This window comes from Streptomyces sp. NPDC033270 (assembly GCF_055576575.1).
In genome coordinates, this window is the sequence record NZ_JBVIRA010000006.1 from 130,968 (window position 1) to 188,041 (window position 57,074).

Genomic DNA, 57,074 nt, shown 5'->3' on the forward strand with positions numbered 1-57,074 from the left:
CGAGGGAAAGAAGAGGGACGCGAGGAAGCCGGAGCGCCTTTTCTTCGTCCCCCCCCCCCCCCCCCCCCCCCCCCCCCCCCCCCCCCGCAACCGTCGCTCCAAGGACTGATCACAGCGATGTTCCGCCGCGCATTCTGGTTCACCACCGGCGCCGCCGCCGGGGTGTGGGCCACGAACAAGGTCCACCAAAAGCTGCGCAAGCTGCAGCCCGAAAGCCTCGCCGCCCAGGCCGCGGAGAAGGCCGTCGAGACCGGAAACCGGTTGCGCCAATTTGCATTGGACGTACGGACCGGAATGGCGGACCGTGAAGAGCAGTTGCACGACGCCCTCGGCCTGCGCGAGCCGGCCGAGGTGCGCGAGCTGCCCGCACCGCGCCGCGCGGTGCTCGAACCACACCACAGAACCACCAAGGCAACCGGACCGAACGGTCTGACCGGACCGACTGGAAAAGAGGACCACTGATGGAGTCGGCTGAAATCCGCCGCCGCTGGCTGCGCTTCTTCGAGGAGCGCGGGCACACCGTCGTGCCGTCGGCGTCGCTCATCGCGGACGACCCGACGCTGCTGCTCGTCAACGCGGGCATGGTCCCCTTCAAGCCGTACTTCCTCGGCGAGGTCAAGCCGCCCGCCCCGCGTGCCACCAGCGTCCAGAAGTGCGTCCGTACGCCGGACATCGAAGAGGTCGGCAAGACCACCCGGCACGGCACGTTCTTCCAGATGTGCGGCAACTTCTCCTTCGGCGACTACTTCAAGGAAGGCGCCATCACCTACGCCTGGGAGCTGCTGACCAGCTCGCAGGCCGACGGCGGCTACGGCCTCGACCCCGAGCGCCTGTGGATCACCGTCTACCTCGACGACGACGAGGCCGAGCGCATCTGGCACGAGGTCGTCGGCGTGCCCAAGGAGCGCATCCAGCGGCTGGGCAAGAAGGAGAACTACTGGTCCATGGGCGTCCCGGGCCCCTGCGGCCCGTGCTCCGAGATCAACTACGACCGCGGCCCCGAGTTCGGCGTCGAGGGCGGCCCGGCCGTCAACGACGAGCGGTACGTGGAGATCTGGAACCTGGTCTTCATGCAGTACGAGCGCGGCGCGGGCACCGGCAAGGAGGACTTCGAGATCCTCGGCGAGCTGCCCAGCAAGAACATCGACACCGGCCTCGGCCTCGAGCGCCTGGCGATGATCCTGCAGGACGTCCCCAACATGTACGAGACGGACACCCTGCGCGTCGTCATCGACAAGGCCACCGAGCTCACCGGCGTCCGCTACGGCCACTCGCACGACTCCGACGTCTCGCTGCGCGTGGTCGCCGACCATCTGCGCACGTCCACGATGCTCATCGGCGACGGCGTCACGCCCGGCAACGAGGGCCGCGGCTACGTCCTGCGCCGCATCATGCGCCGCGCCATCCGCAACATGCGCCTGCTCGGCGCCAAGGACCTGGTCGTCGGCGAGCTGCTGGACGTCGTCATCACGACCATGGGCCGGCAGTACCCGGAGCTGATCGAGGACCGCCGCCGCATCGAGACGGTCGCCCTCGCCGAGGAGGCCGCCTTCGTCAAGACGCTCAGGGCCGGCACCAACATCCTCGACACCGCCGTCACGGACACCAAGGCCGCCGGCGGCACGGTCCTGGCCGGCGACAAGGCCTTCCTGCTCCACGACACCTGGGGCTTCCCGATCGACCTCACCCTCGAAATGGCCGCCGAACAGGGCCTCTCGGTGGACGAGGACGGCTTCCGCCGCCTGATGAAGGAGCAGCGGGAGCGCGCCAAGGCCGACGCCCAGGCCAAGAAGCACGGCCACGCCGACCTGTCCGCCTACCGCGAGGTCGCCGACAAGTCCGGCTCCACGGAGTTCACCGGCTACAGCGCGACCGAGGGCGAGTCCACCGTCGTCGGCCTGCTGGTCAACGGTGCCCCGGCCCCCGCCGCCCACGAAGGCGACGAGGTCGAGGTCGTCCTGGACCGCACCCCGTTCTACGCCGAGGGCGGCGGCCAGCTCGCCGACACCGGCCGGATCAGGCTGGACTCCGGCGCCGTCGTCGAGGTCCGCGACGTCCAGCAGCCGGTGCCCGGCGTCACGGTCCACAAGGGCGTCGTCCAGGTCGGCGAGGTGGTCCTCGGCTCGGCCGCCTACGCCGCCATCGACGTCACCCGCCGCCGCGCCATCGCCCGCGCCCACAGCGCCACCCACCTCACCCACCAGGCGCTGCGCGACGCCCTGGGCCCGACGGCCGCCCAGGCCGGCTCGGAGAACTCCCCGGGCCGTTTCCGCTTCGACTTCGGCTCGCCCACCGCGGTGCCCGGCTCGGTCCTCACGGACGTCGAGCAGAAGATCAACGACGTGCTGGCCCGTGAGCTCGACGTGCACGCCGAGGTCATGAGCATGGAGGACGCCAAGAAGCAGGGCGCCATCGCCGAGTTCGGCGAGAAGTACGGCGACCGGGTCCGCGTGGTCACCATCGGCGACTTCTCCAAGGAGCTGTGCGGCGGCACGCACGTCCACAACACCGCCCAGCTGGGCCTGGTGAAGCTGCTGGGCGAGTCCTCCATCGGCTCCGGCGTACGCCGTGTCGAGGCGCTGGTCGGCGTGGACGCCTACCGGTTCCTGGCCCGTGAGCACACCGTCGTCTCCCAGCTCACCGAGCTGGTCAAGGGGCGCCCGGAGGAGCTGCCGGAGAAGATCTCCGGTGTCCTGGCCAAGCTCAAGGACGCCGAGAAGGAGATCGAGAAGTTCCGCGCCGAGAAGGTGCTGCAGGCCGCCGCGGGGCTGGCCGAGGGTGCCAAGGACGTCCGCGGGGTGGCGCTGGCCGCCGCCCAGGTCCCGGACGGCACCTCCGCCGACGACCTGCGCAAGCTCGTGCTGGACGTCCGCGGCCGGATCCAGGGCGACCGCGCCGTCGTCGTGGCGCTGTTCACGGTCGCCAACGGCCGTCCGGTGACCGTCGTCGCCACCAACGAGGCCGCCCGTGAGCGCGGCATCAAGGCCGGTGACCTGGTCCGTACGGCCGCCAAGACGCTCGGCGGCGGTGGCGGCGGCAAGCCGGACGTCGCCCAGGGCGGCGGACAGAACGCCGCCGCGGTGCCCGAGGCCATCGAGGCCGTCGAGCGCCTCGTGGCCGAGGCGGCCTGACGCGCGTGAGTGAGATGCGACGCGGCCGACGCCTCGCGGTGGATGTCGGGGACGCCCGCATCGGGGTCGCCTCGTGCGACCCCGACGGGGTCCTCGCCACTCCCGTCGAGACCGTGCCGGGACGTGACGTCCCCGCGGCACACCGTCGGCTCAAGGCGATCGTCGAGGAGTACGAGCCGCTCGAAGTCGTGGTCGGCCTGCCCCGCTCCCTCAGTGGGGGAGAGGGGCCGGCCGCGGCCAAGGTCCGGGCCTTCGCCCAGGAGCTGGCGCGGAACATCGCACCCGTAGGGGTCCGGCTGGTCGACGAGCGGATGTCGACGGTCACCGCGACCCAGGGCCTGCGGGCCTCCGGAGTGCGCAGCAAGAAGGGCCGCTCGGTGGTCGACCAGGCGGCCGCGGTGGTCATCCTGCAGAGCGCGCTGGAGACCGAGCGGCTCTCCGGGGAGCCTCCGGGCGAGAGCGTCGAAGTGGTCATCTGATCGCGATACGGTAACGTGCCGCGCGATGTGGCGGTGGTTCGAACAGCCGCACGTGCAAGTAGAGGCGGATCGATACAGCAAGCGCGCTGCCGGACCGGAGCGCACCGCCTCTCGGCTCTAGGGGATCGATGACCGAGTATGGCCGGGGCTACGGCTCCGAACCGTGGCATCCCGAGGACCCGCTCTACGGAGACCAGGGTTCCTACGGAGGCCAGGCGCAGCAGCCTCAGTGGGGCGGGCAGCAGTCCGCCCCGCAGCACTACCCGGGACCCCAGCAGCAGCACCCACAACAGCCCTACGACGGGGGCTGGGACGGCTCCCAGACGGGGCAACTGCCGTACGACCCGTACGACCCCTACGGGCAGCATCCGCCGGCCGACCCGTACGCCGGCGCCGGCCAGAGCCCCTACGGCCACCAGGACGCCTACCAGCAGCATCCGCAGCAGGCGCCGGCACACCAGCAGCACTACTCCCCGCAGCAGTACGACCAGCCGGCCGCGGCCCCCTACGAGGACGCCGCCGCCGACGACTGGCGGGCCGAGCCGGAGCCGCCGCGCGAACCGGAGCCCGAACACCCGTTCTTCGCCGACGGCGCGGACGGCCCGTACGGGGACGACCGCGACGACCGGGACGCCTACGACGACGAGCCGCGCGAAGGACGCTCCGGCCGTGACCGCCGCGGCAAGAAGAACAAGAAGAACAAGAAGAACAAACGCCGCAGCGGCACCGCCTGCCTGATCGTCACCCTGGTCTTCGCCGGCGCGGTCGGCGCCGTCGGCTACTTCGGCTACGACTTCTTCATGAGCCACTTCGGCCCGGCCCCGGACTACGAGGGCGAGGGCTCGGGCGAGATCCAGGTCGACATCCCGGACGGGTCGCCGATCTCGGAGATGGGGCAGATCCTCGCGAAGAACGGCGTGGTCAAGAGCGCGGGCGCCTTCAGCGAGGCGGCCGGCGACAAGACTCTGCAGCCGGGAACGTACACCCTCCGCAAGCAGATGTCGGCCGCCTCGGCCGTCGAGCTGATGCTGGACCCCAAGAGCCGCAACGGCCTCACGATCCGCGAGGGGCTGCGGGCGGGCGAGGTCTACAAACTCATCGACCAGAAGCTGAAGCTCAAGGCGGGCACGACCAAGGGCGTCGCCAAGAGCGAGGTCAAGAACCTCGGCCTGCCGTCGTGGGCCGACGACTCGGCCAAGATAAAGGACCCGCTCGAGGGCTTCCTCTACCCGTCCACCTACAGCGTGGGGGAGAACGCGAAGCCGTCGGCGGTCCTGAAGCAGATGGTGGCACGAGCCAATCAGGTCTACGAGAAGCTGGACCTCGCGGGCAGCGCGCGCAAGCTCCAGCTGGACTCGCCGATGCAGCTGCTCACGGTCGCCAGCCTCACGCAGGCCGAGGGCAAGTACAAGCACGACTTCCTCAAGGTCGCGCGCGTCGTCTACAACCGCCTCAAGCCGGACAACACCGAGACCTACGGTCTGCTCGACTTCGACTCGACGGTGAACTACGCGAGGTCCCAGAGCACCCTGGACACCGGTTCCGTCGACAACCTGCGGAACTTCAACGACCCGTACAACACCTACAAGTTCAAGGGTCTGCCGCCGGGGCCGATCGGCAACCCGGGCGAGGTCGCGCTCAAGTCCGCCATCAGCCCCGCCAAGGGCAACTGGTACTACTTCGTCTCGATCAACCCCGAAAAGACGCTGTTCGCCGAGACGAACGAAGAGCACGAGCGAAACCGCCACATCTACGAAAAGGAACGCGAGAAAGCCAGGCAATGAGCCCCACACGTCGTGCTGCGGTACTCGGCTCCCCGATCACCCACTCCCTCTCCCCGGTGCTGCACCGTGCCGCCTACGCGGAACTGGGCCTGACGGACTGGACGTACGACCGCTTCGAGGTCGACGAGGCGGCACTGCCCGGATTCGTCGGGAGACTCGGCCCGGAGTGGGCGGGGCTCTCCCTGACCATGCCGCTCAAGCGCGCGGTGATCCCGCTGCTCGACGAGATCACCGCCACCGCGGCCTCCGTCGAGGCGGTGAACACCGTCGTGTGCACGCCCGACGGGCGCCGCCTGGGCGACAACACCGACATCCCGGGCATGCTCGCCGCGCTGCGCGAGCGCGGGGTGCGGCAGGTCGAGCGGGCCGCCGTCCTGGGCGCCGGCGCCACCGCCTCCTCGGCGCTCGCCGCGCTGTCCCGGATCTGCACCGGCGAGGTCACCGCGTACGTCCGCAGCGACGCCCGCGCCGAGGAGATGCGCGGCTGGGGCGAGCGGCTCGGCGTCACGGTCCGGACCGCCCCCTGGGCGGACGCGGCCGAGGCCTTCGCGGCCCCGCTGACCATCGCCACCACCCCGGCGGGCACCACCGACGCGCTCGCCGCAGCCGTCCCCGACCGGCCCGGCACGCTCTTCGACGTCCTCTACGAGCCCTGGCCGACGGCCCTGGCCACCGCCTGGGCCGACCGCGGTGGCGCGGTGGTCGGCGGGCTCGACCTGCTGGTCCACCAGGCCGTGCTCCAGGTGGAGCAGATGACCGGTCGCTCTCCGGCGCCGCTGGCCGCGATGCGCGAGGCGGGTGAGGCGGCCCTGGCCGCCCGCTGATCCGCCGGCCCGGCTCCCGACCCCTGCGGCGCCCGGTCCGTTCTCTGGACTGGGCGCCGCCCCTCGCACGCGACGTGGGAGGATCAGGGGGAGACCATACGCGGATGAGCAGTACATGAGGAGCACCGTTGAGCAGGTTGCGCTGGCTGACGGCGGGGGAGTCGCACGGCCCCGCACTCGTGGCGACGCTGGAGGGCCTTCCGGCCGGGGTCCCGATCACCACGGAGTTGGTGGCGGACGCGCTGGCGCGACGCCGGCTGGGCTACGGCCGCGGTGCCCGGATGAAGTTCGAGCAGGACCAGGTCACGTTCCTGGGCGGGGTGCGGCACGGTCTGTCGCTGGGCTCGCCGGTGGCCGTCATGGTCGGCAACACCGAGTGGCCCAAGTGGGAGCAGGTGATGGCGGCCGATCCGGTGGACGCGGACGAGCTGGCGGCGCTGGCGCGCAACGCCCCGCTGACCCGCCCCCGCCCCGGACACGCCGACCTCGCCGGCATGCAGAAGTACGGCTTCGACGAGGCCCGCCCGATCCTGGAGCGCGCCTCGGCCCGCGAGACCGCCGCCCGGGTGGCGCTCGGCGCGGTGGCCCGCTCGTTCCTGAAGGAGACGGCCGGGATCGAGATCGTCTCGCACGTGGTCGAGCTGGCCGCGGCCAAGGCCCCGTACGGGGTGTACCCGAAGCCCTCCGACGTGGCGAAGCTGGACGCGGACCCGGTGCGCTGCCTGGACGCGGACGCGTCGAAGGCGATGGTCGCGGAGATCGACCAGGCGCACAAGGACGGCGACACCCTGGGTGGTGTGGTCGAGGTGCTGGCCTACGGCGTGCCGGTGGGCCTCGGCTCGCACGTCCACTGGGACCGGCGACTGGACGCCCGGCTGGCCGCCGCCCTGATGGGCATCCAGGCGATCAAGGGCGTCGAGGTCGGCGACGGCTTCGACCTGGCGCGGGTGCCGGGTTCGCAGGCGCATGACGAGATCCTGGCCACCGAGGACGGGATCAAGCGCGGCTCGGGCCGCTCCGGTGGCACCGAGGGCGGTCTGACGACCGGCGAGCTGCTGCGGGTGCGCGCCGCGATGAAGCCGATCGCCACCGTCCCGCGCGCCCTGGCCACCGTGGACGTCTCCACCGGTGAGGCGGCCAAGGCGCACCACCAGCGCTCGGACGTCTGCGCCGTCCCGGCCGCGGGCATCGTCGCCGAGGCCATGGTCGCCCTCGTCCTGGCCGACGCCGTCGTGGAGAAGTTCGGCGGCGACAGCGTGGCCGAGACCCGCCGCAACGTGCGCAGCTTCCTCGACAACCTGGCGATCAAGTGACGTCCCCGGTCGTCGTGCTGGTCGGCCCGCCCGGTGCCGGTAAGTCCACGGTGGGCGCGCTGCTCGCCGAGCGACTGGGCGTCGGCTATCGGGACACCGACGCCGACATCGTCGCCACCGCCGGCCGGCCGATCGCCGAGATCTTCTTCGACGAGGGCGAGCCGCGCTTTCGCGAGCTGGAGCGCGAGGCGGTCCGCGTCGCGCTCGACGAGCACCCGGGCGTGCTCTCGCTCGGCGGCGGCGCGATCCTGGACGAGGGCACCCGCAAGCTGCTGACCGGCCTGCCGGTGATCTTCCTCGACGTCCAACTCGCCGACGCCGTCAAGCGGGTGGGCCTGGACGCCCCCCGCCCGCTGCTCGCGGTCAACCCGCGCAAGCAGTGGCGCGAGCTGATGGAGCGGCGCCGCCCGCTGTACACCGAGGTCGCGCGCGCCGTGATCGCCACGCAGGAGCGCACCCCCGCCCAGGTCGCCGAGGCGATCCTGGACGCATTGGAGCTACGGCCGGCCGCGGGAGACGCCCCGCGGGCGGGCCACAGGGAGGAACAGGCATGACGGAGCAGGCCATCCGTATCCAGGTCGGCGGTACGGCGGGCACCGACCCCTACGAGGTGCTCGTCGGGCGGCAGCTGCTCGGCGAGCTCCCGGGCCTGATCGGCGACGGCGTCAAGCGCATCGCGGTCCTGCACCCGGAGGCGCTGGCCGCCACCGGCGAGGCGCTGCGCGAGGACCTCGCCTCCCAGGGCTACGAGGCGATCGCCATCCAGCTGCCGAACGCCGAGGAGTCCAAGACCGCCGAGGTCGCGGCGTACTGCTGGAAGGCGCTCGGGCAGTCCGGCTTCACCCGCAGCGATGTGATCGTCGGCGTCGGCGGCGGCGCCACCACCGACCTGGCCGGCTTCGTCGCCGCGACCTGGCTGCGCGGGGTGCGCTGGATCGCCGTCCCCACCACCGTCCTGGGCATGGTCGACGCCGCGGTCGGCGGCAAGACCGGCATCAACACCGCCGAGGGCAAGAACCTCGTCGGGGCCTTCCACCCGCCGGCCGGCGTCCTGTGCGACCTCGCCGCGCTCGACACGCTGCCGGTGCACGACTACGTCTCCGGCCTGGCCGAGGTCATCAAGGCCGGCTTCATCGCCGACCCGGCGATCCTCGATCTGATCGAGTCCGACCCCGAGGCCGCCAAGCGCCCGGACGGTGCGCACACCGCCGAGCTGATCGAGCGCGCCATCCGGGTCAAGGCCGAGGTGGTCTCCGCCGACCTCAAGGAGTCGGGCCTGCGCGAGATCCTCAACTACGGCCACACCCTGGCCCACGCCATCGAGAAGAACGAGCGGTACAACTGGCGGCACGGCGCCGCGGTCTCCGTCGGCATGGTCTTCGCCGCCGAACTCGGCCGGATCGCCGGCCGCCTGGACGACGCCACCGCCGACCGGCACCGCACCGTCCTCGCCTCCGTCGGCCTGCCGCTGACCTACCGCGGTGACCAGTGGCCCAAGCTGCTGGAGACGATGAAGGTCGACAAGAAGTCCCGCGGCGACCGGCTGCGCTTCATCGTCCTGGACGGCCTCGCCAAGCCGACCGTCCTGGAAGGCCCGGACCCGGCCATGCTGCTCGCCGCGCACGCGGAGATCGCGGCATGACCGGCAAGGCCCGGCGGGTCCTCGTCCTCAACGGCCCCAACCTCGGCCGGCTGGGCTCCCGCGAGCCCGACGTCTACGGCGCCACCTCCTACGCCGGACTCGTCGAGGAGTGCACCCGGCTCGGCAAGGAGCTGGGCTTCGAGGCCGAGGTCCGGGAGACCAACGACGAGGGCGAGATGATCCGCTGGCTGCACGAGGCCGCCGACGGATCGATTCCGGTTGTCATCAACCCCGGCGCCTTCACGCACTACTCGTACGGAATGCGGGACGCGGCCGCCCAGCGCACCGCCCCGCTCATCGAGGTGCACATCTCGAACCCGTACGCGCGCGAGGAGTTCCGCCACAATTCGGTCATCGCGGCCGTCGCCAGCGGTACGGTCGCCGGATTCGGCATCGGCTCCTACCGCCTCGCGCTCCGTGCGCTGGCCGAGGAACTCGGCAACTGACGTACCACCGTGGGCACTTCGGCCCCGCCCCCGGCCGTTCACTTGGCGCGCGCCGGGGGTAGGAGCCTTCCCGGCCGAGGCCGGGAGGGTACCGTTCGCAAGCAGTACCACCCCTGCCGGCGGCCGTGGGCACCACGGCCCCCGGGGCCGGTGGAACCGCCGCACCGCACCGGGCACCGGCCCGGCGCCCGGGGCCCCCTCGGCCACCGCTGAGGGCACCCCACCCGGCGTCAGCCGGGGGAGCACCGCACCACGTCGACCGCACGAGACGGAGAGCCACCGGATGCAGTACGCAGTGGGGGCTCCGCTGCCGCCCCACGGGCAGGCATCAGGACCCGGGGCCGCCATGCACTGGACGCCCGACCCCGGACGGCCCACCCCACCCACCGCACCGCCGGCCGCGCCGCCGGCCCCCGCGGCCCCGCCCCCACCCGCCCAGCAGCCCGCCCCGCAGCAGGGCTGGCACGGGCCCGCACCCCAGCAGGCCCCGCCCACCGGCCACAGCACCAGCGACCTCACGGGCCATGTCCCGCTGCCTCCGGGCGCCCCGGTGCCGCTGCCCAGCCCGCCCACCGACACCGCCGCACCGGACGCCGGCCAGGCGGCCGTCGCGGTGCTGCTCATCGGGCCGGCCGGAGCCGGCAAGACCAGCGTCGCGCGCCACTGGGCCGACACCCGCCGGGTGCCGACCGCGCACATCAGCCTCGACGACGTCCGCGAATGGGTCCGCTCGGGTTTCGCCGACCCGCAGTCCGGCTGGAACGACCACTCCGAGGCGCAGTACCGGCTCGCCCGCCGTACCTGCGGCTTCGCGGCCCGCAACTTCCTCGCCAACGGCATCTCCTGCATCCTCGACGACGCCGTCTTCCCCGACCGGCCGGTCGTCGGGCTCGGAGGCTGGAAGCGGCATGTGGGCCCCGGGCTGCTGCCGATCGTGCTGCTGCCCGGCCTGGAGATAGTCCTGGAGCGCAACGCCCGGCGCTCCGGCAACCGCCGCCTGTCGGACGAGGAGGTCGCCAGGATCCACGGCCGGATGGCCGGCTGGTACGGCTCCGGGCTGCCGATCATCGACAACTCCCAGCACGACGTCGCCACGACGGCCCGCATGCTGGGCGACGTCGTCGCCCGCTCCATCGCCAGCCCGCCGAGCTGGTGAGCGGGCGGCTCCCCCGGGCGGCCGCGCTCGACCGGCCGCCCGGGGGGAGTCGCCGTACGCTCGTGATATGTCCGAGTTGTACGCGGCCCGACGCACGCGTCTGCGCGACCGCGTAGCCGGGGCCGGAAGTGCCGCCGCACTGATCTCGCGCCCCGCGAACGTCCGCTACCTCACCGGCTGCGCGCCGCCCGGCGCCGCCCTGCTGCTGGGGCCGGGCGACGATGTGCTGCTGTGCGGCAGACCGCTCAGCGGCGACCCGTCCGAGGGCCGTCCGGTCGACGACGTACGGGTGTCGGTGCTGCCCACCCGCGACGGCGACCCGGTCGTGGCCGGCGCCGATCTGGCGGCGACGGCCGGCGCGGACACCCTGGCCGTCGAGGAGCACCACCTCACCGTCTCCCGGCACCGGGCGCTCTCCCAGGTCGCGCCCCGGCTGCGGCTGACCGACATGGCGTGCGCGGTCGAGGCGCAGCGGCTGGTCAAGGACGACGACGAGATCGCCTGTCTGCGGATCGCCGCCGAGATCGCCGACCAGGCGCTGGGCGAGCTGCTCGAATCGATCCTGGTCGGCCGCACCGAACGGCATCTCGCGCTCGAACTGGAGCGCCGCCTGGTCGACCACGGCGCGGACGGCCCGGCCTTCGCCACCTCCGTGGCGACCGGCCCGAACTCCGGCCGCGCCCGGCATCTGCCCACCGACCGGCGGGTCGAGGAGGGGGACTTCCTCAGCGTCGGCCTGGGCGCGAACTACCGCGGCTACCGCTGCGAGATCGGCCGGACCTTCGTCATCGGCACCTCGCCCTCGGACTGGCAGATCGAGCTGTACGATCTCGTTTTCGCAGCCCAGCGGGCCGGACGCGAGGCGCTCGCGCCGGGGGTGGAGTGCCGCGAGGTGGACCGGGTGACCCGGCACATGCTGGACGCCGCGGGCTACGCCGAGCGGCTCGGGCCGTGGACCGGGCACGGCGTGGGACTCGAAATCGACGAGGACCCTCAGTTGTCCCCGGCCGCCATGGGTAAACTGGACGCTTGCGTGCCGGTCACCGTCGAGCCGGGGGTTCACATCCCGGGCCGTGGGGGTGTCCGGATCGACGACACACTCGTCGTCCGCCCCGAGGCGGACGGCGGGCCCGAGCTACTCACGATCACGACCAAGGAGCTGCTCGCACTGTGAGCCGCAGCGGCTCACTGGGTGCTGCTCCCGGGTCCCACCACCTGCAGTCCAGGAGATTCCGCAACCGTGGCATCCACGAACGACCTCAAGAACGGCATGGTGCTCAAGCTCGAAGGCGGCCAGCTCTGGTCCGTCGTCGAGTTCCAGCACGTCAAGCCCGGCAAGGGCCCGGCCTTCGTCCGCACCAAGCTCAAGAACGTGCTGTCCGGCAAGGTGGTGGACAAGACCTTCAACGCCGGTGTGAAGGTCGAGACGGCCACCGTCGACAAGCGCGGGATGCAGTTCTCGTACATGGACGGCGACTACTTCGTCTTCATGGACATGGACACCTACGACCAGATCCACGTCGACCGCAAGGCTGTCGGCGACGCCGCGAACTTCCTCCTGGAGGGCTTCGAGGCCGTTGTCGCGCAGCACGAGGGTTCGGTGCTCTACGTCGAGCTGCCGGCCGCCGTCGAGCTGGTCATCAAGGAGACCGAGCCGGGCGTCCAGGGCGACCGCTCCACCGGCGGCACCAAGCCCGCCACGCTGGAGACCGGCTACGAGATCCAGGTCCCGCTCTTCATCACGACCGGCGAGAAGATCAAGGTCGACACCCGCTCGGGCGACTACCTCGGCCGGGTGAACAGCTAACCGTGGCTGCCCGCAGCAAGGCCCGCAAGCGCGCCTTCCAGATCCTCTTCGAGGCCGATCAGCGCGGCGCCGACGTGCAGTCCGTGCTCGCGGACTGGATGCGTCACGCCCGGACCGACCCCCGGCAGCCGCCGGTCAACGAATACACCCTGCAGTTGGTCGAGGGGTACGCGGACCACATCGCCCGTATCGACGAGCTGATCTCCACCTACGCGGTCGACTGGGACCTGGACCGGATGCCGGCGGCCGACCGCTCGATCCTCCGGCTCGGCGCCTTCGAGCTGCTCTGGGTGGACGACACGCCGGACGCGGTGGCGATCGACGAAGCCGTGCAGCTCGCCAGGGAGTTCTCCACGGACGACTCCCCGTCCTTCGTCAACGGCCTCCTCGGCCGGCTCAAGGAGCTGAAGCCGAGCCTGCGGCGCGAGGCGTAGCAGGCGGTCGACAGAGCGTGTGAACGGGCCCGGAGCGGGGGATACCGCTCCGGGCCCGTCGCATGCCCGCAGAAGCGCCCTGTGGCGCCCTCTGCGCCGTGCCGGGCGCGTCGTGCCTCCGCCCGCGCCCCGGCGCCTCGCGTCCACCCCGCGCCCGACGTATCGCGCCTGCCGCCAGGCCCGGTCGTAGGGCCGCGCGCCCCGCTCGCGGGCGGGCAGACGAAAACCGCCGCCCCGGAAGCCCGGGGCGGCGGTACGTTTCTTCAGCTGCTGCGCGAGGTCAGATCTCCTCGTGCGTCACGGCGCGGCGGGCGTCGGAATCCAGCACGCCCCAGCTGATCAGCTGCTCGGTCAGCACCGAGGGCGACTGGTCGTAGATGACGGCCAGGGTGCGCAGGTCGTCCTGGCGGATCGAGAGCACCTTGCCGTTGTAGTCGCCGCGCTGGCTCTGGATCGTGGCGGCGTAGCGCTGCAGCGGGCCGGCCTTCTCCTGCGGGACATGGGCGAGGCGCTCCAGGTCGAGCACCAGCTTCGGCGGCGGCTCGGCCGCGCCACCCGGTGTCGTGCCCGGCAGGAGCTCCTGGACCGGGACGCCGTAGAAGTCCGCCAGCTCGGCGAGGCGCTGCACGGTCACGGCACGGTCGCCGCGCTCGTACGAACCCACGACCACGGCCTTCCAGCGGCCCTGGGACTTCTCCTCGACGCCGTGGAGGGAGAGGCCCTGCTGGGTACGGATGGCGCGGAGCTTGGCCCCGAGCTGTTTGGCGTATTCGCTGGACATAAGGCTCCCCAGACGGCTGTATCGACATCGACATGCGGCTCCGCCGCGTGGTGGTAACTCACTGTGAGGTTACGCAGCGTAATCTGACTTCGTCAAGCGGAATGGGCCAGACCATCACCCGTCAGGGGTGCCGGCGAGTCCTGAAGGGGCTCCTGCTAACCTGACTGCGTTATTCCGACGTCCTTTAAGGTCCGTCCCGTGAGGCGGAGAAGGAGGTCCGTTTCGTATGGACGCAAACAGTTCCGACGCGGGGGCCCGGCTCCCGGCGCGACCGGTGCTCGAAGGCCCGGACATCACGCGCATGCTCACCCGCATCGCCCACGAGATCGTCGAGCGCGCCAAGGGCGCGGACGACGTGGTGCTGCTGGGAATCCCCACCCGCGGTGTCTTCCTCGCCCGGCGGCTGGCCGCCAAGCTGGCGGAGATCACCGGCCGGACGATCCCGGTGGGCTCGCTCGACATCACGATGTACCGCGACGACCTGCGCCTGGGCCCCGCCCGCACGCTCGCCCGCACGGACATCCCCGGTGACGGCGTCGAGGGGCGGCTCGTCCTGCTCGTCGACGACGTCCTGTTCTCCGGCCGCACGATCCGCGCCGCGCTGGACGCCCTGGGCGACATCGGCCGCCCGCGCGCCGTCCAGCTCGCGGTCCTCGTCGACCGCGGTCACCGCGAACTGCCGATCCGCGCCGACTACGTGGGCAAGAACCTCCCCACGTCGCTGCGGGAGACGGTCAAGGTCCAGCTCACCGAGGAGGACGGCCGGGACGCCGTGCTGCTCGGCGTCAAGGACACCGCCCCGGCCGGCGAGCGATAGCCCACCGCGTACGGACCCGGTGACCCCGGGCCCGCAGGCATGCCCGCTCGACGGACATTCCCGTACACCTCCCTCACTCACGGAGAAAACCGGATGAAGCGTCACCTCATCTCGGCCGCCGACCTCACGCGCGACGACGCCGTACTGATCCTCGACACCGCCGAGGAGATGGCACGGGTCGCCGACCGGCCGATCAAGAAGCTTCCCACCCTGCGCGGACGCACGGTCTGCAACCTCTTCTTCGAGGACTCCACCCGGACCCGGATCTCCTTCGAGGCCGCCGAGAAGCGGCTCTCCGCGGACGTCATCAACTTCGCCGCCAAGGGCTCCAGCGTCTCCAAGGGCGAGTCCCTCAAGGACACCGCCCAGACCCTGGAGGCGATGGGCGTCGACGCCGTCGTCATACGGCACAGCGCCTCCGGCGCCCCCTACCGGCTCGCCACCTCCGGATGGATCGACGCGCCCGTCATCAACGCCGGCGACGGCACCCACCAGCACCCCACCCAGGCCCTGCTCGACGCCTTCACCATGCGGCGCCGGCTCATCGGCCCGGACGCCGGGCTCGGCCAGGACCTGAGCGGGCGGCGCATCACCCTCGTCGGCGACGTGCTGCACAGCCGCGTCGCGCGCTCGAACGTCGACCTCCTGCACACCCTCGGCGCCGAGGTCACCCTCGTCGCCCCGCCCACCCTGGTGCCGGTCGGCGTCGAGACCTGGCCGTGCGAGGTGTCCTACGACCTCGACCGCGTCCTGCCGAAGTCCGACGCCGTGATGATGCTGCGGGTGCAGCGCGAGCGGATGAACGCGGCCTTCTTCCCGACCGAGCGCGAGTACTCGCGCCGCTACGGCCTGGACGGCGACCGGATGGCGCGGATGCCCGAGCACGCCATCGTGATGCACCCCGGCCCGATGGTCCGCGGCATGGAGATCACCGCCGAGGTCGCCGACTCCGACCGCTGCACGGTCGTCGAGCAGGTGGCCAACGGCGTCTCCATCCGCATGGCCGTCCTGTACCTGCTGCTCGGCGGCAACGAGCCCGCCGTCACCCACACCCGTACCGAGGAGAAGTAAGACCCATGAGCAAGATCCTGATCCGTGGTGCGAAGGTGCTCGGCGGCGAGGCCCAGGACGTCCTGATCGACGGCGAGACCATCGAGGCCGTCGGCACCGGGCTGTCCGCCGAGGGCGCCGACGTCGTCGAGGCCGGGGGCAAGATCCTCCTGCCGGGCCTCGTCGACCTGCACACCCACCTGCGCGAGCCGGGCCGTGAGGACTCCGAGACCGTCCTGACCGGGACCCGGGCGGCCGCCTCCGGCGGCTACACCGCCGTGTTCGCCATGGCCAACACCTTCCCCGTCGCCGACACCGCCGGCGTCGTCGAGCAGGTCTACCGGCTCGGCCAGGAGCACGGCTACTGCGACGTGCAGCCCATCGGCGCCGTCACCGTCGGCCTGGAGGGCAGCAAGCTCGCCGAGCTGGGCGCCATGCACGAGTCCGCCGCCGGGGTCACCGTCTTCTCCGACGACGGCAAGTGCGTGCACGACGCCGTGATCATGCGCCGGGCCCTGGAGTACGTGAAGGCCTTCGGCGGCGTCGTCGCGCAGCACGCCCAGGAGCCGCGGCTCACCGAGGGCGCCCAGATGAACGAGGGCATCGTCTCGGCGGAGCTGGGACTCGGCGGCTGGCCCGCGGTGGCCGAAGAATCGATCATCGCCCGGGATGTCCTGCTCGCCGAGCACGTCGGCTCCCGCGTGCACATCTGCCACCTGTCGACCGCCGGGTCCGTCGAGATCGTCCGCTGGGCCAAGTCCCGCGGGATCGACGTGACCGCCGAGGTCACGCCGCACCACCTGCTCCTCACCGACGAGATGGTGCGCACGTACAACCCCGTCTACAAGGTCAACCCGCCGCTGCGCACCGAGCGCGACGTGCTGGCCCTGCGCGAGGCCCTCGCCGACGGCACGATCGACATCGTCGCCACCGACCACGCCCCGCACCCGCACGAGGACAAGGACTGCGAGTGGGCCGCGGCCGCCATGGGCATGGTGGGCCTGGAGACCGCGCTGTCGGTCGTGCAGCAGACGATGGTCGAGACCGGCCTGCTGACCTGGGCGGACGTCGCGGACCGGATGTCCCACGCGCCCGCGCGGATCGGGCAGGCCGAGGGCCACGGCCGCCCCATCTCGGCTGGTGAGCCGGCCAACCTCACCCTGGTCGATTCCGCTTACCGTGGAGAGGTGGACCCCGCGGGCTTCGCCTCGCGCAGCCGCAACACCCCCTACGAGGGCCGTGAGCTGCCGGGACGTATCACCCACACCTTCCTGCGGGGCCGCGCAACGGTCGTCGACGGGAAGCTGGCGTGACTCCTCCACTCATCCAACTGGCCCAAGCGCCGCAGTCCGCGCCGGTCACCGACTGGGCCGCACGGATCGGCTGGGTCGTCGGCCTGCTGGTCTTCGTGGTCTTCGTCTACTGGCTGATGCGGCAGGGCTGGAAGTGGCGCGGCACGCTCCAGGGCGACCTGCCCGAGCTGCCCGGCACCCCCGACGAGCCCGGCGAACCGCGCCTGACGCTCAGCGGCCGCTACCACGGATCCACCACGGCCCGGCAGTGGCTCGACCGGATCGTCGCGCGCGGCCTGGGCACCCGTAGCCGCGTCGAGCTGACCCTGACCGACCAGGGCCTGGACGTCGTACGGCCGGGCGCCGCGGACTTCTTCGTCCCGGCCGCCGCGTTGCGCGGCGCCCGCCTCGACAAGGGCATCGCCGGCAAGGTCCTCACCGAGGGCGGACTGCTGATCGTCACCTGGCAGCACGGCGACCGGCTGATCGACTCCGGTTTCCGCTCCGACCGGGCGGGCGAGCACCCCGCCTGGGTCGAGGCCATCAACGCACTGAGCACCACCACCGAGCACACCGAAACGGAAGGCGCACGATGACCACCTCCACCAGGGGGGCCAAGATCCCCGCCGTACTCGTCCTGGAGGACGGCCGCACCTTCCGCGGCCGCGCCTACGGGGCCGTGGGGGAGACCTTCGGCGAAGCGGTGTTCTCCACCGGCATGACCGGCTATCAGGAGACGCTGACCGACCCCTCGTACCACCGCCAGGTCGTCGTCATGACCGCCCCGCACATCGGCAACACCGGGGTGAACGACGAGGACCCCGAGTCGCAGCGGATCTGGGTCGCCGGCTACGTCGTCCGCGACCCCGCCCGCATCCCGTCCAACTGGCGCTCGGTGCGCTCCCTGGACGACGAGCTGGTGGCCCAGGGCGTCGTCGGCATCAGCGGCATCGACACCCGCGCGCTCACCCGCCATCTGCGCGAGCGCGGTGCGATGCGGGTCGGCATCTTCTCCGGCGAGGCGCTGCCCGACGCGGGCGTCATGCTGGCCAAGGTGCGCCAGGCCCCCGAGATGCAGGGTGCCGACCTGTCCACGCAGGTCGCCACCAAGGAGGCCTACGTCGTCCCGGCGATCGGGACGAAGAAGTTCACCGTCGCCGCCATCGACCTGGGCATCAAGGGCATGACCCCGCACCGCATGGCCGAGCGCGGCATCGAGGTGCACGTCCTGCCCGCCACCGCCACCGTCGAGGACGTCTACGCGGTCGCACCGGACGGCGTGTTCTTCTCCAACGGCCCCGGCGACCCGGCGACCGCCGACCACCCCGTGGCCGTCATGCGCGGAGTGCTGGAGCGCAGGACGCCGCTGTTCGGCATCTGCTTCGGCAACCAGATCCTCGGCCGCGCGCTGGGGTTCGGCACCTACAAGCTCAAGTACGGGCACCGCGGCATCAACCAGCCGGTGCAGGACCGTACGACCGGCAAGGTCGAGGTCACCGCGCACAACCACGGATTCGCCGTCGACGCCCCGCTCGACAAGGTTTCCGACACCCCCTTCGGCCGCGCCGAGGTCTCCCACGTCTGCCTCAATGACAACGTGGTGGAGGGCCTCCAGCTGCTCGACCAGCCGGCCTTCAGTGTCCAGTACCACCCCGAAGCCGCCGCGGGTCCGCACGACGCGGCGTACCTCTTCGACCGCTTCGTATCCCTGATGGAGGGCCAGCGTGCCTAAGCGCACCGATATCCAGTCCGTCCTGGTCATCGGCTCCGGCCCGATCGTCATCGGCCAGGCCGCCGAGTTCGACTACTCCGGTACCCAGGCCTGCCGGGTCCTCAAGTCCGAGGGCCTGCGCGTCATCCTGGTGAACTCCAACCCGGCGACGATCATGACCGACCCGGAGATCGCCGACGCGACCTACGTCGAGCCGATCACCCCGGACTTCGTCGAGAAGATCATCGCCAAGGAGCGCCCCGACGCGCTCCTGCCCACCCTCGGCGGCCAGACGGCGCTGAACACGGCCATCTCGCTGCACGAGTCCGGCACCCTCGACAAGTACGGCGTCGAGCTGATCGGCGCCAACGTCGAGGCGATCAACAAGGGCGAGGACCGCGACCTGTTCAAGGAGGTCGTCGAGGCCGTCAACACCAAGATCGGCTACGGCGAGTCCGCCCGCTCGGTCATCTGCCACTCCATGGACGACGTCCTCCAGGGCGTCGACGAGCTCGGCGGCTACCCGGTCGTCGTCCGCCCCTCCTTCACCATGGGCGGCGCCGGCTCCGGCTTCGCCCACGACGAGGAGGAGCTGCGCCGGATCGCCGGGCAGGGCCTGACGCTGTCTCCCACCACCGAGGTGCTCCTGGAGGAGTCCATCCTCGGCTGGAAGGAGTACGAGCTGGAGCTGATGCGCGACAAGAACGACAACGTCGTGGTCGTCTGCTCCATCGAGAACTTCGACCCGATGGGCGTGCACACCGGCGACTCGATCACCGTCGCGCCGGCGATGACGCTCACCGACCGCGAGTACCAGATCCTGCGGGACATCGGCATCGCGGTCATCCGCGAGGTCGGTGTGGACACCGGCGGCTGCAACATCCAGTTCGCGGTCAACCCCGAGGACGGCCGGGTCATCGTCATCGAGATGAACCCGCGCGTCTCGCGCTCCTCGGCGCTGGCCTCCAAGGCCACCGGCTTCCCGATCGCGAAGATCGCCGCCCGGCTCGCCGTCGGCTACACCCTCGACGAGATCCCCAACGACATCACCGAGAAGACCCCGGCGTCCTTCGAGCCGACGCTCGACTACGTCGTCGTCAAGGTGCCGCGCTTCGCCTTCGAGAAGTTCCCGGCCGCCGACGCCACGCTGACCACGACCATGAAGTCGGTCGGCGAGGCGATGGCGATCGGCCGCAACTTCCCCGAGGCGCTGCAGAAGGCCCTGCGCTCCCTGGAAAAGAAGGGCAGCCAGTTCGACTTCGTGTCCGCCCCGGGCGCGAAGGCGGAGCTGCTGGAGCTCGCCCAGGTCCCGACCGACGGCCGGATCAACACCGTCATGGCCGCGATCCGGGCCGGCGCCACCCCGCAGGAGGTCTTCGACGCCACGAAGATCGACCCCTGGTTCGTCGACCAGCTCTTCCTGGTCAAGGAGATCGCCGACGAGATCGCCGGCGCCGACAAGCTCGAACCGGAGATCCTTGCGGACGCAAAGCGCCACGGCTTCTCCGACGCCCAGATCGCGGACATCCGCGGGCTGCGCGAGGACGTCGTGCGCGAGGTCCGGCACGCCCTCGGCGTCCGCCCCGTCTACAAGACCGTCGACACCTGCGCCGCCGAGTTCGCCGCGAAGACCCCCTACTTCTACTCGTCCTACGACGAGGAGACCGAGGTCGCCCCGCGCGAGAAGCCGGCCGTGATCATCCTCGGCTCCGGCCCCAACCGCATCGGCCAGGGCATCGAGTTCGACTACTCCTGCGTCCACGCCTCCTTCGCGCTCAGCGACGCCGGCTACGAGACCGTGATGGTCAACTGCAACCCCGAGACCGTCTCGACGGACTACGACACCTCCGACCGCCTGTACTTCGAGCCGCTGACGCTCGAGGACGTCCTGGAGATCGTGCACGCCGAGACCCAGGCCGGCCCGGTCGCCGGCGTCGTCGTCCAGCTCGGCGGGCAGACCCCGCTGGGCCTGGCGCAGGCGCTCAAGGACAACGGCGTGCCGATCGTCGGCACCTCGCCCGAGGCGATCGACCTCGCCGAGGAGCGCGGCGCCTTCGGCCGGGTGCTGACCGAGGCCGGTCTGCCCGCGCCCAAGTACGGCACCGCCTTCTCCTTCGAGGAGGCCAAGAAGATCGCCACCGAGATCGGCTACCCGGTCATGGTCCGCCCGTCCTACGTGCTGGGCGGCCGCGGCATGGAGATCGTCTACGACGAGCCGTCGCTCGGCGAGTACCTGGAGCGGCACGCGGGGCTGATCTCCGAGCACCCGGTCCTCATCGACCGGTTCCTCGACGACGCCATAGAGATCGACGTGGACGCGCTCTACGACGGCCACGAGCTCTACCTCGGCGGCGTCATGGAGCACATCGAGGAGGCCGGCATCCACTCCGGCGACTCCGCCTGCGCGCTGCCCCCGATCACCCTCGGCGGCTTCGACATCAAGCGGCTGCGGGCGTCGACGGAGGCGATCGCCAAGGGCGTGGGCGTCCGCGGCCTGATCAACATCCAGTTCGCGATGGCCGGCGACATCCTGTACGTCCTGGAGGCCAACCCGCGCGCCTCGCGCACCGTGCCCTTCACCTCGAAGGCCACCGCGGTACCGCTGGCCAAGGCCGCCGCCCGGATCTCGCTCGGCGCCACCATCGCCGAACTGCGCGCCGAGGGCATGCTGCCCAAGAACGGCGACGGCGGCACCCTGCCGCTGGACGCGCCGATCTCGGTCAAGGAAGCCGTCATGCCCTGGTCGCGGTTCCGGGACTCCTCGGGCCGCGGTGTGGACACCGTCCTCGGCCCCGAGATGCGCTCGACCGGCGAGGTCATGGGCATCGACTCGGTCTTCGGCACGGCCTACGCCAAGTCCCAGGCCGGCGCCTACGGGGCGCTGCCCACCAAGGGCCGGGCCTTCGTGTCCGTCGCCAACCGCGACAAGCGCTCGATGATCTTCCCGGCCCGTGAGCTGGTCGCGCACGGCTTCGAACTGCTCGCCACCTCCGGCACCGCCGAGGTGCTGCGCCGCAACGGCATCAACGCCACCGTGGTGCGCAAGCAGTCCGAGGGCGAGGGCCCCGACGGCGAGAAGACCATCGTCCAGCTGATCCACGACGGCCAGGTCGACCTGATCGTCAACACCCCCTACGGCACCGGCGGCCGGCTCGACGGCTACGACATCCGTACCGCCTCCGTCGCCCGCGGCGTTCCCTGCCTGACCACGGTCCAGGCGCTGGCCGCCGCCGTCCAGGGCATCGAAGCGATGGCCCGCGGCGATGTGGGCGTGCGTTCCCTCCAGGAACACGCCGAACATCTCATCGCGGCCCGCGAGGAGTAGGGCCCACGAGGGGGACACCGAAGCGGTGTCCCCCTCGTCATGAGCCCCTCGACCGACCCTCACCGCGAAAAGGCCCGCCGAACGATGTACCGCCTCTTCTTCCAACTGATCTTCCGGCGCATGGACCCCGAGAAGGCCCACCACCTGGCCTTCCGCTGGATCCGCTACGCCGCGCGCACCCCCGTGCTGCGCACCTTCCTCGCCGCCGCCCTGGCGCCCCGCTACAAGGAACTGCGCACCGAGGCCCTGGGCCGCCGGATGCACGGCCCCTTCGGCCTGGCTGCCGGCTTCGACAAGAACGCCGTCGCCGTCGACGGGATGGCCATGCTCGGCTTCGACCACGTCGAGATCGGCACCGTCACCGCCCAGCCGCAGCCCGGCAACCCCAAAAAGCGCCTCTTCCGGCTCGTGCCGGACCGCGCACTGATCAACCGCATGGGCTTCAACAACGACGGCTCCGCCTCCGTCGCGGCGCGCCTGGCGGCCCGCAACCCGGTCTTCGCGACCACCCTCGGCGTCAACATCGGCAAGACCAAGATCGTCCCGGAGTCCGAGGCGATCGGTGACTACGTCACCTCCACCGAGCGGCTCGCCCCGCACGCCGACTACCTGGTCGTCAACGTCTCCTCCCCGAACACCCCGGGCCTGCGCAACCTCCAGGCCGTCGAGCACCTGCGCCCGCTGCTCACCGCCGTACGCGAGGCCGCCGACCGCACGGTCACCGACCACCGGGTCCCGCTGCTGGTCAAGATCGCCCCGGACCTCGCCGACGCGGACATCGACGCGGTCGCCGACCTCGCCGTCGAGCTGGGCCTGGACGGGATCATCGCCACCAACACCACCATCGCCCGCGAGGGCCTCGGCCTGACCGCCGACCCGGCGCTGATCGCCGAGACCGGCGGCCTGTCCGGCGCGCCCGTCAAGGAGCGCTCCCTGGAGGTGCTGCGCCGCCTCTACGCCCGCGTCGGCGACCGGGTCACCCTCATCGGCGTCGGCGGCATCGAGACCGCCGAGGACGCCTGGCAGCGCATCCTGGCCGGCGCCACGCTGATCCAGGGCTACAGCGCGTTCATCTACCAGGGCCCGTTCTGGTGCCGCGCGATCCACAAGGGGCTCGCCGCCCGGCTGCGCAACAGCCCGTACGCCACCCTCGCCGACGCGGTCGGCGCCGAGCACAAGAAGGTGACCGCATGAGTCCCGAGCCCTTCGGCGCGCGCCTGCGCCGCGCCATGGACGAGCGCGGCCCGCTGTGCGTCGGCATCGACCCGCACGCCTCCCTGCTGGCCGACTGGGGCCTGAACGACGATGTCGCGGGCCTGGCCCGCTTCACCCGCACCGTCGTCGAGGCACTCGGCGAGCAGGTCGCGGTCTTCAAGCCGCAGGCGGCGTTCTTCGAGCGCTTCGGCTCGCGCGGCCTCGCCGTCCTGGAGACCGCCGTCGCCGAGGCGCGCGAGCGCGGCGCCCTGGTCCTGATGGACGCCAAGCGCGGCGACATCGGCTCGACCATGGCGGCGTACGCCGAGACCTTCCTGCGCCCGGACTCGCCGCTGTTCTCGGACGCCCTGACGGTCTCCCCGTACCTCGGCTACGGCTCGCTGAAGCCGGCCGTCGACCTGGCGCGGGAGAACGGCTGCGGGCTCTTCGTCCTCGCCCTCACCTCCAACCCGGAGGGCGCGGAGGTCCAGCGGGCGGTGCGCGAGGACGGCCGCACCATCGCCGCGACCGTGCTCGGCCACCTCGCCGCCGAGAACGCCGGCGCCGAGCCGATGGGCTCCTTCGGCGCGGTGGTCGGCGCCACGCTCGGCGATCTCTCCTCGTTCGATCTGGCGATCAACGGCCCGCTGCTGGCTCCGGGCATCGGCGCCCAGGGCGCCACCCCCGCCGACCTCCCGACCGTCTTCGGCGACGCGGTGCGCCACGTCGTCCCGAGCGTCAGCCGGGGGGTCCTGCGGCACGGCCCGGACACCGTGGCACTGCGCGCGGCGGCGGACCGATTCGCCGGCGAAGTGCGCAGCGCGCTCGATTAGGGAACTTCCAGCGGGGACTTTGGTCCCGAATTGTCCTGGTCAGCAGAGTCTGACCAGGACTTTTCGTCAGTTCTCGCTGACTCTGACGCGATCGGCCGCTAGTCTCCGACGAGAGCACTGCACGTAAGCGCGTTGCTCGTTGCTCCGCAGTTGTGGGGCGACTAGGTTCCACACCGGTCCGTATCCGACAGTTCGACATCCGAGGTGACGTAGGCGTGGCTCTTCCGCCCCTTACCCCTGAACAGCGCGCAGCCGCGCTCGAGAAGGCCGCCGCGGCTCGCCGGGAGCGCGCCGAGGTCAAGAATCGGCTCAAGCACTCCGGTGCATCCCTCCATGACGTCATCAAGCAGGGCCAGGAGAACGACGTCATCGGCAAGATGAAGGTCTCCGCCCTCCTGGAGTCCCTGCCGGGCGTGGGCAAGGTCCGCGCCAAGCAGATCATGGAGCGACTCGGGATCTCCGAGAGCCGCCGTGTCCGGGGTCTTGGCTCCAACCAGATCGCGTCGTTGGAGCGCGAGTTCGGCAGCAACGGTGCCTGAATTTTCCGGCATCACCGGGAAGCTGGAATAATCGCTGCATGAGTTCTGCAGTCTCCGGGGGGACGACCCCCGCGCCCCCGGCCAGACAACCGCGACTGACCGTGCTCTCCGGCCCCTCCGGGGTCGGCAAGAGCACGGTCGTCGCGCATATGCGCAAGGTCCACCCCGAGGTCTGGCTCTCGGTCTCGGCCACCACCCGCAAGCCGCGGCCCGGGGAGCGGCACGGTGTCCAGTACTTCTTCGTCGACGACGAGGAATTCGACAAGCTGGTCGCCAACGGCGAGCTGCTCGAATGGGCCGAGTTCGCGGGCAACCGCTACGGCACCCCGCGCAAGGCGGTGCTGGACCGCCTGGAGTCCGGCGAGCCGGTCCTGCTGGAGATCGATCTGCAGGGCGCCCGCCAGGTCCGTGAGTCCATGTCGGAGGCCCACCTGGTCTTCCTGGCGCCGCCGAGCTGGGACGAGCTGGTCCGTCGGCTCACCGGCCGGGGCACCGAGGCGCCCGAGGTCATCGAGCGCCGGCTGGAGGTCGCCAGGGTCGAGCTGGCCGCCGAGAAGGAGTTCGACGCGACGCTCGTCAACACCTCCGTCGAGGACGTCAGCCGTGAGCTGCTAGCCTTGATGCTGCATCGATCCGAGGAGCCCAACGCCGGCGGCTGACGCCGCGGAACCGCACCGGCCCCCGGACCGACCGAGATTTTGCGCCGTGCCGTATGGCACAAGGGCGCGTGACACCCAGGCTTCATCCCCTTTCGGAAGGTAGAGAGTGTCCTCTTCCATCACCGCACCCGAGGGCATCATCAACCCGCCCATTGATGAGCTTCTCGAGGCCACCGACTCGAAGTACAGCCTCGTGATCTACGCCGCCAAGCGCGCGCGCCAGATCAACGCGTACTACTCCCAGCTCGGCGAGGGCCTGCTCGAGTACGTCGGCCCGCTGGTCGACACGCACGTCCACGAGAAGCCCCTCTCGATCGCGCTCCGCGAGATCAACGCGGGTCTGCTGACCTCCGAGGCCATCGAGGGCCCCGCTCAGTAAGCAGCAGTACGTCACCAAGGGCCCGGCAAGGGGCACCGCCCGGCGACTGGCCGGGGGAGCGACCGCCGGGCCCTTGGTGTGTCATAGGGGCGTACAGACCCACGGACCTTCAGCTCGGGGAGCGCGAAGCGATGGACAAGCGGGAGCGGGAGCGGCCCAGGGTCGTCCTGGGTGTCAGCGGCGGCATCGCCGCGTACAAGGCGTGTGAGCTGCTGCGGCGGCTCGCCGAGTCCGGGCACGACGTACGGGTGGTGCCCACCGCCTCGGCGCTGCACTTCGTCGGCGAGGCCACCTGGTCGGCGTTGTCCGGCAACCCGGCCACCACCGAGGTCTGGGAGTCCGTCCACGAGGTCCCGCACGTCCGCATCGGCCAGGCCGCCGACCTCGTCGTGGTCGCCCCCGCCACCGCCGACATGCTGGCCAAGGCCGCCCACGGCCTCGCCGACGACCTGCTGACCAACACCCTGCTCACCGCGCGCTGCCCGGTGGTCTTCGCCCCGGCGATGCACACCGAGATGTGGGAGCACCCCGCCACACAGGAGAACGTCGCCACACTGCGCCGGCGCGGTGTGATCGTCGTCGAGCCCGCCGTCGGTCGGCTGACCGGCGCCGACACGGGCAAGGGCCGCTTCCCCGACCCGGTCGAGATCTTCGAACTCTGTCGCCGGGTCCTGGCCCGCGGCGCACAGGGCGCCTCGGTTCAGGACCTCGCCGGCCGCCATGTGGTCGTCACCGCCGGCGGCACCCGTGAACCGCTGGACCCCGTCCGCTACCTGGGCAACCGCTCCTCCGGCAAGCAGGGCTACGCGCTCGCCGCGACCGCGGCCGCCCGCGGCGCCCGGGTCACGCTGGTCGCGGGCAACACCGAGCTGCCCGACCCCGCCGGGGTGGACGTGCTGCCCGTAGGCACCGCCCGCCAGCTCCGGGAGGCCGTCCTGAAGGCCGCGGCGGATGCCGACGTGGTCGTCATGGCCGCGGCCGTCGCCGATTTCCGTCCCGCCGTCTACACCACCGGCAAGATCAAGAAGGTCGAGGGCCAGGAGCCGGAACCAGTCACCCTGGTCCGGAATCCGGACATCCTCGCCGAGCTCTCCGCCGACCGCGCCCGCCCCGGACAGATCGTCGTGGGCTTCGCCGCGGAGACCGACGACGTGCTGGCCAACGGTCGTGCCAAGCTCGCCCGCAAGGGCTGTGACCTGCTGGTCGTCAATGAGGTCGGCGAGCACAAGGCCTTCGGCTCGGCCGAGAACGAGGCGGTGATCCTGGCTGCCGACGGCGCCGAGACCCCGGTGCCCTACGGCCCCAAGGAAGCCCTGGCAGACACCGTCTGGGACCTGGTGGCCCCGCGCCTTCCCTAGTCCCGGGCCTGCTCCCGCCCGTACGGCCGAATCTCGCCCATCGGTCACCTCAACGGCCTCACGAAAAGCGGCGTGTCCCCTTGACCCGACCCATACTCAAGGTGATCGTCCTACCGTGAGGCGTGGTGTTGCAGGTCACGAGGGGTCCATAAATCGAGACCGCGTGCCCGAACGCCACATACGACCGATAAACTGGCGAGTGGATCGGGCCGAGCGCAGCTCTCGGCCCTTCCGCCAATGATCAGCCAGCAGCCGCTGCAACCCCAGGGAGCGATGTGTCCCGCCGCCTGTTCACCTCGGAGTCCGTGACCGAGGGCCACCCCGACAAGATCGCTGACCAGATCAGCGACACCATCCTCGACGCGCTCCTCAAGGAGGACCCGACCTCCCGGGTCGCCGTCGAGACGCTGATCACCACCGGCCTGGTCCATGTGGCCGGCGAGGTGACGACCAAGGCGTACGCCGACATCCCCAACCTCGTCCGCAACAAGATCCTGGACATCGGCTACGACTCGTCCAAGAAGGGATTCGACGGCGCCTCCTGCGGCGTCTCGGTCTCCATCGGCGCGCAGTCCCCGGACATCGCCCAGGGTGTCGACACCGCGTACGAGAACCGCGTCGAGGGCGATGACGACGAGCTGGACCGGCAGGGCGCGGGCGACCAGGGCCTGATGTTCGGCTACGCCTGCGACGAGACGCCCGAGCTGATGCCGCTCCCGATCAACCTGGCGCACCGGCTCTCCCGCCGCCTGTCCGAGGTGCGCAAGAACGGGACCATCCCCTACCTGCGCCCCGACGGCAAGACCCAGGTCACCATCGAGTACGACGGCAACAAGGCCGTCCGCCTCGACACCGTCGTGGTCTCCTCGCAGCACGCCAGCGACATCGACCTCGACTCGCTGCTCGCGCCCGACATCCGCGAGTTCGTCGTCGAGCACGTCCTCAACCAGCTCGTCGAGGACGGCATCAAGCTGGACACCGACGGTTACCGCCTGCTGGTCAACCCGACCGGTCGCTTCGAGATCGGCGGCCCGATGGGTGACGCGGGCCTGACCGGCCGCAAGATCATCATCGACACCTACGGCGGTATGGCCCGCCACGGCGGCGGTGCCTTCTCCGGCAAGGACCCGTCCAAGGTCGACCGCTCGGCCGCCTACGCCATGCGCTGGGTCGCCAAGAACGTCGTCGCCGCCGGCCTCGCGGCCCGCTGCGAGGTCCAGGTCGCCTACGCCATCGGCAAGGCCGAGCCGGTCGGCCTCTTCGTCGAGACCTTCGGCACCGCCACCGTCGACACCGACAAGATCGAGCAGGCGATCGCCGAGGTCTTCGACCTCCGCCCGGCCGCGATCATCCGGGACCTCGACCTGCTGCGCCCGATCTACTCCCAGACCGCCGCCTACGGCCACTTCGGCCGTGAGCTGGAGGACTTCACCTGGGAGCGCACGGACCGCGTGGAGGCCCTGCAGAAGGCCGCCGGGCTGTAAGCAAGCCCCTTCGCCGACGCAGCCCACGGCCCCGGACCGCCCAGCGGTCCGGGGCCGTGGGCTGTCCGCCGGGCGGCCGCTCACCTCCGCTCGCTGTCAGTGCCGTCTGCTAAGACTGAAGCTGTGAGCAGGCACAACGGGCGAGCGGAGGAGGGGGCGTCGGACGTGGGGGAGCAGCTGGCGCTGATCCGGGAGGCCGTGCGGGAGACCAAGGCCGAGCGGGCCAAGCCGCGGACGTGGCGGGGGGCCGAGCTGGCGGCGGAGCTGCCGGTGGCGCGAGTGTTGGTCGACAAGGGGTTGGTGCACCTCGATCGCTACTTCGACTATGCCGTGCCGGCGGCGATGGACGCCGAGGCGCAGCCCGGGGTAAGGGTGCGGGTGCGGTTCGGGGCGGGCGAGAAGGGCGGCCGCCGGGAGGGCGGCAAGCTCGTCAGCGGGTTCATCGTGGAGCGGGTGGCGCAGAGCGACTATCGGGGGGTGCTCGCGCCGATCGCCCAGGTGCTGTCGGCGGAGCGGGTGCTTGGCCCCCCATTGCTGGCGCTGTGCCGGGCCGTGGCGGACCGGTATGCGGGGACGCTGGCCGATGTGGTGCAGCTGGCGGTGCCGCCCCGACGGGCACGCGCGGAGGCCAAGCCCTCGCCGGCGCCGCTGCCACCCAACGCACCCCCCGAACCGGGGAGTTGGGGGCGCTACGCGGCGGGGCCCGGGTTCCTGGCGGCGCTCGCGCGGGGTGATGCGCCGCGCGCGGTGTGGACGGCGCTGCCGGGGGCGACCTGGCCGCAGGAGCTGGCGCGGGCGGCGGCCGCGGCGCTGGCCGGCGGGCGCGGGGCCCTGGTGGTGGTGCCCGACGGGCGGGCCGCGGCGCGGGTGGACGCCGCGCTCGGCGAGCTGATCGGGGCGGGGCGGCATGTGCTGCTGACCGCCGACGCGGGGCCCGAGGAGCGGTATCGGCGCTGGCTCGCGGTCAGCCGGGGCTCGGTGCGTGCCGTCGTCGGGACCCGGGCGGCGATGTTCGCGCCGGTCGCCGATCTGGGACTGGTGGCGCTGTGGGACGACGGGGACGCCAGCCACAGCGATCCGCATGCGCCGCAGCCGCATGCCCGCGAGGTGCTCATCCAGCGGTCGGTGAGCGAGCGGGCCGGCTTCCTGCTGGGCGGACTGAGCTGCACGGTCGAGGCGGCACAGCTGGTTGAGACCGGCTGGGCGCGGCCGCTGGCGGCGGAGCGCGAGCAGGTGCGGACCGCGGCGCCGCTGGTCCGTACGGTCGGGGACGGCGACGAGGCGCGCGACGCCGCGGCGCGGGCCGCCCGGCTGCCGACGATGGCCTGGCAGGTGGTGCGGGAGGGGCTCAAACACGGGCCGGTGCTGGTGCAGGTGCCGCGCCGCGGATATGCGCCCCGGCTGGCATGCGAGCGCTGTCGCACCCCGGCGCGGTGCCGGGCCTGCGCCGGCCCGCTGGAGGCACAGGCGGCGGGGGAGCTGGGCTGCGCCTGGTGCGGACGCCCGGAGCCGGACTGGCACTGCGCCGAGTGCGGTGGCGCTCGGCTGCGGGCCCAGATCGTGGGGGCGCGGCGGACGGCGGAGGAGCTGGGCCGGGCCTTCCCGGCGGTCCCGGTGCGGACATCCGGGCGCGACCATGTGCTGGCCTCGGTCCCCGAAGCGCCCGCCCTCGTGGTGAGCACGCCGGGCGCGGAGCCGGTGGCCGAGGGCGGCGGCTACGCTGCCGCGCTGCTGCTGGACGGCTGGGCGCTGCTCGGGCGACCGGATCTGCGGGCCGGGGAGGAGGCGCTGCGCCGCTGGCTGGGCGCCGCCGCGCTGGTGCGTGGCCAGGCCGAGGGCGGCACGGTCGCGGTGATCGCGGAGCCCACGCTGCGGCCCGTGCAGGCGCTGGTGCGCTGGGATCCGGTCGGCCATGCGGTCCGCGAGCTGAGCGAGCGGGCCGAGCTGGGGTTCCCCCCGGTGTCCCGGATGGCCTCGGTGGCCGGCCGCGCCGAGGATGTCGTCGAGCTGCTGCGAGCCGCCGAACTCCCCGAGGGCGCTGAGGTGTTGGGACCGGTCCCGCTGCCGGTGCCGGACCCCGGGCGGCCGCGCCGGCCGGGCGACCCGCCCGTAGGTGAGGAGTGGGAGCGCGCGCTTGTACGGGTCCGTCCCGGCCAGGGAACGGCGCTCGCCGCGGCGCTCAAGGCGGCCCGGGCGGCGCGGCTGGTCAAACGGGAGGGAGAGGCGGTACGGGTACGGATCGACCCGCCGGACCTGGGATGAGCGGCGACGGCCGGGAAGCCGTGTCCGTCGGCTCCGCTCGGCACTGCTGCCACGGTCCGCCCGCTCCGTATTGCTGCCATGGTCCGCCCGTTCCGCACCGGCGCCACTCTTCCGCCGCGGACACGGCACCGTGGACGAGGACCGCGGATGGTTCCAGGGCCATGGCGCAGTGGACATGGCGCCGCCCCGGGGCCGTGGCCGGCGCTCGGTCCCGGGGCGTTGGCGAGCGTGCGAAGGGCCGCGCCCGGTGTGGCCGGTGAAGCGGTATCAGCCGTTGCGGGGGCCGGGGAAGGCGCCCGGCCGGGTCGCCTCGTCACGGGCGGCGGGCCCGGAGGGCTGGGCGGGCAGGGAGCGGGAGCCGGGCATGGTCGGCGCGCTCGGGAGCCCGGTGGCCATGGTCACCGCGCGGGCCGGGGAGGACTCGGGCGCATGCACCGCCGGTTCGCCGCCGCTGTCGGCCGCGGGCTGGGCGGTGGCCCTGCGGGCGCCGTAACGGCGGTGCACGGCTTGCTTGGTGACGCCGAGCGCCGAGCCCACCGCGTCCCACGAGAAGCCCAGCGAACGGTCGAAGTCGACCGCGGCCGTGACGAGTGTCTCGACGCTGTCCCGCAACTCCTGGGCGAGGCGGACGGTCGGCGCGGGCGCGCGTCCGTAGACGACGAAGCCGGCGGAGGGGCCGGTACGCCGCGGCCGGTAGACGTTGCCGAGCTGAGCGGTCAGCGTGCGCAGTGCGTCCACCTGCCGGCGGACCCGCTCGATGTCCCGCACCAGGAGATGCAGGCTGGCGCGCGCCTGGGCGTCGTGGGTTGCGTGGTCGGCCATGAGCAAGCCTCTCGAACCGGCGTGGAAAAGGAAGGGTTAATGCGATCGGGCCGCCAAGGCGGCCCGGTCGTGGGTCAATGCTGTTTGACCAACGCGACAGCAGCGGCTCTGGTCACGGTATGGGGGCGTACGAGCTTCCGTGCGAGGCGCGGGAAATGTCGTACGCCCCCTGGATCCACCGCTGTGAACCGGACCAAGCCCCATAGACTGGTGCGTCGTTCCGCTGCGTGTGAGAGGTAGATCGCCACCCATGAGGCTTGTCTTCGCCGGTACCCCCGAGGTCGCCGTACCCGCCCTCGATGCCCTGATCGCCTCGGACCGGCACGACGTCGTGGCCGTCGTGACCAGGCCCGACGCGCCCGCCGGCCGCGGACGGAGGCTGGTGGCCAGCCCCGTCGCGGAGCGCGCGCAGGAGGCCGGCATCGAGGTCCTCAAGCCCCTCAAGCCGCGCGACGAGGACTTCCTGGCCCGGCTGCGGGAGATCGCGCCGGACTGCTGCCCGGTGGTCGCCTACGGGGCGCTGCTGCCGAAGGTCGCGCTCGACATCCCGGCCCAGGGGTGGGTCAATCTGCACTTCTCGCTGCTGCCCGCGTGGCGGGGCGCGGCGCCCGTCCAGCACGCGGTGCTCGCGGGCGACGAGGTGACCGGCGCCTCGACCTTCCTGATCGAGCAGGGGCTGGACTCCGGCCCGGTCTACGGGGTGTTGACCGAGGAAGTCCGTCCCACGGACACCAGCGGTGATCTGCTCACCCGGCTGGCGTTCGCCGGCGCCGGACTGCTCGTCGCGACGATGGACGGCATCGAGGACGGCACGCTCCAGCCCGTACCGCAGCCGGCCGAGGGCATCACGCTCGCGCCGAAGATCGAGGTCGAGGACGCCAAGGTGGACTGGGCGGCGCCGGCGCTCCGCGTCGACCGGGTGATCCGCGGCTGCGCGCCCGCGCCCGGGGCCTGGACGGTCTTCCGCGGCGAGCGCCTCAAGCTGATGTCGGCCGTCTCCGCCGCCGGGCACGGCGAACTCGGCCTCGCGCCCGGCGAACTGGCCGTCACGAAGAAGGCCGTCTACGTCGGCACCGGCAGCCACCCCGTCGAACTGGTCTGGGTCCAGCCGCAGGGCAAGAAGCCGATGAAGGCGGCGGACTGGGCGCGCGGCGTACGCATCGAGAAGGGCGAGCGGGTGGGGGACGCGCCTTAAGGGGGAGGGGTTGCGGGGGCGGGGGAGCCTTAGGGGGCGGGCGAACAGATCCCGTAGGGGGCGCGGGGGCCCCTTGCGGGCCACAACGTGGTGGGGGCGGCGGGTATTCCAGCGGTGGGGCTGGCAGATGCTGCTCCCAGCGGGTGGGGCCGGGAGATGCTGCTCCCAGCGGGTGGGGCTGGGAGATGGTGTTCCCAGCGGGTGGGGCCGGGAGATGGTCCCAGCGGTGGGGCCGGGCGGTGCCCCTTCAGGCCACCGCCGGTTGTCCCTGCCGGGCTGCTGCCGGCCGGGCCGCGTAGGCTGGGACGCGCCCCTCGTGTGGGCCGAACCCCTATCCCGTATCCGGAGCACCTTTTCTGTGAGTGAGCAGCCCCGCCGTCGCCCCAGCAAGCCCTATCGCCGCCCGAAGAAGGACCCGGTCAGGATCCTCGCGTTCGAGGCGTTGCGGGCCGTCGACGAGCGGGACGCGTACGCCAACCTCGTCATGCCGTCGCTGCTGCGCAAGGCCCGTGAGAGCGGCGACTTCGACAGCCGGGACGCGGCGCTGGCGACGGAGCTGGTCTACGGGTCGCTGCGGCGCCAGGGGACGTACGACGCGATCATCGCGCAGTGCGTGGACCGGCCGCTGGGGGAGGTGGACCCGCCGGTCCTGGACGTGCTGACGCTCGGCGCGCATCAGCTGCTCGGCACCCGCATCCCCACCCACGCCGCGGTCAGCGCCACCGTCGAGCTGGCGCGGGTGGTCCTGGGCGACGGGCGGGCGAAGTTCGTCAACGCCGTGCTGCGCAAGGTCGCCGCGCATGATCTGGACGGCTGGCTGGAGCGGGTCGCCCCGGAGTACGACGAGGACCCCGAGGACCACCTCGGCGTCGTGCACGCCCATCCCCGCTGGATCGTCTCGGCGCTGTGGGACGCCCTCGGCGGCGGCCGCGCCGGTATCGAGGACCTGCTGGAGGCGGACAACGAGCGCCCCGAGGTGACGCTGGTGGCGCGGCCCGGCCGGTCCACCACCGAGGAGCTGATGGCGGCCGCCGGCGAGGAGGGCGCACTGCCCGGGCGCTGGTCGCCGTACGCGGTCCGGCTCGCGGAGGGCGGTGAGCCCGGCGCGCTGGACGCGGTACGCGAGGGGCGCGCCGGTGTGCAGGACGAGGGCAGTCAGCTGGTCGCCCTGGCGCTGGCCAACGCGCCGGTCGAGGGGGCCGACCGCGCCTGGCTCGACGGCTGCGCGGGCCCCGGCGGCAAGGCGGCGCTGCTGGCCGCGCTCGCCGCGGAGCGCGGCGCTGCCCTGCTGGCGTCGGAGAAGCAGCCGCACCGTGCGCGGCTGGTGGCCCGTGCGCTGGAGGGCAACCCCGGCCCGTACACGGTGATCGCCGCCGACGGTACCCGCCCGGCCTGGCGGCCCGGCGCCTTCGACCGGGTCCTGATGGACGTGCCGTGCACCGGCCTGGGGGCGCTGCGCCGGCGGCCGGAGGCCCGCTGGCGGCGCCGCCCGGAGGACCTGGACGGCTTCGCCCCGCTGCAGCGCGAGCTGCTGCGGCAGGCGCTCGCGGCGGTGCGGGTCGGCGGCGTCGTCGGCTATGCGACGTGTTCGCCGCACCCGGCCGAGACCCGGGCCGTGGTGGACGACGTGATCAAGGGCCGTGGCGGGGCGCCGGTGCAGGTGGAGTGGGTCGACGCCCGGCCGCTGATGCCGGGCGTACCGGCGCTCGGCGACGGCCCCGACGTGCAGCTGTGGCCCCACCTGCACGGCACGGACGCGATGTATCTGGCGCTGCTGCGACGGACGGGCTGAGGAAGCGCGGGCCTAGGAAGAGGCGGCGGGAAGGGCTGAGGGACGGGTTGAGGAGCGGTCGGGTGCCGGCCCGGTGGGCGGGGCGGTCGCCCGGGGCGGTCCCGGCTCCGGTCCCGCCGGGCCGGGACGCCATACTGGTCCCATGGCCTTGATCAACCCCAGCATCCTGTCCGCAGACTTCGCCCGGCTCGCCGAGGAGGCGAAGGCCGTCGAGGGCGCCGACTGGCTGCACGTCGACGTCATGGACAACCACTTCGTCCCGAACCTCACCCTCGGCGTGCCGGTCGTCGAGTCGCTGAGCAAGGCGACGAACACCCCGCTCGATCTGCATCTGATGATCGAGGACCCGGACCGCTGGGCGCCGCAGTACATCGAGGCCGGGGCCGGGTCGGTGACCTTCCACGCGGAGGCGGCGGCCGCGCCGGTGCGGCTGGCGCGGGAGATCCGGGCCAAGGGCGCGCGGGCGTCGATGGCGCTCAAGCCGGCCACGCCCATCGAGCCGTACGAGGATCTGCTCCCCGAGCTGGACATGCTGCTGATCATGACCGTGGAGCCGGGCTTCGGCGGCCAGGCGTTCCTGGACATCATGCTGCCGAAGATCCGCCGCACCCGTGAGCTGATCTCCCGGCACGGGCTCCAGCTGTGGCTCCAGGTGGACGGCGGGGTCTCCGCCTCGACGATCGAGCGCTGCGCGGAGGCCGGGGCCGATGTGTTCGTGGCCGGTTCGGCGGTCTACGGCGCGGACGACCCGGCCAAGGCGGTGCGGGACCTGCGGGAGAAGGCCGAGGCGGCGACCGCGGCGGCGGGCTGGGGCTGCGCGCACTGATGCGGGACGCGGGGGCCGGCGGCCCGGCCGGTGCGCCACGGGGATGCCCTCGTGGCCCGGTCGCGCCGCCAGTTGTCCGTTGCGCAATCGAGCGTTCACGACGGTCGAGGCGCCGATGGTCCCCGTTGCCCTCGGGTTTCTGAAAGGATGAGCAAAGACTCGATCAGATGCGCAAAAGGGGAGAATTTCGTGGTAGCCAGCCGCCCACAGTCCGGAATGGGCCCTGCCGAGCTGGTGCAGGCTGCGGCCATGGCCCGCCGTTTCTATCTTGAGGGAAAGTCGAAGATCCAGATCGCGGAGGAGTTCGGCGTCAGCCGCTTCAAGGTCGCGCGGGTGCTGGAAACGGCACTGGAGCGTGATCTCGTACGGATCGAGATCCGGGTGCCCTCCGAACTGGACGCCGAACGCTCCGACGCCCTGCGGGCCCGCTACGGCCTGCGGCACGCGGTGGTCGTCGAGTCGCCCGCGGACGCTCCCCCCGCCTTCGGCGGCCAGACCCCGCCCGACGACGCCGCCGACCCCGAGAACCTCGGTGAGGTCGCCGCCGACCTGCTCGGCGAGCTCGTCAACGAGGGCGATGTGCTCGGCCTCGCCTGGGGCCGCTCGACCATCCACATGGCGGCCGCGCTGCACCGGCTCCCGCCGTGCACCGTCGTGCAGTTGACCGGGGTCTACGACGCGGGCACCGCCGACCGCGGCTCGGTCGAGGCGGTGCGCCGCGCGGCCGACGTCTCCGGGGGCGAGGCGCACCCGATCTACGCGCCGATGCTGCTGCCCGACTCGGCGACCGCCGAGGCGCTGCGCCGGCAGACCGGCATCGCCCGGGCCTTCGAGTACTTCGACAAGGTCACCGTCGCCTGCGTCTCCATCGGCTCCTGGGAGCCGGGCGTCTCGACCGTCTACGACATGCTGAGCGAGCAGGAGCGGGAGCACTACGCCTCGCTGGGCGCGGCCGCCGAGATGTCCGCGCACCTCTTCGACGCCGAGGGCCGCCGGATCGGCCGGGACCTGGGCGAGCGGTGCATCACGGTCGAGGCGGACCGGCTGCGCCGTATTCCCGAGGTCGTCGCCATCGCGGGCGGCCGGCGCAAGGCCGCGGCGATCGGCGCGGTGCTGCGCTCCGGGCTGGTGACGAGCCTGGTCACCGACACCGCCGCCGCCGACCACCTGCTGCTGGAGACCGGCCCCGGGCCGCGACCGGCGCTGGACCGGGCGGATCCCGACGGGCGGTGATGCCCGCCGGGTGGCCGCGCAGCCCGGCCACCCCCGACGTGCTCGTCGCCGGCCACCCCCGACGCGCCCATCGGCGAGCGGCTCGCGCACGCCTGTGACAGCATCGGCGCCATGGAGATCCACTCCGCCCCGCGCCGAGCCGCCGCCGTCCTCGGCGCGCTGCTCGCCGGCCTGCTCCTCGTCCTCACCGGATGCGCCACCGGCGGTGGCGACAAGGGGAGTTCACCCGGATCGCCGCGGGCCGCGGCCACCGTCGCCACCCCCGCGCCGGGCGCCTCCGCCGTACCCGACTGGGCGCGGGGCATGCCGGTCGTCCCGGTCGGCGCACTGCCCTCCCAGGCGCGGGACACCCTGGCGCTCATCGACGCCGGCGGGCCCTTCCCCTACCGGCAGGACGGGACCGTCTTCGGCAACCGCGAGGGCCTGCTGCCCCGTCAGACCCGCGGCTACTACCACGAGTACACGGTCCCCACGCCCGGCTCGCCGGACCGCGGCCCCCGCCGCCTGGTCACCGGCCGGGGCCACGAGACGTACTACACCGACGACCACTACCGAAGCTTCAAGGCGGTGCTGCGATGACCGGCAAGGCGGTACGGCGATGACGGGCACGGTGCCGCGGCCGCTCAAGGCGGTGCTCGACGGCAGTACGCCCCCCGGGGTGCTGACCTGGCCCGCCGAGCGCCCGGTGGCCGACGCCCTGGCGGCCGCCCGGGACGCCGGGTGGACCGGCGCGTCACTGGAGCTGGACGGGGCCCGGGACAAGGCCGCCTTCATGGCGCGGTGCGCCGGTGCGCTGCGGCTGCCGGCCTGGTTCGGCCACAACTGGGACGCGCTCGCCGACTGCCTCACCGACCTGTCGTGGTGCCCGGCCGACCGCGGCCGGCTGCTGGTCGTCACCGACTGGCAGGGCTACGCGGCCGCCGCCCCCGACGACTGGAGCATCGTGGAGTCCGTCCTCGCGGACGCGGTGGGCTACTGGCGTGACACGGACACCGGACTGGCCGTGATCATGGCCCGTGGGCGGGGCCGTCAGGGGGCGTAGCGGCCTGACCAGGGGCGGCCCGGGAGCAGGGCGCGGGCGGCGTTGGCGGATCGCACACACGGCCCAGCGGCAGCTCGGACAATCGTATGAGCCCTGGTCAGGGCCCGTATCCTGGCCATATGCGATTCCTGAATCCGAAGAACGGCGCGCTCGAAGAGAGTTCTTCGGTGCCCTACGACCTGACCTACGACGATGTGTTCATGGTGCCCGGCCGCTCCGCCGTGGGCTCCCGCCAGGGTGTCGACCTGTCCTCGCCCGACGGCAGCGGTACCACCATTCCGCTCGTGGTCGCCAACATGACGGCGATCGCCGGACGCCGGATGGCCGAGACCGTCGCCCGCCGCGGTGGCCTGGTCGTCATCCCGCAGGACATCCCGATCGATGTCGTCACCGAGGTGGTCACCTGGGTCAAGCGCCGCCATCTGGTGCTGGACACGCCGATCGTGCTCTCCCCGGTCGCGACCGTCGCCGACGCGCTGTCGCTGCTGCCCAAGCGGGCGCACGGCGCGGGCATCGTCGTCGAGGGCGGCCGCCCGGTCGGTGTCGTCACCGAGCACGACCTGGCCGGCGTGGACCGCTTCACCCAGGTCGCCGAGGTCATGTCCAAGGACCTGCTGGTCCTGGACGCCGACATCGACCCGCGCGAGGCCTTCAACCGCCTCGACGCCGCCAACCGCAAGCTCGCGCCCGCGGTCGACGCGGACGGCATGCTGGTCGGCGTCCTGACCCGCAAGGGCGCCCTGCGCGCCACCCTGTACACCCCCGCCACGGACGCCGACGGCAAGCTGCGGATCGCCGCCGCCGTCGGCATCAACGGCGATGTGGCCGGCAAGGCCAAGGCGCTGCTGGACGCCGGTGTGGACACGCTCGTCGTGGACACCGCGCACGGCCACCAGGAGACGATGATCAGCGCGGTCAAGGCCGTCCGGGCGCTGGACCCGCAGGTCCCGATCGTGGCGGGCAACATCGTCGCCGCCGAGGGCGTCCGCGACCTGATCGAGGCCGGCGCGGACATCATCAAGGTCGGCGTCGGACCGGGCGCGATGTGCACCACCCGCATGATGACCGGCGTCGGCCGGCCGCAGTTCTCCGCGGTGCTGGAGTGCGCCGCCGAGGCCAGGAAGTACGGCAAGCACGTCTGGGCCGACGGCGGTGTGCGCCACCCCCGCGACGTCGCCATGGCGCTGGCCGCCGGCGCGTCCAACGTCATGATCGGCTCCTGGTTCGCCGGCACGCTCGAGTCGCCCGGCGACCTCCAGCACACCGCCGACGGCCGCCCGTACAAGGAGAGCTTCGGCATGGCCTCCGCGCGTGCGGTGCAGCGGCGGACGAGCGAGGAGTCGGCCTACGACCGGGCCCGCAAGGGGCTCTTCGAGGAGGGCATCTCGCACTCCCGGATGTTCATCGACCAGGCCCGCCCCGGCGTCGAGGACCTGATCGACTCGATCATCGCGGGCGTCCGCAGCTCCTGCACCTACGCGGGCGCGGCCTCCCTGGCCGAGTTCGCCGAGAAGGCCGTGGTCGGCGTGCAGAGCGCCGCCGGCTACGCCGAGGGCAAGCCGCTCCACGACAGCTGGAGCTGATCCGCCACGGGGCCGCTCAGCGGCTCCGCCGGCACGGCTCACCGGGCCCGCACCCCATGGGTGCGGGGCCGCTCGCGTATCCGGGCGCCGCCGGATGGGTGTGGGCACCACGGATGTCCACCCCTTGGACGCCCCGCGGGCAGGCCCGGCGTTCGGACCCTGGCGCGCAACGAACGACCGCCCGCCGCGCCCGTGCGCAACGATCGTCCGCGGTTGCGCAAGGAACCCGCATTACGGCAGGTCAACAGCGGCCCGTAAGGTCATGCGCTGTACGTGGAGTGGCGGAGACCGTCTGCTCGGCGGTCTCCTGCTGCAGGTGGCTTAGGCATGCCTGCAACCTGGCCGCTGCCGGTCGCCGTCCTCCGAACCCGCCTTGACCGGCAGCGATGAAGGAGCCACCCCAGTGTTGGAGCACGGCGCAGCCCCACCCGCAGGGGACCGCGACACCCAGCCACCCGCCCCCGGAGGCCTCGGCACCCGGCTGATGCGGCGCAAACCGGTCGAGCGGCTGGTCGCCGAGGGCGGCAAGGGGGAGGGCGGTTCGCTCCGCCGCTCCATGGGCGTGTGGCAGCTGACCATGATCAGCATCGGTGCCACGCTCGGCACCGGCATCTTCGTGGTCCTCGGCGAGGCCGTCCCGGACGCCGGCCCCGCGGTCGTCATCTCCTTCATCATCGCCGGCATCACCGCGCTGTTCTCGGCGCTGTCGTACGCGGAGCTGGCCGGCACCATGCCGGTCTCCGGATCGTCCTACTCCTACGCCTACGCCACCCTCGGCGAGCTGATCGCCTGGGTCTGCGGCTGGTGTCTGGTCCTGGAGTACGGCGTCTCGGTCGCGGCCGTCGCGGTGGGCTGGGGCGAGTACCTCAACGAGCTGCTCAACGGCGTCTTCGGCTTCACCATCCCGGACGCGCTGTCCGCGCCGCCCGGCGACGGCGGCATCTTCAACCTGCCGGCGCTGCTGGTGGTGCTGCTGGCGATGGCGTTCCTGATGGGCGGGGCCAAGGAGAGCGCCCGGGCCAACACCGTCATGGTGCTCGTCAAGATCGTCGCGCTGCTGCTGTTCTGCGGTGTCGCCGTCCAGGGCGTGCGGTCCGGCAACTACGCGAACTTCATGCCGATGGGCATGGCGGGCGTCAGCGCCGCGGGCGCGACCCTGTTCTTCTCGTACATCGGCTTCGACGCCGCCTCCACGGCCGGCGAGGAGGCCAAGAACCCGCAGCGCGACCTGCCGCGCGCGATCATGCTCTCGCTGGTGATCGTCACCGCGCTGTACTGCCTGGTCGCGGCGATCGCCGTGGGCGCGATGCCGTGGCAGAAGTTCCAGGGCTCCGAGGCCGCGCTGGCCGGGATCATGAAGGCGGTCACCGGACAGAGCTGGTGGGCGGTGCTGCTCGCGTTCGGCGCGGTCATCGCCATCGCCAGCGTCGTACTGACCGTGCTCTACGGCCAGACCCGCATCCTGTTCGCGATGTCCCGCGACGGCCTGGTGCCGAAGGCGTTCTCCAAGGTGCACGCCAAGAGCGGTGTGCCGCGGGTCAACACGGTGATCGTGTCGCTGTTCTGCGGCGTGCTGGCCGCGGCGGTGCCGCTGGGCCAGCTGGCCGACGCCACCAGCATCGGCACCCTCTTCGCCTTCGCGCTGGTCAACGTGGCCGTCATCGTGCTGCGCCGGACGCGTCCCGACATGCCGCGTACCTTCCGTACCCCGCTCTCCCCGCTGTTCCCGGCGATCGGCTTCGTGCTGTGCCTGTGGATGATGTACAGCCTGGAGGCGGTGACCTGGGTGGTCTTCGGTGTCTGGATGGCCGTGGGCCTTGTGGTCTACTTCGGATACGGCTTGCGCCGCTCCCGATTGGCCACGTCAGAGAAGTGATCCACCCGCAGTGCGACTGAACGATCTCGACGAACGCATCGTCCACGCCCTCGCCGAGGACGCCCGCCGCAGCTATGCCGACATCGGCCAGGAGGTCGGGCTGTCCGCTCCGGCCGTCAAGCGCCGGGTGGACCGGCTGCGGGCCGACGGAGCGATCACCGGCTTCACCGTACGGGTGGACCCGGCCGCGCTCGGCTGGGAGACCGAGGGCTACATCGAGATCTACTGCCGCCGCAACACCTCGCCCGAGGCGATCCACCGCGGCCTGTCGCGCTACCCGGAAGTGGCGTCCGCCTCCACCGTCACCGGTGAGGCGGACGCCATCGTCCAGGTCTTCGCCTCCGACATGCGCCACTTCGAGCGGGTGCTGGAACGGATCGCGGGCGAGCCGTTCGTGGAGCGGACGAAGTCGGTGCTGGTGCTGTCGCCGCTGCTGCGGCGCTACAGCTCGGGCGCGCCGGGCTGAACACCGCCGCAGCACCGAAGCGGGCCGTGGAAGGGCCGCAGCACCGCCTGTCGCGACCCGCTCTGGCCCGCCCGGTGCCCGGCGGGCGCACGTCCACGCCGACCGCGTCTCGCACCGCACTAAAGTCCGGTGGATTGACCCCCACCGCAAGGTATGGACTCCATGACTGCGCGAAACGCATCCGTCGACCTGAACCTGCTGACGGCCCTGGACGCCCTGCTGGAGGAGGAGAGCGTGACCGCGGCCGCCGACCGGCTCGGGCTCTCCGGGCCCGCCATGAGCCGCACCCTCGGCCGGATCCGCCGCACGATCGCAGACCCCGTCCTCGTCCGCGCCGGGCGCACGATGGTGCCGACCCCGCGTGCCCTGGAGATCAGGGCCGAGGTGCGCCGGCTGGTGGAGGCGGCCCACGGTGTGCTCGCGCCGGCCGCACCCGCCGACCCGGCCCAGCTCGCCCGGATCTTCACCATCAACGCCAACGACCTCCTGGTCACCGCCCTCGGCCCCCGCCTGGTCGCCCTCGCCGCCGAGGAGGCCCCGCAGGTCGTGCTGCGCTTCCTCGGGGAGAGCTACATCGACGTGCCGCTGCTGCGCGACGGCGCCGCGGACCTGGAGGTGGGCGTCATCGACAGCCGCGAGCCGGAGATCCGTACGGAGGAGCTGTTCACCGATCGTGCGGTCGCCGTGGTGCGCGACGGGCACCCGCTGACCACCGTCAAGCTCACCCCCCGCCGCTACGCCGACGCCCCGCACCTCAACTTCACCCGCCGCGGCCGGCTCACCGGCCCCGTCGACGCCGCGCTCGCCGCACTCGGACTGCGCCGCAAGGTGATCGCCACCGTGCCCACCTTCGCGGCCTCCCTGATGATGGTCCGCGACAGCGATGCGGTCGGCCTGGCCAGCGAGCGGACCGCGGCGTCGGCGGTCCGCTCGCTGGGGCTGCGCACCCTGCCCATCCCGCTCGACCTGCCGGCGATGACCATGGAGATGGCCTGGCACCCGCGCCAGGAGGCCGACGCGGGGCACATCTGGCTGCGCGGTCTCACCCGTCGCGCCGTCGCGCAGGCGATCGCTGCCGCACCCCCCACGGCCTGACGGTCTCGTCGCCGCCCGCACGGGCCCCGGCCGTCCCGCGGCGCCCCGGGCACGCCGGTCCGACCTGCGCGAACGCCGGGCGCAACGAATCGCCGGGGTCTCGCTTGAACGCGCAATGAATCGTCCGTCGGCACGCAACGGTGGCGCCTTGTCCGGAATCGTCGCCGCCCCGTACCGTCAATGCGTCCCGCCCGAACCGTCCGCCGAGGGGTCCCATGACGTCGCTGCACACCGCCCTGCTCCAGAGTTCGGGCCGGCCCGGCGATGTCGCGCACAATCTTCGGGTGCTCGGTGACGCGGCCCGCTCGGCGGCCGCGACCGGCGCCGGACTGCTGGTCTGCCCCGAGCTGTTCCTGACCGGCTACGCGATCGGCGGCGACGTGCACCGCCTCGCCGAGCCCGCCGACGGCGACAGCGCCCGGGCCATCGGCGAGATCGCCGCCGAGCACGGCATCGCGGTGCTCTACGGCTACCCCGAGCGCGCCGGCCACGACGACCCCGACAGCGCCGCGGTCTACAACTCCGCGCAGCTCATCGGCCCCGACGGCGCGCGCCTGGCGAACTACCGCAAGACCCACCTCTTTGGCTGCTTCGAGCGCCAGTGGTTCACCCCGGGCGAGCGGGCGGTCGTCCAGGCCGAGCTGTCCGGCCTCCGCATCGGCGTGCTGATCTGCTACGACGTGGAGTTCCCGGAGAACGTCCGGGCGCATGCGCTGGCCGGCACCGATCTGCTGCTGGTGCCCACCGCGCAGATGCACCCCTTCCAGTTCGTCGCCGAATCCGTCATCCCGGTCCGCGCCTTCGAAAACCAGATGTACATCGCGTACGTCAACCGGGTCGGCACGGAGGGCGAGTTCGAGTTCGTCGGCCTGAGCTGCCTGGCCGGCCCGGACGGTGTCGTACGCACCCGTGCCGGCCGCGGCGAGCAGCTGGTGCGGGCCGACGTGGACGCCGCCTTCCTGAAGGAGTCCCGGGCGGAGAACCCGTACCTGGAGGACCGGCGGCCCGAGCTGTACGGCCCGCTGACGTGACCTGACCCGCCCACCCCGGCCCGACCCCGTCCCACCCCCTCCGCCGCAGGCCGGCCCGCGCCGCCCTGCCTGCTTTAGCCCTGCCCTGCCCGCGCCGGGCGTCCTGCCCTGCCTGCTTCAGCCCTGCCCTGCCTGCGAGGAGTCCGCCCCGATGACGTCCACGGTGCCCACCGCCGCCCACCACGCGGATGCCCAGCCGCCGATCACCATGTTCGGCCCGGACTTCCCGTACGCCTACGACGACTTCCTCGCCCACCCCGCGGGCCTGGGCCAGATCCCCGCGGTCGAGCACGGCAAGGAGGTCGCGGTCATCGGCGGCGGCCTCTCCGGCATCATCACCGCCTACGAGCTGATGAAGATGGGCCTGAGGCCCGTCGTCTACGAGGCCGACCAGATAGGCGGCCGGCTGCGCACCGTCGGCTTCGAGGGCACCGGGGCCGAGGGGGCGGGCCTGACCGCCGAGATGGGCGCCATGCGCTTCCCGCCGTCCTCGACGGCGCTGCAGCACTACATCGACCTGGTGGGCCTGACGACCACGCCGTTCCCCAACCCGCTGGCGCCGGACACCCCCTCGACCGTCGTCGACCTCAAGGGCGAGTCGCACTACGCCGTCACGGTCGACGACCTCCCGCAGGTCTACCGCGACGTCATGAACGCGTGGAACGCCTGCCTGGAGGAGGGCGCCGACTTCTCCGACATGAACCAGGCGATGCGCGAGCGCGATGTGCCGCGCATCCGGGAGATCTGGGCGCAGCTCGTCGAGAAGCTCGACAACCAGACCTTCTACGGGTTCCTCTGCGAGTCGGAGGCGTTCAAGTCCTTCCGGCACCGCGAGATCTTCGGCCAGGTCGGTTTCGGCACCGGCGGCTGGGACACCGACTTCCCCAACTCCATCCTGGAGATCCTGCGGGTCGTCTACACCGAGGCCGACGACCACCACCGCGGCATCGTCGGCGGCAGCCAGCAGCTGCCGCTGCGCCTGTGGGAGCGCGAGCCGGCGAAGATCGTGCACTGGGCGCCCGGTACCTCGCTGTCGTCGCTGCACGACGGCACCCCGCGTCCCGCCGTGACCCGGCTGCACCGCACCGCGGGCAACGGCATCACGGTGACCGACGCCGACGGCGACATCCGCACCTATGAGGCCGCCGTCTTCACCGCGCAGTCCTGGATGCTGCTGAGCAAGATCGCGTGCGACGACTCGCTGTTCCCCATCGACCACTGGACGGCGATGGAGCGCACCCACTACATGGAGTCGTCCAAGCTCTTCGTTCCGGTGGACCGGCCGTTCTGGCTGGACAAGGACGAGGAGACGGGGCGGGACGTCATGTCGATGACGCTCACCGACCGGATGACCCGCGGCACGTACCTCCTCGACGACGGGCCGGACAAGCCCGCCGTCATCTGCCTGTCGTACACCTGGTGCGACGACAGCCTGAAGTGGCTGCCGCTGGACGCGAACGAGCGGATGGAGGTCATGCTGAAGTCGCTGTCGGAGATCTATCCGAAGGTCGACATCCGCAAGCACATCATCGGCAACCCGGTCACCGTCTCCTGGGAGAACGAGCCCTACTTCATGGGCGCGTTCAAGGCCAACCTGCCCGGCCACTACCGCTACCAGCGGCGGCTGTTCACCCACTTCATGCAGGACCGCCTCCCCGAGGACAAGCGCGGCATCTTCCTCGCCGGTGACGACATCTCCTGGACGGCGGGCTGGGCCGAGGGCGCGGTGCAGACCGCGCTGAACGCGGTGTGGGGCGTGATGCACCACTTCGGTGGCAGCACCGATGCCACCAACCCCGGACCGGGCGACCTGTACGACGAGATCGCGCCGATCGAACTGCCGGAGGACTGAGGGCAACCGGAGGTTCAAGGACACCAGGGGCCCGGCACACCGCCGGGCCCCCTGGGCCCTTTAGACCCCGGCCGCCCGCGCCGCCGCGTACACCTCCGCCGCGAGGTCCTTGAGCTCCTGCGCGTCGCGGGCGCCGCCCTGGAGGTCGATGAGGATCTCCTCCACGCCCACCGCGGCGTGTGCCACCAGATCCTCGGTGATCTGCTCGACGCTGCCCTGGAAGGGCTTGCGGTCCGGGCCGTCGTACGCCTTGGCGGTGTGCAGGGTGTTCACCCGCAGCACGCTGCGCACCGGCTCCCGGCGCCCCCGCTCGGCCGCCAGCTCCTGCACCCGCTGCCACTGCTCGGCCAGCTTGTGTGCGCCCATGCCGACGGGCATCCAGCCGTCCGCCCGGTCGACCAGCCGGCGCAGCGCGCGCGGGCTGTTGGCGGGCAGCAGGATCGGGATCGGCCGCTTCGGCTTGGGCCCGACGACCGACGGCGCGATGGTGGTCAGCGGCCCCTCGTACGCCACCGGGTCCGGGCCCCACACCGCCTGGCAGACGTCGATCAACTCGTCGAGCACCTTGCCGCGCCGGCCGAACGGGGCGACGGCGGCGGCCGCGTACTCGTCCAGCGACCAGCCGGTGCCCAGGCCCGCGACCACCCGGCCGCCGCTCGCCGCGTCCAGCGACGCCAGGCTCCGGGCCAGCTGGAAGGGCACGTGAAGCGGGGCCACCAGCACGCTGGTGCCCAGCCGGGCCCGCTCCGTGGCGGCCGCGGCCAGTGTCAGCGTCACCAGCGGGTCGGCCACCGAGCGGTACTGGTCGGGCCAGGGCACGCCCGGGATGCCGTACAGCCCCTGCGTGGCGGGCTCGGGGAACAGGATCCGCTCGAAGACCCACAGGCTCTCGTATCCGGTGCGCTCCGCCGCCCGCGCCACGTCGGGAACGTCGCGTCCGATGTCGTACTGCCGCATCTGCGGAAGGCTCAGACCGAGTCGGATGCCCATGCACGCACTCCTTCGTCTCAGGCGTTCCCCAGGGGCTGTCCCCGTGCCCTGCGGCCAACGTAGCGCCGGCCCGGGGAGGTTCAAGGTGGGAACACGTCGAGGTGGCGGAGCGGGGAGCGCCGGGCGAGGAAGGCGGGCCGCGGACGCCGGGGCGGGTCAGCCGGGCAGCGGGGTCAGCAGCATCCGCCCCACCAGGCCCACCCCGGCGTCCAGCCGCTCGGTGAACTCCGCCGCCACCTGGGGCAGTGCGCGTACGCCCCACAGCGCCCGGGCCGCGACCCAGGCGCCGTCCCTGGCCTTGTCCAGGCTCCATGACCCGATCAGATGCGTCAGCGGATCGGCGATGTCCAGCACGTCGGGGCCGGGCATCAGCCGCTCCCGGATCCGTTCCTCCAGGCTCGCCAGCACCCCGCCCACCCGGTCGAAGTCGCTCTCCAGTACCTGCGGTTCGCACTCCAGCGCCCGGCAGGTGTCCAGCACCGCGAGCGCCAGATCGTGGCCGATGTGGGCGTTGATCCCGGCCAGCGCGAACTGCAGCGGACGCACGCCCGGGTGGCGGCGCAGTTGGAGCAGCGGCCGCCAGCAGGCCGGCGGCCGCAGCCCGGCGGCCGCGGCGTCCACCGCGTCGAAGTAGCGCCGCGCGAAGCGGAGGTCCAGCTCGCCGGCGGCCCGGGGATCGTCGAACCCGCCGTGGCCCAGGCGCTGGGCCACCGCTTCGGTGACGGTCAGATAGACCCCGTTGAAGACGGCCACCCCGTCCTCGGGGGGCAGCGCGGCGTCCAGCTCCCGCATCCGCGCCAGCACCTTCGCCACGCCCGTGGCGGTCACGGTCCTCGGCGGGCCGTGTTCGTCGCCGCATTCCTGAGTCGTCGTCATCCGCTCAGCGTGACACCCGCACGACGGCTCCCGGCGCCGCCCGATTGCCGATGCCCGGAACGGGGTAATGACCGGCGCGCCCTCTTGTGACTCCGCGCTGCTCCGGTGCCCGGAACGCCTGGGCAACGGCCCGGCCCGGACGTACCACCAGGCCGTCACGAGACCCGGCCGCCGAGGCGGGGGCGGCCCGCGGTTTTGTTCGGAGGGAATCGTTCGGCTATGAATCACCTCGGCTCTGTGAGGTGCAGGGCGTCGCAACAGTGGAGCGTGATCATGGCGGGCTTCGGGTGGAAGCTGCACGGAGATGGCAAGCACCTGCAGCCCGGTGAGGTGGTCAGGCCCGGGGAGCGCCTGAGCTGGGGGCGGACGATCGGGCTCGGCGCCCAGCACGTCGTGTCCATGATCGGCGCATGCTTCGTCGCCCCGGTGCTCATGGGCCTGGACCCCGGCCTCGCCCTCATGGCGTCCGGGGTGGCGACCGTGCTGTTCCTGGTGATGACCCGCGGCCGCATCCCCAGCTACCTGGGGTCGTCGCTGTCCTTCGTGGGCGTGTCCGCGGTGATCGCGGGACAGGGTGGCGACGCCGGGACCCTGACCGGCGCGATGCTCGTCGTGGGCGCCTGCCTGGCCGGCTGCGGTATCGCCATCCACGTCCTGGGCGCCCGGGTGATCCACGCCGTGCTCCCGCCCACGGTGACCGGCGCGGTCGTCATGCTCATCGGCTTCAACCTCGCCCCCGTCACCGCCTCCGTCTACTGGCCCCAGGACCAGTGGACGGCGCTGGCCACGATGCTCTTCACCGGGCTCGCGCTGGTCGTGCTGCGGGGCTTCTGGTCGCGCATCGCGATCTTCCTGGGCCTGGTCTTCGGCTACGCGCTCTCCTGGGTCCTGGACCGCACCGCGGGAAAGATCCACTCGGTCGACGGCTCGGGGAAGCTCACCGACCACTGGCGCATCGACTTCTCCGGTGTCGCCAAGGCCGACTGGATCGGCGCCCCCACCTTCCACGCGCCGAACTTCTCGGCCTCCGCGATCCTGGTCGCGCTGCCCGTCCTGGTGGCGCTGGTCGCGGAGAACGCGGGCCACGTCAAGGCCGTCGGCGAGATGACCGGCGATCCGCTGGACGACAAGATGGGGATGGCCATCGTCGCGGACGGTACCGCGACGATGCTCTCGACCGCGGTCGGCGGCCCGGCCACCACGACGTACGCCGAGAACATCGGGGTGATGGCCGCGACCCGCGTCTACTCGACGGCGGCCTACACCGCGGCCGCGGCCTTCGCGGTGCTCTTCGGCCTGTGCCCGAAATTCGGCGCGGTGGTGGCCGCGATCCCCGGCGGCGTGCTGGGCGGCATCACCGTCATCCTGTACGGCATGATCGGCCTGCTCGGCGCCCAGATCTGGGTGCGGAACAAGGTGGACTTCACCGTCCCGCTGAACCTCATCCCCGCCGCGGCCGGCATCGTCATCGCCATCGGCGGGGTCTCGCTGAAGTTCACCGAGCACTTCGAACTGAGCGGCATCGCCCTGGGCACCCTGGTCGTGCTCACCGGCTACCACTCCCTGCGCTGGCTCTCCCGGGCGACGGCGGCCCCGCGGCAGAGCGCACTCCTGGACGGCGGGACCACCGACTACGACGGCAGCGCCGGCACGTCCGGCTGAGGCCACCGGCGGGGCCGCCTCGTACGGGGACCGCACCGGGGCCGGCCGTGCTCCGCCGGCCCCGGCTGCCATGACGGGCGGGGACCGGTGGACACAGCGTTCTAAGCGGCCGCTTACGATGGCTCCGCACACCGACACCGAAGCACCCCTGGAGCAGTTCCCCGTGAGCGTCGAACCCCTGCCGGCCGCCGGCCCCCTCCCGTACGGCCGGCTGGTCCCCGTCACCGTCCACTTCGACGACCTCGACGCGCTGGGCATGCTCCACAACTCCCGCTACCCGCTGCTGGCCGAACGCGCCTGGTCGGAGTACTGGCACGGCCGGGGCTTCCGGTTCGACGGCGACTGGGCGGCCGCCGGGGACATGTGCAACGTCATCAAGGAGATGCGGGTCTCCTACGAGCGGCCGATCACCAGCCCGGGCCGCTACGCCGCACACCTGTGGGTCGAACGCCTCGGCCGTACCGGTCTGACCTACGGCTTCCGGCTCTGCTCGGCCGACGGCGCCGCGACCTACGCCCAGGGCCACCGGGTGCTCGTCCGGGTCGACTCCCAGACGCTGCGGCCCACCCCGTGGTCGGACCGGGCCCGTGAGATCGCCGCGGAGCTGCTCCGGCCGGAGGCGGGCGCGCAGCCGGCGGAGGCGGAGGCGGCCTGAGCCCGCCGGGGGATCGCCCCCGCCGGTTCAGGACCGTTCCAGATCGCCCGTCACCGCGGGGGCGCCCCGCGCCGTACGTCCCGGGACCCGCAGCACCCGCGCGCCCACGACCAGGCCGAACGCCAGGGTGGTGACCAGCGCGAACGACACCGTCAGCGAGGTCGCCTGGGCGATTGCCCCGATGGCGGACGGGGCGATCAGCCCGGAGGTGTAGGTGATCGTGGCGACGCCCGCGATGGCCTGGCTGGGGGCCGGGCCGCTGCGGCCGGCGGCCGCGAAGGCCAGCGGGACCACGACCGCGATGCCCAGGCCCATGAGGCCGAAGCCGGCCATGGCCGTCGCCGGGTGCCGCGCGGTGACGATCAGCAGGCCGCCGGCCGCCGCCAGCGCACCGCCGGCGCGTACCGTGCGCACCGCGCCGAAGCGGGCCACCACCCTGTCGCCGGCCAGGCGCGCCACGGCCATGGTGCAGGCGAAGGCGGTGGTCGAGGCGGCGGCCAGGCCCGCGTCGGTGCCCAGCCGGTCGCGGAGGTAGACCGCCGACCAGTCCAGTGCGGCGCCCTCGGCGAAGACCGCGCAGAACCCCATCGCCCCGATGACCAGCGCCGATCTCGGCAGCAGCGCGAAGCGCGGCGGCGGATGCTCCTCGGGGGCGCTGCGCAGGTCCAGTACGCCCCGGCAGGCGAGCGCGCCGAGCAGGGTCAGGACGAGTGCGGCACCGGCCAGGTGCGGCCGGGCGTCCCATCCGGCGTCTGCGGCGACGGTGCCGGCCGCCGAGCCGAGCAGCGCGCCGGCGCTCCACATGCCGTGCAGCCCCGACATGATCGGCCGGCCGAGCCGGTCCTCGGTCTCCACGCCCAGCGCGTTCATCGCCACATCCGCCATCCCGGAGGCCGCCCCGTACGCCAGCAGCGCCGGACACAGCGTGTACAGGCCGGGGGAGAGGGCGGGCAGGACCAGGGACAGCGTCCACAGCGCGAGCAGGCCGCGCAGCGCGGCGCGGGCGCCGAAGCGGTGGCTGATCCGGCCGGCCAGCGGCATCGCCAGGGACGCGCCGATCGCCGGGAAGGCGAGGGCCAGGCCGAGCTGGCCCGGGGAGATGCCGGTGTGGTCCTGGATCCAGGGGATGCGGGTGGCGAAGTTGCCGGTGACGGAGCCGTGGACGAGGAAGACCAGGGCGACGGCCCAGCGTGCGCGGCGCAGTCCGTCGCGGGGGAGGGGGGTGACGTCGTCGGGGACGCCGTTGCCGGCCATGGGCGGTAAATTATCAGGAACCCTGCCTGATAATAAGGGTGCCGGCCCGGCCGGATGAAAGGATCCCGTCATGCATCCACCGCGCGCGGCGACCGCCGGCCGCACCGCCTCCCCGACCACCGCCCGGCTGATCAACGATCGGCTGGCGCTGCAACTCCTGCAGTCCGAGGGTCCACTGACGGCCGGTCAGCTCAAGACGCTGACCGGTCTGTCCCGGCCGACGGTGGCGGATCTCGTCGAGCGCCTCCAGACGGCCGGGCTGATCGCCGTCGTGGGGGAGAGCGGGGCGCAGCGACGCGGGCCCAACGCCCGGCTCTACGGGATCGTCGCCGACCGGGCCCCTCTCGTCGGCCTCGATCTGCGCACGCACAGCGTCACCGTCGCGGTCGCCGACCTGCTGGGCCGGGTACGCGCCGAGCGCACCGCCCCCCTCGACCCGGACGACGCCGCCGACGCGGCCGTCGCCACCGCCCTCGCCGTGGTGGACAAGGCCCTGGCCGCGGCCGGGGCCGAGTCGCCGCACACCCTCGCCGTCGGCGCCCCCGGCCTGGTCGACCCCGCGACCGGGCGGCTCGGCGGCACCGACGGGACCCCGTCCTGGCATGCCGCCCTGGTCGGCGCGCTGCGCGAGCGGTCGGCGGCACCGGTCCTGCTGGAGAACGAGGTCAACCTCGCCGCCATCGCGGAGCGCCGCGACGGCGCGGCCCGCGACCGCGACACCTTCGTCCTGCTCTGGCTGGGCCATGGCACCGGCGCCGCGGTCGTCCTGGACGGCACGCTGCGGCGCGGCGCCTCGGGGGGCGCCGGCGAGATCGGCTTCCTGCCCGTCCCCGGCACCGCGGCGCTGCCCTCCGCGAGCGGCTGCGACGGCGGTTTCCACTCCCTGGCGGGCTCCGCCGCGATCTGCGCACTCGCGGCGGAGCACGGCATCCGGCCCCCGGCGGACCAGGAGGCGGAGGGCGGCCTGCTCGCGGACTCGCCGCCCGCCGAGGCCCTGGTCCGCGCCGCCGTGGCCGGCGGTGACGCCGGCGCCGGCTTCCTCGACGCGCTGGCCGCGCGGATCGCCCTCGGCGCGGCCGCCGTCTGCGCGGTGCTCGACCCCGGCTGCGTGGTGCTCGGCGGCGAGATCGGCCGGGCCGGCGGCGAGGCGCTCGCCGGCCGGGTCGCGGACCGCCTGGCCCGCCTCTCCCCGCTGCGTACCGACGTACGGGCGGGGACCGTCGGCGGGCGCGCGGTGCTGCTCGGCGCGGTGCTCGCCGCACGCGACGCCGCCCAGCACGAGCTGTTCGGCCCGGCGGCGGGCGGGTGGGGCCTGGCCGCTGGGGCAGGGCCGGACAGGCCCTGAGGGGCGCCCCCGGCGGCTACCCCGCCCGCTCCGCCAGGAACTCGGCGTAGGTGCGCCGCCCCTCGGCGTGCTCCGGGGTGAGGTTCCCGCCGCGGCGCAGCGCGGCGGCGGCCGCGCCCGGCAGCCACACCGGCAGCAGCAGCTGGCGCCGCCCACCCGCCGCCAGCGTGGCCCGGACGAGCTCCCGGGCCGTGCGCACCTCGGGGCCGCCCATGTCCGGTACCCGCCCGGCCGGTCCGCCGGCCGCCAACGCGGCCAGCCGGTCGGCCACTTCGCGCACCTCGACCGGCTGCACCCGTACGCCCGACGGCACCGGCAGCACCGGCGAGCGGGCGCCCGCCTTGACCAGCCCGAGCACCAGATCGTGGAACTGCGTCGTCCGCAGCACCGTCCAGCCGATGCCGGAGTCCGCGATCAGCCGCTCCACCGCGAGCTTGGTGCGGTAGTAGCGCAGCGGTACCCGGTCCACGCCGACGATCGAGATGTAGAGCAGATGCCCGACGCCCGCCCTCCGCGCCGCGTCGAGCAGCCGCCCGGCGGCCTCCGCGTCGCCGCCGGCCGGCGCCGTCGCGCAGTGCACGACCGTGTCCACGCCCGCCAGCGCCTCGGCCAGACCGGTGCCGTCGCGCAGATCGACCGCGTACGACCGCAGGCGGGGCCGCTCGGCACCGGTGTGCGGGCGCCGGCTCAGCGAACGGACGTCATGACCGTCGTCGAGCAGCCGGTCGATCAGGGGCCGCCCGAGCGTGCCCGTGCCGCCGGTCACCAGAATTGTCGCCATCAGGGATCAGTCCTCGGGGTGTGCGGGGATACGTGCGTACGGAGGACGGGCGCGTGCCGTCCCCGCTATGACGGATCAGCACGGACCGGCCGTGACACCCGCGACGCGCCGGAAGCTGTGAGGCAGCCCACAGAGCTTCGCTCGCATGGGCGAGGATCGGCCGTGGCAGACTGAAGCTGTACTGACATAAGAGCAGCAGCGCACTCCGGGGTCGGTGTAATTCCGAACCGGCGGTTATAGTCCGCGACCCGTCCGCAGCCAGCGGCCGGTTGAGCAGGTGAAATTCCTGCACCGACGGTGAAAGTCCGGATGGGAGGCAGTGCGCGGCGGGCGAGCATCGGTACACCGCCGTCGGCGGCGCGTCCGGGTCGTTTCCCGGGCGAGCCCTCTTTTCCGGCCTCGGTGTCTCTGTTGCGCGTTTCCGCTTCTGTCGTCCTGACAGCCCCGGAGTCCGTGCCTGAAAGAGGCAGGAGGACCCGGTGGCCACCGCAGCCCCCGTTGAGACCGCGGCGATGCGCCGAGCCATCGAGCTCGCCGCGCGCGGCCTCGGGCACACCAGCCCCAACCCCGTCGTGGGCTGCGTCGTCCTGGACTCCGCGGGCCGTACGGTCGGCGAGGGCTTCCACCAGCGGGCCGGCGGGCCGCACGCCGAGGTCCACGCCCTGCGCGCCGCCGGTGAGCGGGCCCGCGGCGGCACCGCACTGGTCACCCTCGAACCCTGCAACCACACCGGTCGCACCGGCCCCTGCGCCCAGGCGCTGATCGACGCCGGCGTCGCCCGGGTCGTCTACGCCGTCTCCGACCCCAACCCGACCGCCACCGGCGGCGCCGTCACCCTGGCCGAGGCCGGCGTCGACGTCGAGGGCGGGCTGCTCGCCGACGAGGCCGCGGCCGGCAACGAGGCCTGGCTGACCGCCGTGCTGCGTGGCCGCCCCTTCGTGCTGTGGAAGTACGCCGCCACCCTCGACGGCCGGATCGCCGCCGCCGACGGCACCAGTCGCTGGATCTCCTCGCCCCAGTCGCGCGCCGACGTGCACCGGCTGCGGGCCGCCGCGGACGCCGTGATCGTCGGCTCCGGCACCGCCCGCGCCGACGATCCACAGCTCGGCGCCCGGATCAGCCTGTCCGACGACGAGATCACCCAGCCGCTGCGGGTCGTCGTCGACTCCGGCGCCACCGCCGTCAAGGCCGGCGCCCGCGTCCTGGACGGCACCGCCCCCACCTTGATCGCGGTCGCCGAGGACGCCGACGCCGCCCACCTCGAAGGCCTCGCCCCGCTCGTCCGGCTGCCGCGCGCCGCCGACGGACGCGGGCTGTCCATCCCCGCACTGCTCAACGCCCTGTACGCGCGCGATGTCCGCTCCGTACTGCTCGAAGGCGGGCCCACGCTCGCCGGGGCCTTCCTCGCCGCCCAGACCGTCGACAAGGTCGTCGGCTATCTCGCGCCGGTGCTGCTCGGCGCCGGACCGGCTGCCGTCGGCGACGCGGGAATCACCACCATCGCCCAGGCGCTGCGTCTCGATGTGACCGACACCGAACGGCTCGGCCCCGATCTGCGCATCACCGCCACGCCCATCCGCCACGCCCTCCACGAGGAGAACTGAAGTGTTCACCGGAATCGTCGAAGAACTGGGTGAGGTCGTCGCCATCGAGGACCTCGGCGACAGCTCCCGCTTCCGACTGCGCGGACCCGTCGTCACCGAGGACGCCAAGCACGGCGACTCGATCGCCGTCAACGGCGTCTGTCTGACCGTCGTGGACACCGCCGACGGTGAATTCACCGCCGATGTGATGGCCGAGACCCTCAGCCGCTCCAGCCTCGGCGCGCTGAGCGCCGGCTCGCGGGTGAACCTGGAGCGCCCGATGGCGCTCGGCGGCCGGCTGGGCGGGCACCTCGTCCAGGGGCATGTGGACGGCACCGGCACCATCGTCGAGCGCACCCCCGCCGAGCACTGGGAGATCGTCAAGATCGCGCTGCCGGCCGCACTGGCCCGCTACGTCGTCGAGAAGGGCTCCATCACCGTCGACGGTGTCAGCCTCACCGTCGTCGACGCCGCCGACGACTACTTCACCATCAGCCTCATCCCCACCACCCTCGCCCTGACCACCCTGGGCATCAAGAAGGCCGGCGACCCGGTCAACCTGGAGGTCGACGTCCTGGCGAAGTACGTCGAGCGGCTGCTCGGCCGGGGCTCCGCCGGCCTCGCGGACCTGCAGGACGTCGAGGAGATCAAGGAGATGGACCGGTGAGCGTCCTCGACCCGCTGAACGGCGTGGCCTTCACCGCCTTCGGCCAGCACGTCATCTGGTCGGACATGATCGGCAACACCATCGGTCTGGCCGCCCTGGCCCTCGGTTGGCGGCGCTCGATAGGGACCTGGCCCGCCCAGTTCCTCTCCGGCCTCATCCTCGTCGCCGCCTATGCCTCCGCCCACCTCAGCGGCGGCGTCGGCAAGCAACTCCTCGTCATGGGCGTGGCCTTGTGGGGCTGGCGGCAGTGGCAGCGCGGCCGGCGGCAGGCGCAGGACGGCTCCATCGCCGTACGTTTCGCAAGCTGGCGCGAGCGGTCCGTGCTGCTGGCCGGCACGGCCCTGGGCACCGCGGCCGTCGGCACGCTGTTCACCCTGATCCCGCAGCTGTCCTGGAACCCCTGGCCGGACGCCTACATCTTCGTCGGCACGCTCGCCGCGATGGTCGCCCAGGCCCGTGGGCTGGTGGAGTTCTGGTTCGCCTGGCTGCTGGTCGACCTGGTCGGCGTCCCGCTGGCCTTCAGCAGCGGCCTGGCCTTCTCCGGCCTCGTCTACGTCGTCTATCTCGCCCTCGTCGTGTGGGGCATGCGCGACTGGTGGCTGCGCTCGCGCGCCGAAAGCCGCCCCGTCCTGGAAGGAGCAGCGGCATGACCGCACTGCAGAGCTGGTACGACGCCGAAGCCGACGCCTCACTCGCGCTCGATCCCGTCGAGCAGGCCATCGCCGACATCGCCGCCGGCCGCCCGGTCGTCGTCGTGGACGACGAGAACCGCGAGAACGAGGGCGACCTCGTCATCGCCGCGGAGAAGGCCACCCCCGAGATCGTCGCCTTCATGATGAGCGAGTGCCGCGGACTGATCTGCGCCCCCATGGAGGGCCCGGAGCTGGACCGGCTGGAACTCCCGCAGATGGTCGAGCACAACACCGAGTCGATGCGGACCGCCTTCACCGTCTCCGTCGACGCCACCGCCGCGCACGGCGTGTCCACCGGCATCTCCGCCGCCGACCGCGCCACCACCCTGCGGCTGCTCGCCTCCGGGGAGTCGGAGGCCGGCGACTTCGTGCGGCCCGGTCACATCTTCCCGCTGCGCGCCCGGCCCGGCGGCGTACTCGTCCGCAACGGCCACACCGAGGCCGGTGTCGACCTCGCCCGGCTGGCCGGACTGCGCCCGGCCGCCGCCATCGTGGAGATCGCCGGCGAGGACGGCACCATGCTGCGGCTGCCCGAGCTGGTGCCGTTCGCCCGCAAGCACGGCCTGTCGATCATCTCCATCGAGGACCTGATCGCCTACCGGCAGTCGTCCGAGCCGACCGTCCGCCGCGAGGCCGCCACCCGGCTGCCCACCGCGCACGGCGAGTTCACCGCGTACGGATACCGCTCCACGGCCGACGGAGTGGAGCACATCGCGCTGGTCGCGGGCGAGCTCGGCGACGGCGAGGACGTCTTGGTCCGGGTCCACTCCGAGTGCCTGACCGGCGATGTCTTCCACTCCCTGCGCTGCGACTGCGGACCCCAGCTGGAGGCCTCGCTGCAGAAGATCGCCGAGGCCGGCCGCGGTGTGGTGATCTACCTCCGTGGCCACGAGGGACGCGGCATCGGACTGCTGTCCAAGCTGCGCGCCTACGAACTCCAGGAGCGCGGCCGAGACACCCTGGACGCCAACCTCGAACTGGGGCTGCCCGCCGACTCCCGCGACTACGCCGCGGGGGCGCAGATGCTCCAGGACCTCGGCGTGCGCTCACTGCGCC

The 57,074-nt window shown here is 72.5% G+C and carries 52 protein-coding genes and 1 riboswitch (1 of these 53 only partly in view); of the genes, 46 read left to right on the forward strand and 6 right to left on the reverse strand.

Annotation, left to right across the window (positions count from 1 at the left end; all coding sequences use genetic code 11):
• Positions 1-117 precede the first annotated feature (117 nt).
• From ACZ5XZ_RS12150 to nusB, 13 genes are all read left to right on the forward strand, one after another.
• Entirely contained in the window at positions 118-462 is a 345-nt protein-coding gene (locus tag ACZ5XZ_RS12150) for a DUF6167 family protein (RefSeq protein ID WP_468976848.1), read from the forward strand.
• Positions 462-3,131, forward strand: coding sequence for an alanine--tRNA ligase (gene alaS, locus ACZ5XZ_RS12155; RefSeq protein ID WP_468976849.1), 2,670 nt, complete (start codon positions 462-464; stop codon positions 3,129-3,131). The genes ACZ5XZ_RS12150 and alaS overlap by 1 nt, the downstream gene beginning before the upstream one ends.
• Before the next feature lie 14 nt (positions 3,132-3,145).
• Positions 3,146-3,610, forward strand: a complete 465-nt coding sequence (gene ruvX / locus ACZ5XZ_RS12160; RefSeq protein ID WP_468977047.1) for a Holliday junction resolvase RuvX — start codon at positions 3,146-3,148, stop codon at positions 3,608-3,610.
• A 128-nt stretch (positions 3,611-3,738) separates the two neighbouring features.
• Positions 3,739-5,394, forward strand: coding sequence for an endolytic transglycosylase MltG (gene mltG, locus ACZ5XZ_RS12165; protein ID WP_468976852.1), 1,656 nt, complete (start codon positions 3,739-3,741; stop codon positions 5,392-5,394).
• Entirely contained in the window at positions 5,391-6,218 is an 828-nt protein-coding gene (locus tag ACZ5XZ_RS12170) for a shikimate dehydrogenase (protein WP_468976854.1), read from the forward strand. Before mltG ends, ACZ5XZ_RS12170 begins: the two co-directional genes overlap by 4 nt.
• A gap of 128 nt (positions 6,219-6,346) precedes the next feature.
• A complete protein-coding gene (aroC, locus tag ACZ5XZ_RS12175; RefSeq protein ID WP_468976857.1) occupies positions 6,347-7,531 on the forward strand; it encodes a chorismate synthase in 1,185 nt (394 codons plus the stop codon).
• On the forward strand, positions 7,528-8,085 hold the full coding sequence (locus ACZ5XZ_RS12180; protein WP_468976860.1) for a shikimate kinase: 558 nt from the start codon (positions 7,528-7,530) through the stop codon (positions 8,083-8,085). The genes aroC and ACZ5XZ_RS12180 overlap by 4 nt, the downstream gene beginning before the upstream one ends.
• The gene (aroB, locus tag ACZ5XZ_RS12185; protein WP_468976862.1) at positions 8,082-9,173 is read left to right on the forward strand and encodes a 3-dehydroquinate synthase; all 1,092 of its coding nucleotides are present in this window, start codon (positions 8,082-8,084) and stop codon (positions 9,171-9,173) included. Before ACZ5XZ_RS12180 ends, aroB begins: the two co-directional genes overlap by 4 nt.
• Positions 9,170-9,619: a type II 3-dehydroquinate dehydratase gene (gene aroQ / locus ACZ5XZ_RS12190; protein WP_384429075.1), complete on the forward strand. Its 450-nt coding sequence runs from the start codon at positions 9,170-9,172 to the stop codon at positions 9,617-9,619. The genes aroB and aroQ overlap by 4 nt, the downstream gene beginning before the upstream one ends.
• A gap of 283 nt (positions 9,620-9,902) precedes the next feature.
• Positions 9,903-10,775 (forward strand): Pro-rich N-terminal domain-containing protein, encoded by an 873-nt coding sequence (locus ACZ5XZ_RS12195; RefSeq protein WP_468976864.1) that lies wholly within the window; start codon positions 9,903-9,905, stop codon positions 10,773-10,775.
• A gap of 67 nt (positions 10,776-10,842) precedes the next feature.
• Complete coding sequence (locus ACZ5XZ_RS12200; RefSeq protein WP_468976867.1) at positions 10,843-11,949, forward strand: aminopeptidase P family protein; 1,107 nt, start codon at positions 10,843-10,845, stop codon at positions 11,947-11,949.
• Between the two features lie 66 nt (positions 11,950-12,015).
• Positions 12,016-12,582: an elongation factor P gene (efp, locus tag ACZ5XZ_RS12205; RefSeq protein WP_384429085.1), complete on the forward strand. Its 567-nt coding sequence runs from the start codon at positions 12,016-12,018 to the stop codon at positions 12,580-12,582.
• Between the two features lie 2 nt (positions 12,583-12,584).
• Positions 12,585-13,016, forward strand: a complete 432-nt coding sequence (gene nusB / locus ACZ5XZ_RS12210) for a transcription antitermination factor NusB (protein WP_468976869.1) — start codon at positions 12,585-12,587, stop codon at positions 13,014-13,016.
• Positions 13,017-13,296: 280 nt separating this feature from the next.
• On the opposite strand, the gene bldD is transcribed toward nusB, so the two are convergent.
• Entirely contained in the window at positions 13,297-13,797 is a 501-nt protein-coding gene (gene bldD / locus ACZ5XZ_RS12215) for a transcriptional regulator BldD (protein WP_384429091.1), read from the reverse strand.
• A 226-nt stretch (positions 13,798-14,023) separates the two neighbouring features.
• Here bldD and pyrR point away from each other — a divergent pair, with 226 nt between their 5' ends.
• From pyrR to ACZ5XZ_RS12285, 14 genes are all read left to right on the forward strand, one after another.
• Positions 14,024-14,614: a bifunctional pyr operon transcriptional regulator/uracil phosphoribosyltransferase PyrR gene (gene pyrR / locus ACZ5XZ_RS12220; RefSeq protein WP_468976871.1), complete on the forward strand. Its 591-nt coding sequence runs from the start codon at positions 14,024-14,026 to the stop codon at positions 14,612-14,614.
• 93 nt (positions 14,615-14,707) lie between these two features.
• On the forward strand, positions 14,708-15,685 hold the full coding sequence (locus tag ACZ5XZ_RS12225) for an aspartate carbamoyltransferase catalytic subunit (protein WP_468976874.1): 978 nt from the start codon (positions 14,708-14,710) through the stop codon (positions 15,683-15,685).
• 5 nt (positions 15,686-15,690) lie between these two features.
• Positions 15,691-16,977 (forward strand): dihydroorotase, encoded by a 1,287-nt coding sequence (locus ACZ5XZ_RS12230; RefSeq protein ID WP_468976876.1) that lies wholly within the window; start codon positions 15,691-15,693, stop codon positions 16,975-16,977.
• Positions 16,974-17,552, forward strand: a complete 579-nt coding sequence (locus ACZ5XZ_RS12235) for a PH-like domain-containing protein (RefSeq protein ID WP_468976878.1) — start codon at positions 16,974-16,976, stop codon at positions 17,550-17,552. Before ACZ5XZ_RS12230 ends, ACZ5XZ_RS12235 begins: the two co-directional genes overlap by 4 nt.
• On the forward strand, positions 17,549-18,688 hold the full coding sequence (carA, locus tag ACZ5XZ_RS12240) for a glutamine-hydrolyzing carbamoyl-phosphate synthase small subunit (RefSeq protein WP_468976880.1): 1,140 nt from the start codon (positions 17,549-17,551) through the stop codon (positions 18,686-18,688). Before ACZ5XZ_RS12235 ends, carA begins: the two co-directional genes overlap by 4 nt.
• Positions 18,681-21,992: a carbamoyl-phosphate synthase large subunit gene (gene carB / locus ACZ5XZ_RS12245; protein WP_468976882.1), complete on the forward strand. Its 3,312-nt coding sequence runs from the start codon at positions 18,681-18,683 to the stop codon at positions 21,990-21,992. The genes carA and carB overlap by 8 nt, the downstream gene beginning before the upstream one ends.
• 84 nt (positions 21,993-22,076) lie before the next feature.
• The gene (locus ACZ5XZ_RS12250) at positions 22,077-23,186 is read left to right on the forward strand and encodes a quinone-dependent dihydroorotate dehydrogenase (RefSeq protein WP_468977049.1); all 1,110 of its coding nucleotides are present in this window, start codon (positions 22,077-22,079) and stop codon (positions 23,184-23,186) included.
• Positions 23,183-24,019 (forward strand): orotidine-5'-phosphate decarboxylase, encoded by an 837-nt coding sequence (gene pyrF / locus ACZ5XZ_RS12255; RefSeq protein ID WP_468976885.1) that lies wholly within the window; start codon positions 23,183-23,185, stop codon positions 24,017-24,019. Before ACZ5XZ_RS12250 ends, pyrF begins: the two co-directional genes overlap by 4 nt.
• Before the next feature lie 215 nt (positions 24,020-24,234).
• Entirely contained in the window at positions 24,235-24,558 is a 324-nt protein-coding gene (locus ACZ5XZ_RS12260) for an integration host factor (RefSeq protein ID WP_468976888.1), read from the forward strand.
• 38 nt (positions 24,559-24,596) lie between these two features.
• Positions 24,597-25,217, forward strand: a complete 621-nt coding sequence (gene gmk / locus ACZ5XZ_RS12265) for a guanylate kinase (protein ID WP_468976891.1) — start codon at positions 24,597-24,599, stop codon at positions 25,215-25,217.
• Between the two features lie 106 nt (positions 25,218-25,323).
• Positions 25,324-25,596 (forward strand): DNA-directed RNA polymerase subunit omega, encoded by a 273-nt coding sequence (gene rpoZ, locus ACZ5XZ_RS12270; RefSeq protein ID WP_005319902.1) that lies wholly within the window; start codon positions 25,324-25,326, stop codon positions 25,594-25,596.
• A gap of 131 nt (positions 25,597-25,727) precedes the next feature.
• Positions 25,728-26,954, forward strand: coding sequence for a bifunctional phosphopantothenoylcysteine decarboxylase/phosphopantothenate--cysteine ligase CoaBC (coaBC, locus tag ACZ5XZ_RS12275; RefSeq protein WP_468976893.1), 1,227 nt, complete (start codon positions 25,728-25,730; stop codon positions 26,952-26,954).
• A 275-nt stretch (positions 26,955-27,229) separates the two neighbouring features.
• The gene (gene metK / locus ACZ5XZ_RS12280; protein ID WP_384485054.1) at positions 27,230-28,438 is read left to right on the forward strand and encodes a methionine adenosyltransferase; all 1,209 of its coding nucleotides are present in this window, start codon (positions 27,230-27,232) and stop codon (positions 28,436-28,438) included.
• A gap of 123 nt (positions 28,439-28,561) precedes the next feature.
• Entirely contained in the window at positions 28,562-30,700 is a 2,139-nt protein-coding gene (locus ACZ5XZ_RS12285) for a primosomal protein N' (RefSeq protein WP_468976896.1), read from the forward strand.
• Between the two features lie 267 nt (positions 30,701-30,967).
• Here ACZ5XZ_RS12285 and ACZ5XZ_RS12290 read toward each other — a convergent pair whose 3' ends face one another.
• The gene (locus ACZ5XZ_RS12290; protein WP_468976899.1) at positions 30,968-31,522 is read right to left on the reverse strand and encodes a hypothetical protein; all 555 of its coding nucleotides are present in this window, start codon (positions 31,520-31,522) and stop codon (positions 30,968-30,970) included.
• 250 nt (positions 31,523-31,772) lie between these two features.
• On the opposite strand from ACZ5XZ_RS12290, the gene fmt reads away from it, so the two are divergent.
• The 12 genes from fmt to ACZ5XZ_RS12350 all read left to right on the forward strand — a co-directional run bounded on the left by fmt (position 31,773) and on the right by ACZ5XZ_RS12350 (position 45,513).
• Complete coding sequence (gene fmt / locus ACZ5XZ_RS12295) at positions 31,773-32,717, forward strand: methionyl-tRNA formyltransferase (protein WP_468976901.1); 945 nt, start codon at positions 31,773-31,775, stop codon at positions 32,715-32,717.
• Positions 32,718-33,075: 358 nt separating this feature from the next.
• Positions 33,076-34,509: an RsmB/NOP family class I SAM-dependent RNA methyltransferase gene (locus ACZ5XZ_RS12300; protein ID WP_468976904.1), complete on the forward strand. Its 1,434-nt coding sequence runs from the start codon at positions 33,076-33,078 to the stop codon at positions 34,507-34,509.
• A gap of 142 nt (positions 34,510-34,651) precedes the next feature.
• Complete coding sequence (gene rpe / locus ACZ5XZ_RS12305; protein ID WP_468976907.1) at positions 34,652-35,335, forward strand: ribulose-phosphate 3-epimerase; 684 nt, start codon at positions 34,652-34,654, stop codon at positions 35,333-35,335.
• Between the two features lie 216 nt (positions 35,336-35,551).
• Positions 35,552-36,568: a sugar-binding transcriptional regulator gene (locus ACZ5XZ_RS12310; protein ID WP_384443093.1), complete on the forward strand. Its 1,017-nt coding sequence runs from the start codon at positions 35,552-35,554 to the stop codon at positions 36,566-36,568.
• A 111-nt stretch (positions 36,569-36,679) separates the two neighbouring features.
• The gene (locus tag ACZ5XZ_RS12315; RefSeq protein WP_468976910.1) at positions 36,680-37,147 is read left to right on the forward strand and encodes a guanyl-specific ribonuclease; all 468 of its coding nucleotides are present in this window, start codon (positions 36,680-36,682) and stop codon (positions 37,145-37,147) included.
• A gap of 19 nt (positions 37,148-37,166) precedes the next feature.
• On the forward strand, positions 37,167-37,610 hold the full coding sequence (locus ACZ5XZ_RS12320) for a barstar family protein (RefSeq protein WP_468976913.1): 444 nt from the start codon (positions 37,167-37,169) through the stop codon (positions 37,608-37,610).
• A gap of 119 nt (positions 37,611-37,729) precedes the next feature.
• The gene (locus ACZ5XZ_RS12325; RefSeq protein WP_468976914.1) at positions 37,730-39,193 is read left to right on the forward strand and encodes a GuaB1 family IMP dehydrogenase-related protein; all 1,464 of its coding nucleotides are present in this window, start codon (positions 37,730-37,732) and stop codon (positions 39,191-39,193) included.
• Between the two features lie 403 nt (positions 39,194-39,596).
• The gene (locus ACZ5XZ_RS12330) at positions 39,597-41,069 is read left to right on the forward strand and encodes an amino acid permease (protein ID WP_468976916.1); all 1,473 of its coding nucleotides are present in this window, start codon (positions 39,597-39,599) and stop codon (positions 41,067-41,069) included.
• 10 nt (positions 41,070-41,079) lie between these two features.
• Positions 41,080-41,535: an Lrp/AsnC family transcriptional regulator gene (locus tag ACZ5XZ_RS12335; RefSeq protein ID WP_393487901.1), complete on the forward strand. Its 456-nt coding sequence runs from the start codon at positions 41,080-41,082 to the stop codon at positions 41,533-41,535.
• Between the two features lie 162 nt (positions 41,536-41,697).
• A complete protein-coding gene (locus ACZ5XZ_RS12340) occupies positions 41,698-42,630 on the forward strand; it encodes a LysR family transcriptional regulator (protein WP_468976918.1) in 933 nt (310 codons plus the stop codon).
• Positions 42,631-42,845: 215 nt separating this feature from the next.
• A complete protein-coding gene (locus ACZ5XZ_RS12345) occupies positions 42,846-43,661 on the forward strand; it encodes a carbon-nitrogen hydrolase family protein (protein ID WP_468976920.1) in 816 nt (271 codons plus the stop codon).
• A 151-nt stretch (positions 43,662-43,812) separates the two neighbouring features.
• Entirely contained in the window at positions 43,813-45,513 is a 1,701-nt protein-coding gene (locus tag ACZ5XZ_RS12350; protein ID WP_468976922.1) for a flavin monoamine oxidase family protein, read from the forward strand.
• Between the two features lie 60 nt (positions 45,514-45,573).
• On the opposite strand, the gene ACZ5XZ_RS12355 is transcribed toward ACZ5XZ_RS12350, so the two are convergent.
• On the reverse strand, positions 45,574-46,503 hold the full coding sequence (locus ACZ5XZ_RS12355; protein ID WP_468976924.1) for an LLM class F420-dependent oxidoreductase: 930 nt from the start codon (positions 46,501-46,503) through the stop codon (positions 45,574-45,576).
• 156 nt (positions 46,504-46,659) lie between these two features.
• Entirely contained in the window at positions 46,660-47,379 is a 720-nt protein-coding gene (locus ACZ5XZ_RS12360; protein WP_468976925.1) for a DUF5995 family protein, read from the reverse strand.
• Positions 47,380-47,652: 273 nt separating this feature from the next.
• Here ACZ5XZ_RS12360 and ACZ5XZ_RS12365 point away from each other — a divergent pair, with 273 nt between their 5' ends.
• Together ACZ5XZ_RS12365 and ACZ5XZ_RS12370 are read left to right on the forward strand one after the other, a co-directional pair.
• Complete coding sequence (locus tag ACZ5XZ_RS12365; RefSeq protein WP_468976926.1) at positions 47,653-49,041, forward strand: uracil-xanthine permease family protein; 1,389 nt, start codon at positions 47,653-47,655, stop codon at positions 49,039-49,041.
• Between the two features lie 163 nt (positions 49,042-49,204).
• Positions 49,205-49,696, forward strand: coding sequence for an acyl-CoA thioesterase (locus tag ACZ5XZ_RS12370; RefSeq protein ID WP_468976928.1), 492 nt, complete (start codon positions 49,205-49,207; stop codon positions 49,694-49,696).
• Positions 49,697-49,723: 27 nt separating this feature from the next.
• Here the strand turns inward: ACZ5XZ_RS12370 and ACZ5XZ_RS12375 are convergent, their stop codons facing one another.
• Positions 49,724-50,950, reverse strand: coding sequence for an MFS transporter (locus tag ACZ5XZ_RS12375; RefSeq protein ID WP_468976931.1), 1,227 nt, complete (start codon positions 50,948-50,950; stop codon positions 49,724-49,726).
• A 70-nt stretch (positions 50,951-51,020) separates the two neighbouring features.
• On the opposite strand from ACZ5XZ_RS12375, the gene ACZ5XZ_RS12380 reads away from it, so the two are divergent.
• A complete protein-coding gene (locus ACZ5XZ_RS12380; protein ID WP_468976932.1) occupies positions 51,021-52,295 on the forward strand; it encodes an ROK family transcriptional regulator in 1,275 nt (424 codons plus the stop codon).
• Between the two features lie 16 nt (positions 52,296-52,311).
• On the opposite strand, the gene ACZ5XZ_RS12385 is transcribed toward ACZ5XZ_RS12380, so the two are convergent.
• Positions 52,312-53,076, reverse strand: a complete 765-nt coding sequence (locus tag ACZ5XZ_RS12385; RefSeq protein WP_468976934.1) for an SDR family oxidoreductase — start codon at positions 53,074-53,076, stop codon at positions 52,312-52,314.
• Positions 53,077-53,272: 196 nt separating this feature from the next.
• Positions 53,273-53,403: riboswitch (FMN riboswitch) on the forward strand.
• A gap of 152 nt (positions 53,404-53,555) precedes the next feature.
• On the opposite strand from ACZ5XZ_RS12385, the gene ribD reads away from it, so the two are divergent.
• The 4 genes in view from ribD to ACZ5XZ_RS12405 are tightly spaced (at most 1 nt apart) and all read left to right on the forward strand, a layout consistent with a single transcriptional unit that may run on beyond the window.
• Positions 53,556-54,680 (forward strand): bifunctional diaminohydroxyphosphoribosylaminopyrimidine deaminase/5-amino-6-(5-phosphoribosylamino)uracil reductase RibD, encoded by a 1,125-nt coding sequence (gene ribD, locus ACZ5XZ_RS12390; RefSeq protein ID WP_468976936.1) that lies wholly within the window; start codon positions 53,556-53,558, stop codon positions 54,678-54,680.
• Position 54,681: 1 nt separating this feature from the next.
• Positions 54,682-55,326 (forward strand): riboflavin synthase, encoded by a 645-nt coding sequence (locus ACZ5XZ_RS12395; RefSeq protein ID WP_468976937.1) that lies wholly within the window; start codon positions 54,682-54,684, stop codon positions 55,324-55,326.
• The gene (locus tag ACZ5XZ_RS12400) at positions 55,323-55,976 is read left to right on the forward strand and encodes a nicotinamide mononucleotide transporter family protein (protein WP_468976938.1); all 654 of its coding nucleotides are present in this window, start codon (positions 55,323-55,325) and stop codon (positions 55,974-55,976) included. The genes ACZ5XZ_RS12395 and ACZ5XZ_RS12400 overlap by 4 nt, the downstream gene beginning before the upstream one ends.
• On the forward strand, positions 55,973-57,074 hold the 5' portion of the coding sequence (locus ACZ5XZ_RS12405; protein WP_468976940.1) for a bifunctional 3,4-dihydroxy-2-butanone-4-phosphate synthase/GTP cyclohydrolase II. 230 nt of this gene lie beyond the right edge of the window; only the first 1,102 of its 1,332 coding nucleotides appear in the window; its start codon is at positions 55,973-55,975; its stop codon lies beyond the right edge, outside the window. Before ACZ5XZ_RS12400 ends, ACZ5XZ_RS12405 begins: the two co-directional genes overlap by 4 nt.

Bases quoted from the DNA above. Each gene is read 5' to 3' on its own strand.
- ACZ5XZ_RS12150 (WP_468976848.1), top strand. From the start codon at position 118: ATGTTCCGCCGCGCATTCTGGTTCACCACCGGCGCCGCCGCCGGGGTG.
- alaS (WP_468976849.1), top strand. From the start codon at position 462: ATGGAGTCGGCTGAAATCCGCCGCCGCTGGCTGCGCTTCTTCGAGGAG.
- ruvX (WP_468977047.1), top strand. From the start codon at position 3,146: ATGCGACGCGGCCGACGCCTCGCGGTGGATGTCGGGGACGCCCGCATC.
- mltG (WP_468976852.1), top strand. From the start codon at position 3,739: ATGACCGAGTATGGCCGGGGCTACGGCTCCGAACCGTGGCATCCCGAG.
- ACZ5XZ_RS12170 (WP_468976854.1), top strand. From the start codon at position 5,391: ATGAGCCCCACACGTCGTGCTGCGGTACTCGGCTCCCCGATCACCCAC.
- aroB (WP_468976862.1), top strand. From the start codon at position 8,082: ATGACGGAGCAGGCCATCCGTATCCAGGTCGGCGGTACGGCGGGCACC.
- aroQ (WP_384429075.1), top strand. From the start codon at position 9,170: ATGACCGGCAAGGCCCGGCGGGTCCTCGTCCTCAACGGCCCCAACCTC.
- ACZ5XZ_RS12195 (WP_468976864.1), top strand. From the start codon at position 9,903: ATGCAGTACGCAGTGGGGGCTCCGCTGCCGCCCCACGGGCAGGCATCA.
- ACZ5XZ_RS12200 (WP_468976867.1), top strand. From the start codon at position 10,843: ATGTCCGAGTTGTACGCGGCCCGACGCACGCGTCTGCGCGACCGCGTA.
- bldD (WP_384429091.1), bottom strand. From the start codon at position 13,797: ATGTCCAGCGAATACGCCAAACAGCTCGGGGCCAAGCTCCGCGCCATC.
- pyrR (WP_468976871.1), top strand. From the start codon at position 14,024: ATGGACGCAAACAGTTCCGACGCGGGGGCCCGGCTCCCGGCGCGACCG.
- ACZ5XZ_RS12225 (WP_468976874.1), top strand. From the start codon at position 14,708: ATGAAGCGTCACCTCATCTCGGCCGCCGACCTCACGCGCGACGACGCC.
- ACZ5XZ_RS12230 (WP_468976876.1), top strand. From the start codon at position 15,691: ATGAGCAAGATCCTGATCCGTGGTGCGAAGGTGCTCGGCGGCGAGGCC.
- carA (WP_468976880.1), top strand. From the start codon at position 17,549: ATGACCACCTCCACCAGGGGGGCCAAGATCCCCGCCGTACTCGTCCTG.
- ACZ5XZ_RS12250 (WP_468977049.1), top strand. From the start codon at position 22,077: ATGTACCGCCTCTTCTTCCAACTGATCTTCCGGCGCATGGACCCCGAG.
- pyrF (WP_468976885.1), top strand. From the start codon at position 23,183: ATGAGTCCCGAGCCCTTCGGCGCGCGCCTGCGCCGCGCCATGGACGAG.
- gmk (WP_468976891.1), top strand. From the start codon at position 24,597: ATGAGTTCTGCAGTCTCCGGGGGGACGACCCCCGCGCCCCCGGCCAGA.
- coaBC (WP_468976893.1), top strand. From the start codon at position 25,728: ATGGACAAGCGGGAGCGGGAGCGGCCCAGGGTCGTCCTGGGTGTCAGC.
- ACZ5XZ_RS12290 (WP_468976899.1), bottom strand. From the start codon at position 31,522: ATGGCCGACCACGCAACCCACGACGCCCAGGCGCGCGCCAGCCTGCAT.
- fmt (WP_468976901.1), top strand. From the start codon at position 31,773: ATGAGGCTTGTCTTCGCCGGTACCCCCGAGGTCGCCGTACCCGCCCTC.
- rpe (WP_468976907.1), top strand. From the start codon at position 34,652: ATGGCCTTGATCAACCCCAGCATCCTGTCCGCAGACTTCGCCCGGCTC.
- ACZ5XZ_RS12310 (WP_384443093.1), top strand. From the start codon at position 35,552: ATGGGCCCTGCCGAGCTGGTGCAGGCTGCGGCCATGGCCCGCCGTTTC.
- ACZ5XZ_RS12315 (WP_468976910.1), top strand. From the start codon at position 36,680: ATGGAGATCCACTCCGCCCCGCGCCGAGCCGCCGCCGTCCTCGGCGCG.
- ACZ5XZ_RS12320 (WP_468976913.1), top strand. From the start codon at position 37,167: ATGACGGGCACGGTGCCGCGGCCGCTCAAGGCGGTGCTCGACGGCAGT.
- ACZ5XZ_RS12325 (WP_468976914.1), top strand. From the start codon at position 37,730: ATGCGATTCCTGAATCCGAAGAACGGCGCGCTCGAAGAGAGTTCTTCG.
- ACZ5XZ_RS12340 (WP_468976918.1), top strand. From the start codon at position 41,698: ATGACTGCGCGAAACGCATCCGTCGACCTGAACCTGCTGACGGCCCTG.
- ACZ5XZ_RS12345 (WP_468976920.1), top strand. From the start codon at position 42,846: ATGACGTCGCTGCACACCGCCCTGCTCCAGAGTTCGGGCCGGCCCGGC.
- ACZ5XZ_RS12350 (WP_468976922.1), top strand. From the start codon at position 43,813: ATGACGTCCACGGTGCCCACCGCCGCCCACCACGCGGATGCCCAGCCG.
- ACZ5XZ_RS12355 (WP_468976924.1), bottom strand. From the start codon at position 46,503: ATGGGCATCCGACTCGGTCTGAGCCTTCCGCAGATGCGGCAGTACGAC.
- ACZ5XZ_RS12360 (WP_468976925.1), bottom strand. From the start codon at position 47,379: ATGACGACGACTCAGGAATGCGGCGACGAACACGGCCCGCCGAGGACC.
- ACZ5XZ_RS12365 (WP_468976926.1), top strand. From the start codon at position 47,653: ATGGCGGGCTTCGGGTGGAAGCTGCACGGAGATGGCAAGCACCTGCAG.
- ACZ5XZ_RS12375 (WP_468976931.1), bottom strand. From the start codon at position 50,950: ATGGCCGGCAACGGCGTCCCCGACGACGTCACCCCCCTCCCCCGCGAC.
- ACZ5XZ_RS12380 (WP_468976932.1), top strand. From the start codon at position 51,021: ATGCATCCACCGCGCGCGGCGACCGCCGGCCGCACCGCCTCCCCGACC.
- ACZ5XZ_RS12385 (WP_468976934.1), bottom strand. From the start codon at position 53,076: ATGGCGACAATTCTGGTGACCGGCGGCACGGGCACGCTCGGGCGGCCC.